This is a genomic window from Marinobacterium mangrovicola (assembly GCF_004339595.1).
GTDB lineage: Bacteria > Pseudomonadota > Gammaproteobacteria > Pseudomonadales > Balneatricaceae > Marinobacterium_D > Marinobacterium_D mangrovicola.
In genome coordinates this window covers 288,358-341,478 of sequence record NZ_SMFU01000010.1, presented here as the reverse complement: position 1 = coordinate 341,478, position 53,121 = coordinate 288,358, and the positions used below count along the sequence as shown (strand labels likewise).

The window sequence follows — 53,121 nt, the reverse complement described above, 5'->3', positions numbered from 1 at the left end:
TGGAAAACCGCCTCGCTGGTCGTCTGCAGCCCCGAAGGGTGTGTCGTCTCAAGCGAGGAGGCGCATTCTACAGACCTGCCGGAGGGAGTCAACAGGCTTTTTGCAAAAACTTTCAAAAAGCCTGAATCGCCTTTCCAAACGCTGATCAGACGAAGAAGAGATGGTGCTTCTTCTTACCCAGTTTAACCAGGAAGAAACGACCGAAACGTGCACTCTCTTTACCGAACAGCGCTTCGGCTTCCATGTTCTGATCCATGGAGCAGCTCTGATCGTTGATCATCACCGCGCTTCTCTGCAGCGCATCTTTGACCTGTTTGCCGTTAGAGGCCACACCAGCTTCCACCAGCAGAGAGGTCAACGACAGCTCAGACAAAGACTCCGGCAACTGCGAGGACGGCAGACCGTCCAGCTGCAACTGGGAGTAGTCATTTTCATCCAGCGCGGAGTGATCACCAGAGAACAGCGCTTCGGTAATACGACGAGCCGCTTCCAGCGCCTGTTCACCATGTACCAGACGAGTGGCCTCTTCTGCCAGGATACGCTGCGCTTCCGGACGACCTTCACGCGCTTTATCTTCAGCTTCAATCTCATCGATGCGTTCAACATCCAGGAAAGTGAAGAACTTAAGGAAGCGGTAAACGTCCGCATCCGGCGTCTGCAACCAGAACTGGTAGAAGGCATAAGGAGAGGTTTTCTTCGGATCCAGCCATACCGCACCACCTTCGGTCTTACCAAACTTGGTGCCATCAGACTTGGTGATCAGCGGCAGGGTCAGTGCGTGAACGGATTTGCTGTTCATCCGACGTACCAGTTCGATACCGCCGGTGATGTTACCCCACTGGTCGGAACCACCGATCTGCAGGGAGCAGCCGTACAGTTCATTCAGTTTCTGGTAGTCGTAGGACTGCAGGATCTGGTAGGTAAACTCGGTAAAAGAGATACCTTCGCCATCACGATCGATACGCTGCTTCACCGACTCCTTGGAGATCATCTTGTTCACACTGAAGTGTTTACCGATGTCACGCAGGAAACTGAGCACATCCACATTGGAGGTCCAGTCGAAGTTGTTGGCGAGGATTGCACCATCTTCACCACCAAAATCGATGAACTGACTGATCTGAGCCTTTAGTCGCTCACTCCAGTTCTGAACGACCTCCGCCGAGTTCAGCTGACGCTCCTGCGCCTTGAAGCTCGGATCACCGATCAAACCGGTTGCACCGCCGACCAGCGCGATCGGACGGTGGCCATAATCCTGAAAACGCTTGAGCATCAGCAGCGGAACCAGGTGCCCAAGGTGAAGACTGTCGGCGGTGGGATCGAAGCCACAATAAAGAGTAACCGACCCTGATTCGAGATGCTCTACCAGCTCCTCTTCGCTGGTCGTCTGCGCAATCAAATCACGCGCCTTGAGGTCTTCAATCAGATTCCGCTTACTCATAGCTGCCTTCTATTTAAATTCAGTTTCGAAAAACAAGGCGCGCATTTTAGCGCTGCCCCTTGACCCAGACAAATGAAACGCCTCGAAAAATGCTCAAGAAATCACCAGCCTGGCAGACACAATAACAGGGAACTTCTATATAATCGGCAGTCATATTGCCATTGGTTCTAATTTCAGTATCGCCAGGTGACACCGTGATCCGAAAAGCCTCAAGTTTTGTTATCAGCCTGCCTAAAGTCCACCTTGCTGCTGCTTCTATCTGTACTGCCATTCTTGGTTCCACTTTATTACTGCTTCCCTCGGAAGAGGTTGAGGCAACTCGCAGCACACTCAAGATCATTCAGCCCGGCGATCAACCCCGGTTGAACGCGCCCCTGGCGACTACTGAGTCTGCCTCTGACGACACAGCCTCCAGCGATCTCCAGAGCCCTGGCAGCGCGACTATCCAGGTTGAGCCTGAAGTTCCTCCAGCCATAGCCGAAGCGCCAGCGCCAGCGCCAGCGCCCATTATCGAGAACTGGATCGATTTCGAGGTGCGTAGCGGCGACAGCCTCAGCACCCTGTTCCAGCGAGCCGGGCTTTCCGCTCGGGATGTGTACCAGGTCAGCCAGGCGACCAAGGAATCCGGCGAGCTATCGCGCCTCTTCCCGGGACAGACCATCTCCTTCCTGATCGAAGGCGGCAAGCTGGAGAAGATGCGTTTCACCGAAGATCGTCTTAACAGCGTAGAACTGGTGCGTAACGACAGCGGGTACTCCATTGACCGGACGACACTGAAACCACGCATCGAGCAGCAAAGCGCCAGCGGAATGATCAGCAACTCACTGTTTGTCGATGCCGAGCGTGCAGGTCTCTCCAGCCGGATGATCATGCAGATGGCACAGATACTGGGTTGGGACGTGGACTTCGCGCTGGATATCCGCAAGGGGGATCACTTCCGCGTACTTTATGAAGAGAAATACCTGGATGGCGAAAAAATCGGGGAAGGCGATATTCTTGCCGTGGAATTCGTCAATGACGGACGCCTCGTCCAGGCGGTCCGCTTTACCGATAGCCATGGCGACAGCAACTACTACACCCCTGAAGGCATGAGCATGCGCAAGGCGTTCCTGCGCTCACCGGTGGACTTCCGCCGTATCAGCTCCAACTTCAACCCCGAACGCTTTCACCCGGTGCTGGGCAAAAAGCGCCCCCATCGCGGCACAGACTATGCTGCCTCAACCGGCACACCTATCAAGGCTGCTGGTGATGGCAAGATCATCTGGCGCGGCACCAAGGGAGGCTACGGGCGCACTATCATTGTTCAGCACGGCGGCAACATCACCACCCTGTACGCTCATATGAACGGATACAAATCCGGCCTTGCCAACGGTTCACGCGTCAAACAGGGCGATGTGATCGGCTACGTAGGCATGTCCGGCACCGCAACCGGGCCTCATCTGCACTACGAATTCCGTCTGAACGGCGTGCATAAGAACCCGGTTACCGTGGATCTGCCCCACGCCAACCCTGTACCGAAGACCGAGCTTGCCGCATTCAACAAGCAGTCAGCTAGACTGATGGCGATGCTTGATGCCGGCCAGCCTGCATTGGCCATGGCCGGCAACGAGCAAACCGACACCCTGAGCAACTAAGCCATGTCCCTCTACCTGGGGCTTATGTCGGGCACCAGCGTCGACGGAGTTGACGCGGTCCTGGCACGCTTTGAGCCCGAATTCGAGATTGTTGCCAGCCACAGCACACCGATCAGCGCGGAACTCAGGCGACGTATACTTGATATGGCTGGCGGCAAAGACGAATCGATCGACAAGCTGGGAATACTGGATAGAGACCTGGCGGATCTGTTCGCGGACGCCGCCAACAACCTGATCGACGCGCACCAGATTCCTCGCCACACGATTACGGCCATCGGCAGTCATGGCCAGACTCTACGTCACCGACCTTCTCTGGGTTTCACGCTGCAGTCGGGAGACCCAAGCCGCATCGCCGAGCAGACCGGGGTAACAACCATCGCCGATTTTCGCCGAAGGGACCTGGCCGCCGGCGGTCAGGGAGCACCACTGGTCCCCGCTTTTCACCGGGCGCTGTTCCAGAAGAGCGGTACGGATCGTGTCATTATCAATATCGGCGGTATGGCCAACCTGACCAGTCTTCCGGGCGATACCGAGCAACCAGTGATTGGTTTCGATACCGGCCCCGGTAATGTACTGATGGATGAGTGGATCAACCAACATCTGCACAAATCCTACGACCGCAACGGTGACTGGAGTACCAGCGGCACAGTGATCAGCGACCTGTTAACCCGGCTGCTCGCTGAGCCTTACTTCCAACTGCCACCGCCCAAAAGCACCGGACGGGAGCTATTCAGCCTGACCTGGCTGAATGACCACCTGAACAGCCTTGACGCAGCCAAGGCGCAAGACGTGCAGGCGACTTTGGCTGAATTAACCGCTGTGTCGATCTGCAAAGCGATAGGATCACTCGGCATGAGCACGCCCGAGCTTTACCTTTGCGGTGGCGGCGCACATAACCGGCATCTGATGCAACGTATTGCAGCGCATGCGCCGGGTTCCAGTGTGCACTCTACTGCGGCGCTGGGACTTGATCCTGACTGGGTTGAAGCGGCCGCTTTCGCCTGGCTGGCCTGGCGCACCGATAACGCTCTCAGCGGCAACCTGCCCGCCGTTACCGGCGCCACGGGTGAGCGTATTCTGGGGGCAATCTACCCTGCCTGACGCACAACCCGCTTAGCCCGAAAAGAATCCAATTCTGAATCGAGACTTACCGAAGCACGGAGACTGAGATCTGGAAACAAAAATGCCGGGACTGGCCCGGCACTTGGATGTTCTGACGTAATCCCTCTGAACCAGGGAATATCAGATGGAGAAGGATGATCCGCAACCGCAGGTGGTGGTCGCGTTGGGGTTGTTGACGATGAACTGAGAGCCCTGCAGCCCCTCGCGGTAATCAACCACGGAGCCAGCCAGATACTGGAAGCTCATCGGATCAACCAGCAGCGTCACGCCGCTCTTAACGATCTCGGTATCGTCATCGGCTTTGTCTTCATCGAACGTGAAGCCGTAAGAGAAGCCAGCACAACCGCCGCCGGTGATATACACACGCAGCTTCAGGTTGTCGTTTTGTTCCTCTTCAATCAGCCCCCGGACTTTAGCCGCCGCCGCTTCGGTAAACTCCAGCGACGTATCCTGTACGTTTTCGCTCATATGACTAGAAATCCTCCACTTGAGGCTGAATTCTCCCTTATACCAACCGTTTTAGTCAAGTATTAAGGCATCAACCCCACCACATTCAGGCCGGCGGTTTCCTTCAGCCCGAACATGATATTCATCACCTGCACCGCCTGGCCGGAAGCGCCTTTAACCAGGTTGTCGATCACCGACAACACCACCACAGTATCGTCATCCTGCGGCCGATGTACGCTGATACGGCAGAAGTTGGAGCCCTTCACGCTACGGGTTTCCGGATGACTGCCGGCCGGCATCACATCCACAAACGGCTCGTTGGCGAAGCGCTCTTCAAACAGCTGCTGCAGGCCCGGATCGACCGGATCCTTGAGTACGGAATAGAGCGTTGCATGAATACCGCGAATCATCGGCGTCAGATGCGGCACGAAAGTCAGACCCACTGGACGACCCGCCGCATTGCCAAGCCCCTGGCGGATTTCCGGCAGGTGACGGTGACCTGAGGCGCCGTAGGCTTTCATGCTTTCGCTGGTTTCGCACAGAAGAGTACCCACACTGGCACCGCGACCCGCGCCACTGACACCGGATTTGCAGTCTGCGATCAGGCGACGGTGATCGACCAGCCCCTGCTCAAGCAGCGGCAGATAACCCAGCTGAGCTGCAGTCGGGTAACAACCGGCACAAGCCACCAGCTGCGCGCCAGCGATCGCTTCGCGGTTTACCTCGGGAAGGCCATACACCGCCTTTTCCACCAGATCCGGGCAGGTGTGCTCCAGCTTGTACCACTTTTCCCAGAGCGGCACGTCCTTGATACGGAAGTCCGCGCCCAGGTCGATAATTCTTACGCCGCGCGCGACCAGTTCCGGCGCCATAGACATAGCAACGCCATGAGGGGTTGCAAAGAAAACCACGTCACAGGCGGCAAGGCGCTCGACGTCGGGGACGGTGAACGCCAGATCGTAGTGACCGCGCAGGTTCGGGAACATGTCGGCCACACGCACACCCTCTTCTGAGCGTGACGTAATGACTTCAACACTGACTTCCGGGTGATTCGCCAGAAGACGCAGCAGCTCGACGCCTGTATAGCCCGTACCACCAACAATACCTACCCTGACCACGGCAACCTCTCATTCATTTTTCAGAACTGTTAATCTTATCCCCCACGCCAAAAGCCGAAGGAATCGGCGGCGCAGAAGAAGTATCATAACGACACACTAGTTCATTGACTATCGAATGCGCATAGAGATCCTGCCGTATGCCCTGGCTTGAACGTTTCCGGCAACGGCTGACCCACTTCGACGCCCTGCCCCAGCTGGTAGTACTGGGCGTACTTTCAGGCCTTTCCACCGGCCTGGTGATTCTGCTGTTTCGTCTGGCCATAGAGCTGCCCCAGCAGTGGCTCCTCCCTGCCGGTATCAGCGAACATTTTGAATCCTTGCCACTCTGGCAGCGTTTCGCTTTCCCCATCATCGGCAGCCTGCTGCTGGTCGGCCTGCTTTACGCCCTGCCCGCAGCTTCTCGTTCGGTGGGTATTCCCCATCTGATCGCACGACTCAATTACCACCAGGGCAAGTTATCGCTCACTAACCTGATCACCCAGTTTATTGGCGGCGCAATAGCCCTTGGCAGCGGCCACAGCGTCGGCCGTGAAGGTCCCGCGGTTTATCTGGGCGGCAGCTGCAGCAGCCTGATCGGGCAGTGGATGAAACTGCCCAACAACACCCTGAGGATACTGATCGGCTGCGGTACCGCAGCGGCTATTTCAGCGGTCTTTAACACACCACTGGCGGGCGTCATCTTCGCCATGGAGGTGGTGCTGCTGGAGTACAGCATCCTCGGCTTTATCCCGATCATCGTCGCTGCCGTGGTCGCCGATGTATTCATGCAGATAACCCTGGGCCACGCCGAAGGCCTGAGCTTGCCGATACTGCCGCTGGATATGCTGCATGACTTGCCGCTGCTGCTGATTCTGGGACTCGGTATCGGCCTGCTCGCTGCAGCCTTTATCGGCACACTGCAGCAAACGCTGCGACTGAGGCGGGTACCTCTGGCGGTTCGGCTGCTATTCGCAGGCTTTATCGCCGGTGCTATTTCCATGGCGCTACCTGAGGTCATGGGTACCGGTTACGACAGTATCGAGGGTGTGTTCGAAAACCCGGACCATCTCGAGTTTCTGCTCCTGTTGCTGATCTGCAAGACACTGCTGACCCCTTTCGTGATCGCCATGGGTATCCCCGGCGGGCTAATCGGCCCCTCGCTGGTGATCGGTGCCGTCGGCGGTGCCCTGCTGGCCGGCACAGCCCGTCATTTGGGTCTGGATATCTCCACCGACCTGTTCGCCATTATCGGCATGGGCTCGATGATGGGCGCGGTACTCAACGCTCCGCTGGCAGCGCTGATCGCCCTGCTGGAACTCACCGATAACTCGGCGATTATCCTTCCCGGCATGCTGGCCATCGTCATCAGCAACCTGACGCTGCGCTCCCTCTTCAAACGACCTTCTGCGTTCCAGGCGATACTTCAGGCGCAGGGGCTGGATATTAACCAGGCGCCGGTGGCCCAGGCGCTTTCCCGCGCCGCAGTCGGTAGCCTGATGGACCGGGACTTTATTTCAACTCCGGGCCAGAGCACGCCGGAATTGCTGAGCCGCCTGCTGCAAAGCTCTCCGCGCTGGATTCTGGTCGAACGCCAGAATGAGAGAGCTCTAATGCCGCCCGGCGATATCCGCAGCTGGCTTGAGAACCACATTGGCGATAAAGGCGTTGGCGAGAAGGATAAACCCGCCACCGTGGACCTGATGCAAATCCCGGCTACACGCCAGGATGCGATCAACATCTACTCCCGCTCCACCCTGCACGAGGCCTGGGAGCTGATGAGCGCCAAAGGCGTCAGCGCACTGCTGGTTGTCAGCAACCAGGACAAACCTCTCGGCGTGATCAGCCACCGCCAGATCGAAGAGTTCTACCACCACAGACAGGCACTATGAACGCAGTCAAACCCGGCCTATACGGCATCACCGATTCCACCCTTATGCCCGATGACCGCACCCTGCTCGATGCGGTCGAAAAAGCCCTGCGCGGCGGCGCCAGCCTGATCCAGTATCGGGATAAATCCGATGACGATGACAAACGCCTGCGCCAGGCCCGCGCCCTGAACCAGCTTTGCCAGCAATACCAGGTACCGCTACTGATCAATGACGACGCGCAACTGGCTTTCAACTCCCGCGCCAGCGGTGTTCATCTGGGCCAGACCGATGGTTCGCTGCAGCAGGCCCGTGACCTGTTGGGGCCCGATGCCATTATCGGCATCACCTGCCACGACCAGCTCGACCTTGCCCTGCTGGCCAGGGAGGGTGGCGCAGATTACGTCGCCTTCGGCGCTTTCTTCGCCTCCAAAACCAAGCCCAACGCCCAGCCGGCGCCACTGACTCTGCTGCAGCAGGCGCGGCAGCAGCTGGACTGCCCGATAGTGGCGATTGGCGGTCTCAGTGTGGATAATGCCAGCCAGGTTATTTCCGCCGGCGCGGACCTGGTCGCCGTGGTTCATGCTCTCTTTGCAGCCGACGACATCGAGACCCGCGCCCAGGCATTCAGCCGCCTGTTTGCCCGTTGAATTCCAGTTTCATCCATTAAAGATTTAAGGAAGGCACCCATGTCAGGTTCCGAAGCTCTGTTCAAGGCCGCCCAGGCCCATATCCCCGGTGGCGTTAACTCCCCGGTCCGCGCATTCAAGGGTGTTGGCGGCACTCCGGTTTTCTTTAAAAAGGGGGAAGGCGCCTACCTGATCGACGAAGACGACAAGCAGTACATCGACTACGTCGGTTCCTGGGGCCCTATGATTCTCGGCCACAACTTCCCGCCGGTGATGGACGCGGTGCGTTCCGCGCTGGATAACGGCCTCGGCTTCGGCGCCCCTACCGCTATCGAAACCGAGATGGCTGACAAGGTCTGCGAGATCATGCCGTCCATCGAAATGGTACGCATGGTGAGCTCAGGCACCGAAGCCACCATGAGTGCCATCCGTCTGGCCCGTGGTTACACCGGCCGTGACAAGATCGTCAAATTCGAAGGCTGCTACCACGGTCACTCCGATTCCCTGCTGGTCAAGGCAGGCTCCGGCGCGCTGACCCTGGGTGAACCGAACTCCCCGGGGGTTCCCGCTTCCCTGGCCGAGCACACCCTGACCCTGGAATACAACAACCTGGATAACGTGCGCGAAGCCTTTACCCAGGTCGGCGAGCAGGTCGCCTGCATCATCGTCGAGCCGGTAGCCGGCAACATGAACTGCATCCCGCCGCAGCCGGGCTTCCTGGAAGGTCTGCGTGAAATCTGCGACCAGTACGGCACCGTGCTGATCTTTGATGAGGTGATGACCGGTTTCCGTGTCGCGCTCGGCGGCGCCCAGGCTTACTACAACGTCAAACCTGACCTGACCACCCTTGGCAAGGTGATTGGCGGCGGTCTGCCGGTAGGCGCATTCGGCGGCAAGAAAGAGATCATGTCTCATATCGCGCCGCTGGGCCCTGTGTATCAGGCGGGCACCCTGTCCGGGAACCCACTGGCCATGTCAGCAGGCCTCGCGATGCTTAACTCACTCTGCGAAGGCGATGTACATGAGTCATTGAGCGCCAAGGCCGAATACCTGACCCAAGGGCTGGAAGTGATCGCGGCCCGCCATAACGTGCCGTTCACCACCAACTGCGTTGGCGGCATGTTTGGCCTGTTCTTCACCGACAAGTCCGAAGTCACCGACTTCAAGGGCGCCACCGCCTGCGATACCGAGGCCTTCGGTCGCTTCTTCCACGCCATGCTGGATCAGGGGATCTACCTGGCACCGTCTGCCTTCGAAGCGGGCTTTATCTCCGACGCCCACACCGAAGCAGATCTGGATGCGACCCTGGCCGCAGCCGATAAGGCATTCGCGGCACTGTGACTTTCCAGGCAACGAGCCCGCTAGCATCGATCGCGGAACTGGTACTGCTGCTGGTCGTCGGCGGCAGTACCATCTGGGCCTACCGTTCCCGGCAGAACGACAAGCCTCATTCTGTGTTGCTGGGTACCTGGTCGCTGAGCTCTCTGTTTCTGGCACTGGCGGTCATTGCCGCCTGGCTGCCGGAAGGCAGCACCGACCTGGAGACGCTGAAACGTCTGGGCATCAATCTGGGTATCTACGCAGGTATGCCGATGCTGGCAGTGGCGGTCTACGCGCTGGGTAAAAGACTGTTCTGGAGTGCTGCGGGGTGGGGAAGGCTACTGCTGGGCTTTTTTGCCCTGTTCGAGCTGAACCGACAGCTAGGTTATGGCGAGGAGTATACCAATGTACTCGGCGCCGCCTCGGTGATTGGTGTATTGAGTGGTGCGCTGTTCCTGAGCGTTGCCAGGGCTCGAGTGCTTAGCGCCGCTGCAGCGGTTTCAGTCGCCGCGGCGCTGGCCTTTAGCGGCAGCGCTGCGCTGCCGGTCCCTGCCTACCCGGTCGCAGCAACACTGCTTGCCGCAATGGGAATCGCACTGCTGACCACAGCAGTGCGTCTTGAGATCAGTCTGCTGAACCAGCCGTCTCAGTAACGGCTGGCTTTCTGCTGCGCTTCACGGGCGCCGGCACTGTCGCCGGCGTCGCTTCTGATCAGCGCAATCAGGCTCCACAGGCGACGCTGCTGCTGCGCCTGACCAGACGCCACATTCACACCTTTCAGCGCGACCTGCTCCGCCTGCAGAAACTGACCCAGACGACGCTGCACATCCGCCAACTGGTAATACACCTGGGGATCACGCGGTGCGATACGCAGGGCTCGCTCCAGGCGATTCTGCGCCGCACGCAGATCACCGCCCTGGGTCTCCTGCTGCGCGGTATCCAGCAGTGCTACCACGGCGGCGTTGCGAGTCTTCTGACCGGCATCCTGGATGCTACCAACGCTGCTACTCTCCTCTGGCACTTCCTCACGCTGCTGCCGGAAAACCGGCATTTCATCGATAGGCTGAACCGTCACCCCTGGGCTTGGATCCACCGACTGCACACTGCCCGGCGGAGGTGGCGTGGTGCTGGACTGGCTTTCACTGCGATCTTCCACCGGTGCCCGGTATGGGTTTGGGCCTGCACAGCCCGCCAGCAGAAGCGCCAATCCCAGCGCAGGGACGATTTTTTTCATAATCTAGCCTTCAATTGATATCGGTGTCATTGAAACCAACCACGGAACCAGTCCAGTGGGTTATTTGACCTCGACCGTCGCTGCCCACAATCGACACTATCCTGCGGCTCCGTGCCGGCCAGGAAAGGCAACTGCTGCGAGCCTTCACAACGCTTGTCCGACTGTAGACCTGTCGCCTCGTCGATCCAGGCATACTCCACCCCCTCGGGGCGCGAAGCATAAAACGGTTCGGGGTGTTCTCGCCGCATAAAATCGGTCCAGACACGCAGGGCGCCACCGGAACCGGTAAACGGCAGAGTGGCATTATCATCGCGTCCCACCCAGACAACCGCAAGTCGATTACCGGTAAATCCGGCAAACCAGCTGTCGCGCTGACCGTTGGATGTGCCGGTCTTACCGGCGATATTCAGGTTGTTCGGCAGCACCGAGTAGGAATAGCGGGCAGTCCCCTCTCGCGCGACCTCCTGCATGGCGTACTGAATCAGGTGCACCAGTCGGGGGTCGACCTGCTGACGCAGTTTGAACGGATACCGTGATAGCTCCTCACCCTCGGCATCGGTAACCGAGCGGATCGCCCGCAAAGGCACGCGGAAACCGTTGGCTGCGATGGTCTGGTAGACACCGGCCACCTCCAGTGGCGACAGTGCCTGGGCGCCGAGCAGCAGCGACGGATAGGGTTTCAGCTCCCTATCGACACCGAGGCGTTCCAGCATATCGACCACCTTCTCCACACCGATATCCAGACCGAGTTTGGCGGTGGCCTGGTTGTAGGAGCGCGACAGCGCATAGTGCAGTGCCACATCACCGTGGCTCTTATGATCAAAGTTATCCGGCGACCAGATATCACCGTTGGGCAGTTCCAGGTCGAAGGCTTCATCCTCGATCTGCGAAGCCAAGGTATAGCCTTGCTCCAGCGCCGTCAGGTAAACCGCAGGTTTGACCAGAGAACCCACCGGACGCAGCGCATCCAGGGCGCGGTTGAAACCCTCGTAACTGCTGTTACGACCACCGATCACGGAGAGAATTTCACCGGTCTGCGGGTCGGCCACCACCATGCTGCTTTCCAGCTCATTGGCGGGCAGGTTGTAACCACTTTCCAGTTTCTTCAGCCAGTCCTGCTGAGCACGCTCGGCGCGGGACTGCACCAGCGGGTCCAGCGCAGTGAATACACGCAGCCCCTCAGAGCTCAGGTCTTCATCGCGGTACTCCTCCTGCAGCTGACGCTTCACCAGATCCAGGTAAGCGGGATAAGCGCCCTTGCGCAGACCACCTTGCGCTACCACGCCAAGCGGTTCATCAACGGCTGCCTGATATTGCTCTTCATCGATCTTCTCCTGATCTTTCATCAGGCGCAGCACCAGATTACGGCGCTCCAGCGCGCGCTCTGGATGACGGCGGGGATCAAAGTAGGACGGCCCTTTGACCAGCCCGGCCAGCAGCGCAGACTGCGCCAGTGACAGTTCGCCGACGGGGCGGCCGAAGTAGTAACGACTACCCATACCGAAGCCATGAATCGCCCGGGCACCGGATTGCCCCAGGTAAACCTCGTTCAGGTAGGCTTCAAGAATCTCTTCCTTGTCGTAATGCAGATCAAGCAGCACTGCCATCGGCATCTCAAGCAGCTTACGCGCCAGCGTACGATCCGCCGTCAGGTAAAAGTTCTTGATCAACTGCTGGGTTAGCGTACTGCCCCCCTGCACAAAGCGGCCGGCGCGCGCATTCACCCACATGGCACGGGCGATACCGCGCAGGGAGATACCAAAATGGTCGTAGTAATCCCGGTCTTCCACAGCGATCAACGCAGCGGGAAGTGACGGCGGAGCATCCTCCAGGCGGATCAGGTCACGGTCTTCGTTATCCTTGGGATAGATACCACCGATCATCATCGGCTCCATCCGCACCAGCGATAGTGAACCACCACCGCCGTCACGCAGACGTTGCAAACCGCCTGAGCCGAAATCCAGTTGCAGTGTACGGGAAGCTTCAACACCATCCGGGAAGGGGAAGCTACGGGTCACGATACGGGCGGAGTTACCGGACCAATGCACGGTACCGGGACGGCTCGCCGAGGAGACGGAGCGATAGCCCAGCGCCTGCAGCTCGATTTTGAAATCATCGGCGGTCAGCGCCTGGCCCGGGTATAGTTCCAACGGCCTGGCATAGACCTTGGCCGGCAGCGCCCAGCGCTTGCCTTCAAACTTTTCCCGCACCTGGGCATCGAGATAAACCAGCCCCGCTGCAGCAACCACCGAGAGCACCAGCGCCAGCTTGAGCAGGAGCCCAAGCAGCTTTCTGAACCAGGAGCGTGAGGCCTTTCGACCCCGTGCGGGCTTGCGGCTATTTCTCTTTTTACTCATCGTGTCAGTATAATCCGGAGCTTTATCGACTGAATGCGCGCCATGGTACCAGAACTGATCGAACGCTTGCGCCTGCCGGAGCACTACCCCCACCCCGTCTCAGAGATCGAGGTGATAGAGACTCATATCTCCTGGCTACTGCTCACCAGCGACTACGCGTACAAGATCAAGAAGCCGGTCAATTTCGGGTTTCTCGATTTCACCACACTCGAGCAGAGACGCTTCTGCTGCGAGGAAGAACTGCGCCTGAACCAGCGTCTGGCACCCGATATCTACGAGGCCGTCGTGCCGATCAGCGGCACCGAATCCGCCCCCCTGCTGGGCGACGCTTCCGCGCCGATCGAGTACGCCGTGCGCATGCGCCAGTTCGAGTCCGGCCAGCGCCTGGACCAGCTGCTGCAACGGCATCAGTTCCAGGCCGAATGGATCGATGTCCTCGCGGCCCAGATTGCCGATTTCCACCAGCGTATTCCCATCGTCGGTCAGGACAGCCCCTGGGGCGAGGCGGATGCGATCGCCGGCGCCGTCTTCGATAACTACGCGCATCTGGACCATTCCAAGCTCTCCGCGGATGACATCGCACTGCTGGAGAAACTGGAAAACTTCACCCGGCAACGCTTTGAAGCCCTCAAGGACACCCTCGCCGCTCGCAAGCGCCAGGGGCATATCCGCGAGTGCCACGGCGATCTGCACCTGGGCAATGTCACCCTGTATCAGGGCCACCTGCGCCTGTTCGACTGCATCGAGTTCAACCTGCAGTTCCGCTGGATAGACACCATCTGTGACCTGGCGTTCCTGCTCATGGACCTGGAAGCGAACGGACAGTTCCGCTGGGCTAACCGTTGTCTGAACCGCTACCTGGAATTAACCGGCGATTATGACGGCCTGGTGCTACTCGATTTTTACAAGGCCTATCGTTCCATGGTGCGTGCCAAGGTCGCCATGCTGGGCGATCACCCGGATATCGATGCCTTCCGTCATTACCTGCATCTGACCGAGCGCTACTGCACTCCCAAGCCGCCGTTCCTGCTGCTGATGCACGGCGTCAGCGGCAGCGGTAAAAGCTATCTCAGCAAGCGTCTGTTCGAGGCGATGGGCGCCATCCGCATCCGTTCCGATGTGGAGCGCAAGCGGATCTATCGCGAGGCATCGCGCAGCCAGCAGCTGGAGCTGTATGGCTCCGACATGAATCTGCGCACTTTCAACCACCTGCTGGACAGCACTCGCGCCATGCTGCGTGCAGGGATCAGCGTGGTGGTGGACGCCACCTTTATCCGTCTACGCGGCCGCAATCTGTTCCGCCAGATGGCGGCAAAAGAGCAGGTGGATGTGAGAATTATCAGCTGCCACTGTGACCAGAACCTGATCGAGGCAAGGCTGAAGCGGCGTGCTGAAGAGGGCACCGATCCCTCCGATGCCGATGTGGAGGTGATGCTGCGCCAGCAGGAGCTGCTGCACCCGATCACCGCTGAAGAGAGCCTGGTCACTCTGGATGTGGATACCCGTGATGACGAAGCGATCGAGCAGCTGCTGGCCCAGCTGCGCGGCCAGAAACTGTTGGAAGACTAACGACCGCCTGCACTGCTGAAAAGAGCCTGTCCGCCGGATGATTCGTAGCGTTCGATACGCACGTCATAGAGCGCGGACAGGGTCTCGGCGGTCATCACCTCGCCGCACTGCCCCTGCGCCACCAGGTCGCCCTCACGCATCAGCAGAACATGATCGGCATAGCAGGCTGCCAGATTAAGATCATGCAGCACGATAAAAATCGAATGCCCTTCGACGGCCAACTGCTGCAACAGCATCAGTGCCTGGTGCTGATGTTTGAGATCCAGCGCCGTCAGCGGCTCATCCAGCATAATCACCGAAGGCTCCCGCCCCCGCTGTGCCAGCACCCGTGCCAATTGAACCCGCTGCGCCTCGCCACCGGAGAGGCTCAAATAGCTGCGTTCCAACAGATGAGCGATATCCAGCCCCCTTGCCAGCTGTTCGATACGTTGATCCAGCTCCGGAAGGCTCAGATCCAGTGGATAACCGCCCATGGCGATCACCTCCCGCACCGGGAAGGCGAAATCCAACGGCTGGCTCTGCAACATCACCGCCAGATGGCGGGCACGCTCGGCAAGAGAGTATCGATGCAGGTTACGCCCCCGCAGCAGCACCTCTCCGGAGCCGGGCTCCAGCAAGCCACTGAGTAGCGCCAGCAACGTCGATTTTCCAGACCCGTTTGGCCCCAGCGCCACGTGGATCTGACCACCCGCCAGTTCCAGCTGCAGCGGCTGAATACGCCGCGAACCGCCGCCCTCAAAGGCCAGTGAGCGCGCTTCAAGCATAACCACCTCCGCGCCGCATCCGGTAGAGCAGTACAAACAGGAAGAAGGGGCCGCCTACCAGGGCAGTCAGAATACCGATTGGTAGTTCCGCAGGGCTGGCCAGCATGCGCGACAGCAGATCCGCGAGACTGAGGAAAAATGCCCCTAACAGCGCCGAGTGCGGCAGCAGGTGACGGTTATCCGGCCCACTGAGCAATCGCACCAGGTGCGGCACAATCAGGCCCACAAAGCTGATCAGACCACCGAAAGCCACCACGGAGCCAACGCCCAGCGCACAGAGCACCACCAGGCGGCGCTGCAGTTTGGCAACGTCCACACCCAACAGCTGAGCCTGGGAAACGCCGAGCAGCAACAGGTTCAGCTCGCGCCCCTCTCGTGCCAACAGCAACAACACCGGAAAAGCCACGCAGGTCAGCACGATCACCGGCATCCAGCCCTGTACGCTGAAATTACCCATCAGCCAGAAACTGGCCTGGCGCAGTGTCAGCTCATCGGAGAGATACTTGAGGGCACCGATACCCGCCATGGCGATGGCGTTGATCGCCATACCAGTGAGCAGCAGCGTAGTCACCGATACCCCCGCGAGGGATCGTGACAGCCGCATCACCAGCCAGGTAGACGCCAGCCCGCCCATAAACGCGGTCAACGGCATAGCAAACTCGGCAAAGCGATGCTGCACCAGCCAGCCGCCGGCAAATACCATCAGGGTCACTACGGCCAGTGCCGCGCCGGCGGATACGCCAATCAACGAGGGATCCGCCAGTGGATTGCGAAACAGTGACTGAGCTGCGGCGCCGGTGGCTGCCAGCAATGCGCCGGCAAACAGCGTCAGCAGCAGTCTGGGCAGGCGTAACTGATACAGCACTCGCCCCTGGTCGCTGTCCGGCGTCAGCCAGGCTGTATGATCCAGCTGCAGCGCACCGTAGTTGAGGCTGGCAGCACCGAGCACAACCAGCGCCAGCAGCAATACCAGTCTGAATAAAACCGGGGACCGGCTAATACTGGGCAAATCGATCTCTCCCGCCGTAAAATCAGTGCCCTGAATAAGAGCATCCTTAGTAACGACACTTTACCAAAACCAACGAATGGAAAACCCGATGCAGGAGATCTGCAAGCTGGACGATCTGCCGGACGGCGAGGGCCGCGGTTTCGATATCGAACTCGACGCGCTGCTGCTGATCCGCCGTGGCGAGCAGGTATTCGCCTACCGCAACAACTGCCCCCATCGCGGCATCCGCCTGGAGTGGCAGCCGGACCAGTTTCTCGACTACGAAAAACAGTACATCCAGTGTGCCACCCATGGCGCGTTGTTCACCATCGATGAGGGCGAGTGCATCGCCGGCCCCTGCCCCGGCGAGAAGCTGGATCAGCTGCGCTGCCGGGTTGAAGAGGGAAAAGTGCTCGTCGACTTTTAACGGGCGCCGCGCTTCGCCAACCTCTCCAGCGCCAGCTCGATCCGATCCAGCCCGGTGGTGTAGGAGAAGCGCACGTAACACTCCGCATCGAAACGGGAGAAATCCGCACCGGGTGTTGCCGCCACCTTATCCTCCTCCAGCAGCGACCAACACCAGTCGAAGCTGTTATCGGTAAGGTGACTGGCATCGGCGTAGACATAAAACGCCCCTTCCGGCGGTCGCGCGATACCGAAACCCAGCTCACGCAGACCGGACACGAGCAGATCCCGTCGCTTGCCAAACTCGGCGCGGCGCTGCTCGAACAGCTCAATCGACTCCGGCTCGAAACAGGCCAGGGCCGCATGCTGGGAGATGGTGGGCGGCGAGATAAACAGATTCTGCGCCACCTTCTCCATCTCCGCCACCGCATCTGCGGGCCCCACCAGCCAGCCCAGCCGCCAGCCGGTCATGCCGAAATACTTCGAGAAGCTGTTCATGACGATCACGTCGGAGTCCAGCGCCAGTGCGGTCTCGGCATCAAAACCGTAGGTGAGGCCGTGATAGAGCTCATCGACGATCAGCTCGCCACCCAGCTCACGCACCACCGCGGCGATCTTGGCCATCTCATCCGGCGGCACCACCGATCCGGTGGGGTTTGCCGGTGACGCCAGCAGGACGCCGGCCGTATCCTTTTGCCAGTGTTGGCGCACCAACTCGGCGGTGAGCTGGAAGTTGGTCGATGCATCCACCCTCACCCGCTGCGCCCGCGCTTCAACCAGGCGCAGAAACTGCGGATTACAGGGGTAACCTGGGTCAGCCATCATAAAGCTGCTGTCTTTCTCCGCCAGCAGCGTGAATGCCAGCAGCAGCCCTCCGGATGCCCCCGGTGTCACCAGCACACGCTCGGGACCGATATGTACGCCATAACGCTCGGCATAAAACTGCGCGATGCGCTGGCGTAGCGGCGCGATTCCGCCCGCGGGGGTGTACTGGATACTGCCTGCTTCAATCAGCTGATTAGCCGCTGCCTTGACCAGCGGCGCGGCACTGAAATCGGGTTCTCCGGCTTCCATGTGGACCACATCAAAGCCCTGGTCATCCAGTTCACGCGCACGCTTGAGCAGATCCATCACCTTGAATGAATCGATTGCCCTGGCCCTTGAACTCCAGTTTTTTGCACTCACCTTATATCCTCCGTTGAACTGAGCCAGAGTATAACCGCCCAACCCAATGAAGCAGAGCGACCAAGGTCGTAATTTGCCCACCCGCAGCTGGATCAAGCCAGCCACGCAAAGTGCGCAAATCCACCGATCAGGTCTAGCCTAAAGGGAAGGCTTCTGGTAATTTCACCGGCTTTTGAGATACCGCGTACTGCGGTTTCCCTAATCAGGATCAGGGCCCGGCACCCGGGAAAGCCCGTCAAACCGGCCCTAGATGTGAGGCTGCGCCAATGCCAAATACAACCGAATCACAGTTCACGCACTTCGAACCTTATCCGCTTGATACCGGTGAGGAGTACATGAACGAAGCGCAGAAAGATCACTTCCGCGCCATCCTGCAAAACTGGAAACTCCAGTTGATGGAAGAAGTGGACAGCACCATTACGCATCTCAAGGAAGAAGCATCCAACTTTGCCGACCCGAGCGACCGGGCCAGCCAGGAAGAGGAATTCAGCCTCGAGTTGAGAACGCGTGACCGTGAGCGCAAACTGATCCGCAAGATCGACGAAGCGATGGAACGGATCGACGAAGACGACTACGGCTACTGCGATGCCTGCGGCGTCGAGATTGGCATCCGCCGTCTGGAAGCTCGTCCGACCGCAACGCTTTGCATCGACTGCAAGACGTTGGCTGAAATCAAAGAGAAGCAGCTCGGCGGCTAAACCGACAGTTGCGGGACCGGAGTCCACTCCGGTCCCCATGTCGATACGGGAGGCTAAAGGAGGAACCGGCAACCTTGAGCTGCACAGGTCGTTTTGCCCCCTCGCCCACCGGCCCCCTTCATTTCGGCTCCCTGCTGGCCGCCCTGGCCAGTTATCTGGATATCCGCGCGCAAAATGGCAGGTGGCTGGTCCGTATCGAGGACCTGGATCCACCACGCGAGGTACCGGGCGCCAGCACGCTTATTCTTAACGCTCTCGAACAGTTCAAGCTGCACTGGGACGGCGAAGTCGTCTACCAGAGTCAGCGCCATCCGCTCTACCAGGCTGCCCTTGATCAACTTATCCACACCGGGCTCGCCTATCACTGCCAATGCAGCCGCAAGCAGCTGAAACTCCGAGACGCCCAGCACTCCTACGATGGCTACTGCCGGAATCACGCCCCGACGGCCGACGCGACCACCTCGGTGAGAGCGATCTACCCCGATGAAAGCCTGAGTTTTAACGACCGCATCCAGGGTGAAAGAGTCTATCCGGCCGATCCTGGCCGTGGCGATTTCGTTATTTTTCGCCGCGACGGCTTTTTTGCTTATCAACTGGCGGTGATCGTCGATGACGAGGCGCAGGGGATCGATCAGGTAGTACGCGGCGCCGATCTGATCGATGAAACGCCACGACAGATGGTGCTGCAACATCACCTGGGCTACCGCCAGCCGAGTTACGCCCATATCCCGGTACTGACCAACGCCGAGGGCCAGAAGCTGAGCAAACAGACCTTTGCTGAGCCCCTGTCACTGGAGCGGGACGAAATCCGTCAGCAACTGATAAGAGCGCTGACCCTGCTTGGCCATATCCCGCCGGCCGAGGCGCAGTACAGTTCCTGCGAAGAGATCCTTGCCTGGGCGGTAGCACACTGGTCACTGGCGCGGGTTCCCCGGGGTCTGACCCTGCCGCCGGAGAGCTGCTGAATGTATACCCACCGTCTGCTTCTGCTGCTGTCGCTGATCACGGCCCTGCTCGTGCCGGGCCTTCTCGATCTTTGGCTGTTCAGCGAGGGCCCCTGGTACCAACCCTTTCTGATCTGGGCCGGACTGTGTATTTTGACTCTTCTGATCGAACAGTGGCACCGCCATGAACTTTGAACTACCCCAACTGCTGCTGCTCTGCTTCGGCTATCTGCTCTGCCTGTTTACCGCCGCTTACCTGGCGGAGAAGGGCCGCCTGCCACGCAAGCTGATTCACCACCCGATGGTTCACGCGCTCTCGTTTGGTGTCTATGCCAGCGCCTGGACCTTCTACGGTAACTTCAGCATGGCGGCGGAGTCCGGTTACCTCTACCTGGCTCCCTATCTGGGCGCGGCAGCCACCTTTATGCTCACGCCGGTGCTGCTGATGCCGATCCTCAGGATCACCCGCACCTACCAGCTATCGTCTCTGGCGGACCTGTTTGCCTTTCGCTTTCGTAGCGGCCGCGTCGGCATCCTGACCACCCTGGCCCTGCTGTGCGCCAGCCTACCGCTGATCTCGATCCAGATTCAGGCGGTCTCGGACTCGCTCTATTACCTCAATGACAATATCAGCCGCCATCAGATCGCCGCGGTTTTCTGCGCTCTGATCGCGCTGTTTGCGATTCTTTTCGGCGCCCGGCACGCATCCCTGCGCAACAGCCATAGCGGCCTGGTAGCGGCAATCGCCATTCAGTCGCTGATCAAGGTCGCGGCGCTGCTGACGGTCGCGGCCTTCGCCTTTTTCGGTGTGTTTGATGGCCCCTGGGGGCTGGCGGCCTGGCTGCAAGCGGTGCCTTCGGTTCTGACTGAGATGCAGCACCCCGAGAGCAGAGGCAACTGGCAGGTGATGGTGCTGGCCTTTGCCGGTTCGGTGGTCGTGATGCCGCACATGTTCCATCTGGCGTTTACCGAAAATGTGTCATCGGAAAGCCTCTACAAGGCAACCTGGGTGGTACCGCTGCTACTTTTACTTCTGGCGATCTGCGTGCCGCCGATCTACTGGGCCAACTTGGCCAGCGGCGGGCTCGCCGGTGAAGCCAAATTCTCGGTGCTGATGCTCGGCAATGCCCTGAACCACCCCGGGCTTACGTTGATCGCCCTGCTGGGAGGCCTCTCCGCCGCCAGCGGGTTAATGATTGTGGCCGCCGTGGCACTGGCGTCGATGATGCAGAACCACCTGGTCCTGCCGCTGCTGAAACGCCCGGAACACACCCGCTTTTACACCTGGCTGCTGTGGCTGCGCCGTTTCCTGATCGTGTTACTGATCTTCAGCTGCTATCTGTTTTATATCTCCTTTGGCGAGCGTTTTTCCCTGCGTCAGCTCGGCTCGCTGGGTCTGATCGCCTTTGTCCAATTCCTTCCCGGTTTGCTGGCCACGCTCTACTGGCCAGGCGCCAGCCGCAACGGTTTTCTCCTCGGTCTGGCCGGCGGTCTTGGCGTCTGGCTGTTTGCGCTGACCCTGCCGCTGCACCGAGACCTGTTCCTGCTCGATATCCCCAGCGGTAACGACGAGAACTGGCACCTGGTAACACTGTTCTCTTTACTGCTGAATATGGGCCTGATGATTCTCGGCTCGATTCTCTTTCCCGGTAGCGACGCCGAACGCCAGAGCGCCAACGCCTGCGTACTCAACGGCCTGAAGAGACCGCTCGGTGCCAGTGCCGCCGCCGGACAGGCGGAAGACCTGCAGGCGCAACTTGAGCCCCGCGTAGGCAAGGAAAGCGCCCGACGCGAAATCAATCGCGCCCGGGCAGAGTTGAATCTACCGGCGGGCGAGCTGCGTCCTCTGGATATCCTGCGTCTGCGCAGTCAGCTGGAGTACAACCTTTCGGGTCTGCTCGGGCCGGTGGAGGCGACAGCGATCCTGAACCCGCAATCGCTCCAGGCCAGCAGCGGCTTCCGCGCCCGTGAGATCCACCTGCTGGAGAACCAGCTTGAACGCTATGACGCCGAACTTTCCGGCCTTGCCGCCGAACTTGATCAACTGCGTCGTTACCACCGCCTGACTCTACAGCGCCTGCCGATCGGCGCCTGTACCCTGGATAGCGAAATGCGCATCCAGTTCTGGAACAGCGAACTGACCCACTACACCGGCGTTGACGATGAAAGCTGTATCGGTGCGCCGTTATGGACACTGCCCGCCCCCTGGAGTGACCTGCTCGGTGATTTTGCCAGCGGCGACAACTACCACAAGACGGCGGTGCAACTGGAGCTGGATGGCAAGCCCCGCTGGTTCACGCTGCACAAGGCCTCACTGGACAGCGGCGCCCGCGGCGGCATGGTGCTGCTGATAGAGGATGAAACCGAGTATCAGTTGATCGCGAAAAACCTGGCGCACCAGGAACGGCTCGCCTCCATTGGCCAGTTTGCCGCTGGCGTCGCCCATGAGATCGGCAACCCGGTCACCGGCATCGCCTGCCTGGCGCAAAACCTGAAGCTGGAAACGGATAACCGGGAGATCCTCACCACCGGCGACCAGATCGTAGAACAGACAGAACGGATCAGCCGGATCGTGCGCTCACTGGTACGTTTTGCACACACCGGCCGACAGCAGAACAGCGGCGAACACCTGCCCACCTCCCTGCATGATCTGGCGGCCGACGCCATACGCCTGGTACAACTGGACAGTCGCACCCGACAACAACAGTTTGAAAACCGGGTACCGGCAATTCTTCAGATCGCTGCCGATCCACAGCAGATGCTGCAGGTGTTTATCAACCTGCTCAACAACGCCAGTGATGCGTCTCCCGATGACGGGCGGATTGTGGTCGATGCAAAAGAGGAGCAAAGCAGGATCAAGCTGACGATCACCGACAACGGTAGCGGCATCTCCGCCCAGGATATGAACCGCCTGTTCGAGCCCTTCTTTACCACCAAGGAACCGGGCAAGGGTACAGGCCTGGGGTTATCTTTGGTCTACAACATAATCACGGAACACTATGGTAGTATCGAACTTCTAAGCCCCGCCAATAAGAACCAGAAGAATGGCACTCAGGTGGTTATAACCTTACCCCGGTACAGCGGAAACCTTTCCTGACCCGTACCGCAAGAGAGAACCAAGGGTCCCAGCCATATGAGCCGAATTCTGATTGTTGAGGATGAGTCGATCATCCGCTCAGCACTCAAACGCTTACTCGAAAAAAACGACTATAACGTAAGCGATGCCGCCTCGGTTGCCGAAGCGACCGAGCAGTTTCAGCTGTCCGATTTTGATCTGATCATCAGCGATCTGCGCCTGCCCGGCGCCAGTGGAACCGATCTGATCGAGCTGTCACGACCGGTGCCGGTGCTAATCATGACCAGCTACGCCAGTCTGCGCTCCGCCGTCGATGCCATGAAACTCGGCGCCGTGGACTATATCGCCAAACCTTTCGACCACGACGAGATGCTGGCCACGGTACGCAGCGTACTGGAGCGCACCGGCAACGCCGTGGACGCAGAGCCCCCTGTCGAAAGCGCCGCCAGTAACCAGACCGAGATCATCGGCCAGTGCCAACCGATGCAAGATCTGTTCAAGCGCATCAACAAGGTGGCCCGTACCGATGCCACGGTATTGATTCTGGGTGAATCGGGTACCGGCAAGGAGCTGGCCGCCCGCGCCATCCATGAGCAGAGCGACCGCGCCGGCAAGGCGATGATCTGCGTAAACTGCGCAGCGATTCCGGACACCCTGATCGAATCCGAACTGTTCGGACATGAGAAAGGCGCCTTCACCGGTGCTAACGCGACCCGCAGCGGCCTGATCGAATCCGCCGATGGCGGTACGCTGTTCCTTGACGAGATCGGCGAGCTGCCACTGGAAGCCCAGGCGCGCCTGCTGCGTTTCCTGCAGGAGGGCGAGATCCGCCGCGTCGGCGCCGTTCAGCCCCGCAAGGTCAATGTCCGCCTGATCGCCGCCACCCACCGTGACCTGAAAAACCTGGCTAAGGTGGGCGACTTCCGCGAAGACCTCTATTACCGCCTCTATGTCATGGAACTGCGCATGCCGCCGTTGCGCGAACGCGGTGAGGATATTATCGAGCTGGCCGAACGCTTCCTGCAGAGCCAGGCCCGCAAGCTCGACGCCGGGCCGCTGTCACTGAGCCCTGCGGCCCGCGAAGTGATGCTTGGCTATAACTGGCCCGGCAATGTGCGTGAGCTTGAGAACGCCATAGAACGCGCGGTTATTCTCGCCGACAGCTCACAGATCACCCCGGAGCTGCTTGGCCTGGATACCGATCATCTGTCACTCAGTACCCTGGAAAACAGCTACGAACAAAGCAAGGTCGAACTGGCGGCCTCTTCCGGCGCCGGCAGCAATCGTCGTGCGCGTACCGACCTGTCACTGGATGACTACTTCCAGCGCTTCGTACTGGAAAACCAGGAACAGATGAGCGAGACAGAGCTGGCACGTACGCTGGGTGTCAGCCGCAAGTGCTTGTGGGAGCGCCGCCAGAAGCTGGGCATTCCACGTAAACAAAAGAAGTAACACTTAAGAACGAGGGTAACACTTTCTTAAGTGTTACCTATCTACCCATGATGCATCGCAGCAAACGTGACTGGCGGTAACACTCCCCAGGTAACACTTCTCCGCCACAGGGTTACAAAAATTATTTAACCGAATAGTTTCAATAACTTAAAAAACCTGGCACAGCATCTGCTTTATACGTATCAGAACAACAACAACGACGACCTGCGAAGGTTCGACATCAATAAAAATAAAAATAGTCGTTCCGGAAAGGTGTCCCGCCTCGAATAAAAATAAAAATGAGGCTTGGCTGATCACAGAATTGACTACCCGGCCATTAACGGTAATAAAAATAATAAACCGAAGATGCGCACCTGAGGTGGCAAGTTTGTGATCAGCACCCCCCACCTACTTCCGTTTTCCCCCTGCTCGACCACCTCACTGGCTAATTGCTCGAACTGACATCGTTTAACCAAACCTGCCCAGTACTTCTGTCACGTATCTACCTCTGCAACAACGTAAGTACCTCTGAAACCCAGCGAAACAACGCTTCGCATGGCGGACTACAGCATACTCCCCCGAAATGCTATGATGCGGCACCTTTGAATTATTGATCCTTATTCACACAGCGACCCTGCACTGATGCTCACTTCGTTATTGATCCTGTTGCTGGTAGTGGCAATCCCGCTGCTGGGTTTCATCTATGTGCGTTACACCATCGCACACACACCTGTTCCAGGCGCCTCGGCTGCGGACGCAGACATTTCTGCGCAAAGCACCGAAGAGCAGCCTCTGGGGCAGCGTCTCAGCATTCCTGAAGAGGAACATCGCATCGCCCGGCAGAAGCTCGACGATAATGCGATGAAGGTGGTTTACCGACTGCTCGATGAGGGCTACGAAGCCTATCTCGTCGGCGGCTGTATCCGCGACCTGCTGCTCAACAAGCACCCCAAAGACTTTGATGTGGCTACCTCCGCTCACCCTGAACAGGGCGAGGAGCTGTTCCGCCGCTCACGCCTGATCGGTCGACGCTTCAAGCTGCTGCATGTGCGCTTTGGTCGAGAACTGATCGAAGTCGCCACCTTCCGCGCCGGTCACGACAGCGAAGACAACAACGGCGAGCATGGTAAGCAGTCCGAGTCCGGCATGATCCTCAGGGATAACGTCTACGGCACCATCGAAGAAGACGCCCTGCGCCGCGACTTCACCATCAACGCCCTGTATTACAGCGTCGCCGACCACAGCATTCTTGACTTCGCCAACGGCTACCGTGATATCAAAAAGCGCCAGATCCGCATGATCGGCGACCCGGAAACCCGTTACCGCGAAGATCCGGTGCGCATGCTGCGTGCCGCCCGCTTCGCCGCCAAATTAGGCTTTGAAATCGAACCCGGCACCGCCGAGCCGATTCACAAGCTGGGCCCGATGCTGACCCGCATTGCGCCGGCGCGCTTGTTCGATGAAGCGCTGAAGCTGCTGCAGAGCGGTCACGGCGAAGCGTCTTTGCGCCAGCTGAAACGCTTTGACCTGTTCCGCACCCTGTTCCCACAGACCGATGCGATGCTCGACTCCGAAGAGTATCCAGTGGAAACTCTGGTCGAGAATGCGCTGAGCAACACCGACCGCCGTCTTGCCCAAGGCAAGAGCGTCACCCCGGCCTTCCTGTTTGCCGCCCTGCTCTGGTATCCGATGCAGCGCCGCTTCCAGGAGCTGCTCGACGAGCGCGACCAGCCTGCTCTGCAGTGTCTGCATCAGGCCGCCAACGAGGTACTCTCCGAACAGGTACGTTCAACCGCCATTCCACGCCGCTTCTCCGCACCGGTGCGTGAAATCTGGGAACTTCAGCAGCGTCTGCCGCGCAAGCGTCGTGCCGATCAGCTGGTTACCCATCCGCGCTTCCGCGCCGCCTACGACCTGTTGTTGCTGCGTGAAACCAGTGGCGAAGATCTGGGGGGCCTGAGCCAGTGGTGGACCGACTACCAGAACGCCGACGAGAACCAGCGCTCCGAACTGCAGAAACCGGGCGACGATGTCGAACGCGCACCGCGCAAACGCCGTCGCCGCCGTAAACCTCGCAAGCCGCAAAGCGATGACTGATTCGATCCGCTGTTACATCGGCCTGGGCAGCAACCTAGAGGACCCGCAGGCACAGGTTCGCACCGCTCTGGAGCAACTGACCAGCCTGCCGGACACCGAACTGGTTGCAGCATCATCGCTGTACCGCTCCGACCCGGTCGGTCCACAGGACCAGCCAGACTTCGTCAATGCGGTGGCCGAACTGAACACCCGGCTTGCTCCAGAGGCGCTGCTTGATGAACTACAGGCGATTGAACAAGCGCATCGACGCGTACGCGAGCGCCATTGGGGCCCGCGCACACTGGATCTGGATATCCTGCTCTACGCAGAGCAACAGATCGAAAGCGAGCGCCTGGTGGTACCCCACAGATTCATGCGGGAAAGAGGTTTTGTCCTCTGGCCGCTGGCAGAGATCGCCCCCTCTCTGATCCTGCCGGATGGAACGCCCCTGTCTAAGCTATTATCCCTTTGCCCGATGGGCACACTCGAAAAGATAGGGCTATAATCCGCCCTTTTCGCGACGCGACAGACACCAAAAGACAACATATAAGGTCGAGAGCGCTATGAGTAACATCACCCTGCATACCCTCGCCGCACGTAAAGCAGCAGGCGAAAAATTCGCCGTGCTGACTGCCTATGACGCGACGTTCGCCCACCAGGTGAGCTCCGCCGGAATCGAGATGATCCTGGTCGGCGACTCCCTCGGCATGGTGCTTCAGGGGCGGGACAGCACCTTGCCGGTATCTCTCGAAGAGATGGTCTATCACACCGAGGCGGTAGCCCGTGGTAACCAGGGCGCCATGATCATGGCCGACCTGCCGTTCATGAGTTACGCAACTCCTGAACAGGCGATGCAAAGCGGTGCCGATCTGATGCGCGCTGGCGCCCATATCCTCAAGCTTGAGGGCGGTCGCTGGCTGTGCGAAGCCACCAGCATGCTGGCTGAGCGTGGCGTTCCTGTCTGCGCGCACATGGGCCTGACCCCGCAGACGATCAACAAGCTGGGCGGCTATCGCGTTCAGGGCCGAACCCGCGAATCGGCACTGGAGATGATCGAAGATGCCCGCAGGCTGGAAGAAGCCGGCGCCAGCATGCTGCTGCTGGAGTGTGTACCCACGGTGCTGGCGCAGGAGATTACCGCCAATGCCGGTATCCCTGTGATCGGCATAGGCGCCGGCCCGCATACCGATGCGCAGGTGCTGGTGATGCACGATATCCTCGGGATCACACCGGGGCGCACACCCCGCTTTGTGAAAAACTTCCTAGCCGAAGCCGGCAGTATTCAGGGCGCTTTCGCGCTGTATGCCGAACAGGTCAAAAACGGCAGCTTCCCTGCCAGCGAACACGGATTCGAATAACAGATGCAGACAGTTAACACCATCAAGGAGCTGCGTGAACGCCTCCAGGCGGAACGCCGCGCCGGCAAACGTATCGGCCTGGTGCCCACCATGGGCAACCTGCACCAGGGGCATCTGCGCCTGGTGGAATCCGCAGTAAAGAATGCGGATTTCGTCGTCGCATCGATCTTCGTCAATCCGCTGCAGTTTGGCCCTACCGAAGACCTGGAGCGCTACCCGCGCACCCTGGAACAGGACCAGGAACAGCTGCAGGCCTTCGGATGCAACCTGCTGTTCGCACCCCAGGAGCAGGAGATCTATCCCCAGGGCCGCGATGGACAGAGCTTCGTGGAAGTACCGGGCATCTCTGACCTGTACTGCGGCGCCACCCGCCCTGGCCACTTCCGCGGCGTGACCACCATCGTGAACAAGCTGTTCAACCTGATCCAGCCCGATGTGGCCGTGTTCGGCCGCAAGGATTACCAGCAGCTGCACGTTATCAACCGCATGGTTGAAGACCTGTCGATGCCAGTCAGCCTGATCGGCGTCGGTACCGAGCGTGCCGACAACGGCCTGGCTCTGAGCTCCCGCAACGGCTATCTGACCGCCGAAGAACTGGCGGTCGCTCCCAAGCTCTACGCCACCCTGCAGGCACTGGCGAAGGCGCTTGAGGAGGGAGGCTCGAACTACGCTGCCCTGATCGAGCAGGCGCAGAGCGAGCTGGAAAAAGCCGGCTTTATGCGTGACTACATCCATATCCTGCGGCGCAGCGATATGCTTGCAGCCACTGCCGATGACCGTGAGCTGGTGATCATCGCTGCAGCTTATCTCGGTGCCGCACGCCTGATCGACAATATCGAAGTCAGCCTCTAAAGCTTCCCCCACGCAGGGCTCTGCAGACGCGCCAGAGCCCTGCGCTAGGCCATAGTCTCATCCCTCCTCGCTTGACACTCTATAAAGCCTTACCGCAGACTCGGGAATTAAGGTCTGTGAATTGAACACCTGTTTGCACAGACCGCCCATAGCTCAATTCCGCTGCTCATGCCATTAACCGGTCATCTGACCGCGCTAGCATGAATCGCAGAAGAAAGACCACAACTAGAACGAGTTAGAGAGGCACACACCTATGCGCGACGTTGTTATCGTGGCGGCCGGTCGTACGGCTGTTGGTACATTCAATGGTTCACTCGCTTCAGTTAAGGCATCCGATCTGGGTGCTACCGTTATCAAGGGACTGCTGGAAAAAACCGGTATTGCTCCCTCTGCTGTAGATGAAGTAATCCTCGGCCAGGTACTCACTGCCGGTTGCGGCCAAAACCCGGCGCGTCAGGCAAGCCTCAACGGTGGCCTCGATCAGGAAACACCGGCCATGACCATCAACAAGGTGTGCGGCTCCGGTCTCAAGGCTCTGCAGCTGGCTACCCAGGCGATCCGTTGTGGCGACGCAGACGTGATCATCGCCGGCGGCCAGGAAAACATGTCCCAGTCTCCGCACCTGCTGCCTAATTCCCGCAACGGCGCCCGCATGGGCGACTGGAAGATGATCGATTCCATGATCACCGATGGCCTCTGGGATGCCTTCAACAACTACCACATGGGTATCACCACCGAGAACATCGTCGAGAAATACGGTTTCACCCGTGAAGAGCAGGACGCCTTCGCTACCGCCTCCCAAAACAAGGCAGAAGCCGCTGTCAGCTCAGGTCGTTTTAAGGACGAGATTATCCCGGTGAGCATCCCGCAGCGTAAGGGCGATCCGGTTGTTTTCGATACCGACGAACAGCCGCGCTTCGGCTGCACCGTTGAAGCCCTGGCCAAACTGCGTCCGGCATTCAAAAAAGACGGTAGCGTCACCGCCGGTAACAGCTCCACCATCAACGACGGCGCCGCTGCCGTTATGCTCTGCTCCGCTGAAAAAGCCGCTGAGCTGGGCCTGCCGGTTCTGGCGCGCATCAAGGCATACGCTTCTGCCGGTGTGGATCCTGCAATCATGGGTACAGGTCCGATCTGCGCTACCACCAAGGCGCTGGAAAAAGCAGGTTGGGGTATCGATGATCTGGAACTGGTAGAAGCCAACGAGGCCTTTGCGGCCCAGGCGATGTCGGTGAACAAAGACCTCGGCTGGAACACCGATATGGTCAACGTTAACGGCGGCGCCATTGCACTGGGCCACCCGATCGGCGCCTCCGGCTGCCGTATCTTGGTTTCCCTGGTACACGAGATGATCAAGCGCGACGCCAAAAAAGGCCTCGCTACTCTCTGTATCGGCGGCGGCATGGGCACCGCGCTGGCGATCGAGCGCGACTGAGCCCTGGCTGAAAACTAACGTAAAACGGGCAGCCCTTGAGCTGCCCGTTTTTTTATTCTGTCCTATCCCTATCAGGCGGTGGCCACGGCGCCCTTGCCGATCCCCTCGAACGCCCGCACTTCGATACGATCCTGCGGATAGTCCACCTTGATCTGCTTGGCCAGATGATCGGCGATCAGCTCAACCGTCGACTCGGTATCAATGTCGTAACAGCAGGAAGCCGGCAGGCTGAGTTCAAAATGCCCCTGGGGCGCGTCATAGACGTAGTGATGGGTTTCACCTTCAGCCCGCAGATGCTCCCGGGTACCGATATAGATATCACGGAATTTTTCCGCCCAGTGCGCTTCCAGCGCCGCGTCACGCTGACCATTGCGCAGCAGTTGAATGCGTGAACGATGCCCGTGGGCGATACGCTGGCAGTTGCCCGCATGTTTCTGCAGACCATGGCTGTAATGATAATAGGCACCATCAATCTGCTCTGCCACGAACTCAAGCTCAACACCCTGAACCTGCTGCGGGAACAGCGCCAGAAGTTGCTGGCGGCACCAGTCAGCCAGATCTGTCGGTGTAACTGCGGAGCCAGGCACCAGCGCAATCGCCTGTTTTGGTGCACTGCAACGCAGCTGGCCGGCAGCAGGATAGTTCCAGGTCAGTTCGGTACGCTCCTCGCCCCGGAAAACTTCCAGACCCGGCATCTCCTCGGCGACCACCAGGCAGTGATCGACAAAATCATCCAGCCACTGCTTGACCCGTTTTTTAACCACGCCAAAGTCACAGATCATCCCCTGATCATCCAGCGAACCGTCAAGGATCAGGTTGACCTTCCAGGACTCACCCAGCAAACCGCGCTGTGCGTCCAGGTAAGAAAAATCAACATGGGTCAGGTTTTCAACAAACAGCTTCACAATAGGCCTCGCAGATTCAGGGGGCGCATATTTTAACCTATCGAAGCGGTCAGGATAAGGAATCAGACGCTCTCTTGTTATACTAGGCGCTTTTCAAACTGCCGGATTCTTATGCGACTCGATAAATACTTGGCCAAATCCTCCGGGTTATCCCGTAAAGAGGTGAAACGCCTGCTTCACGCCGACGAAGTCAGCGTCAACGGTGAGCTGGAGCGCAACCCCGCGCGCCATATCAAAGAGGGCGACCAGGTGAGTCTCAACGACCGGCCGATGGAACGTCCTGAGCCGCGCTACCTGATGATAAACAAGCCGGATGGTGTGGTCTGTGCCAATGACGACCCAACCCACCCGACAGTGCTGGCCCTGATCGAGCTACCCAGAGCGGAAGAGATGAATATCGCCGGCCGCCTGGATATCGATGCCACTGGCCTGGTGCTGATCACCGATGATGGCAAATGGGCTCACCGGGCAACTTCACCGCGACACAAGACCGATAAGGTTTACCTGGTGACCACCGCCGACCCCATTCCCGCCGATGCTGTGGATAAGTTCGCCAAGGGGATCAAGCTGGATAGCGAACGCTTCCCCACCAAGCCCGCGGAGTTGACCATCCTGAGCGAAAACCAGGCACGCGTGGTCATCCATGAAGGCCGTTATCACCAGGTTAAACGGATGTTTGCAGCCCTGGGTAACCGGGTAGTCGAGCTGCATCGTGAGAGCATCGGCGCCATCGAACTGGATGACGATCTGTTCCCGGGCGAATACCGCCACCTCACCGCAGACGAGATCAACAGCATCTAAGCATGACTGATACAGCGCTCAACCTGCTCGTTCAGGAGCTCCGTCAACCAGCCGAACGCCGCCTCTGGATAGTGGACGAAAATATTCCGCCGCAACTGCTCGCTCCGCAGCAAGGAACCCAGGTGGTCGGCAACCGCTTCGATCTGATACGCGCCATGCGCGAGCAGGGCTGGAGCGCTGAGCTTTCCGACTTCGACCTCAGTCAGTGGCCGGAAGCCTGCCTGGAGCAGATCATCTACCGCGTTTCCAAGGAGAAAGCGGTGGTCCATCATCTGATCAATGAAGCCGCCCGGCTACTGCGGCCCGAGGGTGAGCTGATTCTGATCGGTGACAAGGGCGAAGGGATCAAGACATACGCCCGCAAGGCACAGCAGTGTCTCGGTGGCGATAAGGCAGAACAGAAACAGGGCAGCGTCTGGCACTGCAGTCTGAGCCTTGGCAAAGCCGCCGATGAACCTCTGGATGACCAGAACTATACCCAGATGCGGGAACTCGACCTCAAAGACGCCGGTCAGTACCTCAGCAAACCCGGCCTGTTCGGCTGGAACAAGGTAGACAGAGGCAGCGCCTTCCTGATCGCCAATCTGGCCGAAATGCTGGGGCGCTCGCTGCCACTACAGGGAAGTATCCTCGATCTGGGCTGTGGCTTTGGCTATCTCTCGCTGAACGCCTGCGCAACCTCAGCGAAGCTGACCTGTACCGACAACAACGCCGCCGCACTGATCGCCTGCCGTGCGAATCTACAGGCCAGGGGCTACACCCAGGCGCAGGTGGTGGCCAGCGATGCCGGCGATACACTGACAGACCAGTTCGAGACGATACTTTGTAACCCGCCCTTTCACGCCGGCTTTGGTGTCGAGGGCGACCTGACCGACCGTTTTCTGCAGCAGACACGCAGGTTACTTGCCCCTCAGGGCACAGCCTGCTTCGTGGTGAACCAGCATATACCGCTGGAGCGCAAGGCCCGAGGTCTGTTTGCGCAGATTCACTGCCATGCCGATAATGGTCACTTCAAACTGATACAACTGAGTAAACCCAAGGGTTAACGCCTGGGTTTCTCATGACTAGTACTTCATGACCGGGAGAGTTATGGCCTTCGATTACTTGCGTCAGACGCTGTTCTTTTTTCGTCAGCACCTATTCGCGCTTGCAGCGATCCAGCTGCCCTTTCTGCTGATCATTGCGCTGGCGAATTACGCCCTGCTCGGCAACATCGGCGATGCCGCTGACCCGGAAGTGCAGATGAACGCAGCACTTGCGTCACTGACACGCATACTGTTGCTGCCACTCTATCTGGGCGGCACGATTATCTACCTGCAATCGGTTATCGATGACGCACCCGTGCATCCGATGACCGCCGTCCTCAGCGCATTGAGTAGCTGGGGTCGATTGCTGCTGACCTACATCCTTAATCTGCTGGCGATCTCTCTGGGGCTGATGCTACTGGTCGTTCCGGGCGTTTACTTCGGGGTCCGTTTCGCCGTGGCCGACTACGCCTGTGTGCTGGAACGTAAATCCCCGGTCGCTGCGATGCGTAGCAGCTGGGACAGCACCTCCGACTACTTCTGGGTTCTGCTGCAGGGCCTGGCGCTGCTGATGGGCCTGCTGTTCCTGGCCAACGTGCTGATCACCCAGGCGCTTTTCGAGCAGATGATCCTCAGCACCCTGGCCGGCGCCCTGATCGACTTCGCCGGCGTGCTGGTCACCATCTACGGCTTCCGTATCTACTGCGTGATCCGCGAAGATAAACGCGACGGAGTGATTTAACCAGCCCGCCTCCAGGCGTTTGAGCCAGACCCCGCAGAGATTCAAGACCCCGCACCAGCTGCGGGGTCGTTACTCCTGCAGCCAACCACATACGCTCGCTTTAGCGGCCTCGTGCCGCTGAAATCTCAAACCGCGGATACCCACACCCCACACAGGACACTCGCGCCGACGCTGCTCCGGCCTTCGAAAACCACGATCGGTTTTCCACCCCTCTTTCAATCAGACACAAAAAAGCCCTCACTAGGAGGGCTTTTTCTTAGCTAGAGAACTCAGTTGGAAACTGATTCGTCCTCTTCCATGTCCTTCATGGAAAGCTTGATACGGCCGCGAACGTCCACGTCCAGCACCTTCACTTTAACCACGTCGTCCATGTTCACATAGTCGGTGACCTTGTTGACGCGCTCTTTGGCGATCTGGGAGATGTGAACCAGACCATCTTTGCCCGGCAGGATGTTAACGAACGCACCGAAGTCTTCGATACGGACAACCTTGCCTTCGTAGATCTTGCCAACTTCCGCCTCAGCGGTGATCGCCATAACACGATCCAGAGCCGCCTTACCCTTGGCCTTGTCGTCAGCGTAGATGCGGACGGTGCCGTCATCTTCGATGTCGATCATGGCGCCGGTCTCTTCGGTCAGAGAACGGATAGTTGCGCCGCCTTTACCGATCAGATCACGGATCTTCTCCGGGTTGATCTTCAGCAGCTGCATCGCCGGTGCGTTATCCGGCAGTTCCGGACGCGCGTAACCGATAACCTGAGCCATCTCTTTGAGGATGTGCTTACGGGCTTCGTGAGCCTGCTCCAGGGCGATTTCCATGATCTCTTCGGTGATACCGGTGATCTTGATATCCATCTGCAGAGCAGTAACGCCCGCTTCGGTACCGGCTACCTTGAAGTCCATGTCACCGAGGTGATCTTCGTCACCCAGGATGTCGGTCAGAACCGCAAAGCGATCGTTCTCTTTCACCAGACCCATGGCAATACCGGCAACCGGCGCCTTCAGCGGCACACCCGCGTCCATCATGGACAGGGAAGCGCCACAGACGGAAGCCATGGAGCTGGAACCGTTGGATTCAGTGATCTCAGAGACGATACGGATGGTGTACGGGAACTCTTCCTGGGTCGGCAGTACCGCAGCGACACCGCGACGTGCCAGACGACCGTGACCGATCTCACGACGGCCCGCGCCACCCATACGGCCCGCTTCGCCGACGGAGTACGGAGGGAAGTTGTAGTGCAGCATGAACGGATCTTTGCGCTCACCTTCCAGGGCGTCGATGATCTGCTGATCACGGCTGGTACCCAGAGTACAGGTAGCGATCGCCTGAGTTTCACCACGGGTGAACAGGGCAGAACCGTGAACGCCTTTGAGCAGGTCGATCTCAACGCTGATCGGGCGTACGGTTTTGGTGTCACGACCGTCGATACGCGGCTGACCGTCGATGATACGGTTACGTACGATCTCTTTTTCCAGTGAGCTGAAGATACCGGCAACTTCTTTGCCGCTCGGACCTTCTTCGCCGGACAGGGCTTCAACCACCTGGCCGCGCAGATCGCTCAGTGCGTTCTGACGCTGCATCTTGTCAGCCACCTGGTAAGCCGCTTCGATACCGGCAGCAGCCTGCTCGCGAACCTGTGCGATCAGCGCTTCGTTCTTCGCAGCCGGCGCCCATTCCCACTTCGGTTTGCCAGCTTCAGCCACCAGCTCATTGATAGCGGAAACGACAACCTGCATCTCCTGGTGCGCAAACAGAACCGCGCCCAGCATTTCGTCTTCGGTCAGTTCCTGTGCTTCGGATTCAACCATCAGCACCGCATCGGAGGTACCGGCAACGACCATGTCCAGCTCAGAACCCGCCAGCTCTTCGAAGGTCGGGTTCAGGATGTAACCTTCAGCTTCGGTGAAGCCAACGCGAGCACCGCCGATGGGGCCCAGGAACGGCAGACCGGAGATAGCCAGTGCAGCAGAGGTACCGATCATCGCTGCGATATCCGGATCGTTGACCTTGTCCGCAGACATAACGGTACAAACGACCTGAACTTCGTTCATGAAGCCTTTCGGGAACAGCGGACGGATCGGGCGGTCGATCAAACGTGAGGTCAGGGTTTCCTTCTCGGAAGGACGCGCTTCACGCTTGAAGAAACCACCGGGGATACGGCCGACGGAGTAGTATTTTTCCTGGTAGTGCACGGACAGCGGGAAGAAGTCCTGGCCCTCTTTCATCTCTTTCGCACCGACAACGGTACAGAGAACCTGAACACCACCCATGGTAACCATCACGGCACCGGTCGCCTGACGGGCAACCTTGCCGGTTTCCAGGGTTACGCTGTGCTTGCCATACTGGAATGTTTTGGTAATCGCTTGCACGGTTTACTCCTAACTTATTTGAGGGGAGGGCAACCGTGGTGATCAATCATGCCATCTTTGAAGCCTGTACTCAGTTGTACACCTAGGCGTTACTGCCTTGAAATGAACAATTGAGTACGGGCTTGATGATTGAGCTCACCGCCCGGCCTGCCCTTTTTGCACTGCTGCCGACCAGATGACCAAACAGCAGATAAAACGAAGGCCATACAGATGTATGGCCTTCGAGTTTACTCTTAGCGACGCAGACCCAGACGCCCGATCAGCTCGAGGTAACGGTCAGCATCTTTCTTCTTCAGGTAGTCCAGCAGCTTACGACGCTGGTTAACCATCCGAATCAGACCACGACGAGAGTGGTGGTCCTGCTTGTGAGATTTGAAGTGATCCTGCAGACCAGTGATGTTGGCGGTCAGCAGTGCAACCTGCACTTCCGGAGAACCGGTATCGCCTTCGCCACGGCCGTAATCAGCAACGATCTGTGCTTTCTGTTCAACGCTCAGAGACATGTTCAGCTCCTTATAAATATGCACACGGCGAATGGTCCGCCGCTGGTTCAAAGACGCGCTGCACCGAGCATATTTTCAGTACAGCGTCGATAACTCCGGTAACCGGAGAAATACTTATTCGGTATCCGGTGCGGTACTCATCAAACGCTTGGGCTTGAGAATACCGTTATCCGCTACCTCACCCACACCGATAAAGCGCTCGGTGCCGGTAATAAACAGTCGAACTTCGCCACGCTGTTCGAAATAGTCAGCGCAACCCTGTCCGCATTGCAGCCTTTTCGCCTGGCTTTCGCACAGCTCAAGAGCTGGCAGTGAGGCGATGGCAGTCCAGGGCGGCAATAATAACTGATCCAGGCGCCCTTGTATGCACTCTGTATCATCACCTTCGCGCATTTCAGCCAGTGCCTGAAGCTGCTCCAGTGGCATCATCATCGGCTCCTGGTAGGGACCGGTATCCAGGCGGCGCAGCACGCTCACATGAGCGCCGCAACCGAGCATCAGCCCCAGATCTTCGACAATGCTGCGGATGTAGGTTCCCTTGGAGCAATAAACCTCCAGGTCCAGTTCGTCCTCGCGCAGATCGAGCAACTTGATCTCGTGGATCGTCACCCTGCGCGGTTTGACCTCAACCTGAATACCCTGGCGTGCCAGCTTGTAGAGCGGCTGACCATTATGCTTCAGCGCCGAATACATCGACGGCACCTGCTCGATCTCGCCACTGAAGTGCTCTACCAGCAGGGCTTCGATCTGCTCCCGCGACAGGTTGTCGGGGACAGGCTTGGTTTCGATCACAGCACCATCGGCATCACTGCTATCGGTACGCACACCGAGCTTAGCGGTAGTGCGGTATCGCTTGTCCGATTCCAGCAGATACTGAGAAAACTTGGTTGCCTCACCCAGGCAGATCGGCAGCATGCCGGTCGCCAGAGGATCCAGCGCCCCGGTATGCCCCGCCTTGGCGGCACCATAGATCCGTTTCACCCGCTGTAACACGGCGTTGGATGACAGACCACCGGGCTTATCAAGCAAAAAAACGCCGTCGATGCGGCGTCCTTTTGGTTTGCGCGCCATGCCTTACTCCTCGTTATCCGATTCAGGCTTGCGCTCGTTCTCCTTGCGATAGGCATCTTCGATCAGACTGTGCAGACGACGACCACGCTCGATACTTTCATCGAAATGAAAGCGGAGTTCGGGCATCACGCGCAGCTTGATACCACGTGCCAACTGAGCACGCAGGAATCCGGCGGCGTTACGCAGCACCTTCAAAGAGGCTGCAATCGCTTCCACCTCATCCTGATCGCCCAGCGCCAGAACGGTGATGTAAATATCGGCATAGCTCAGGTCCTTGCTGACCTTCGCATGGCTGATAGTGACCATGCCCAGACGCGGATCCTTGATCTCGCGCTGGATCAGGACGGCCAGATCACGCTGGATCTGGTCGCCCACCCGGTCGGTACGTTTGAACTCTCTTGCCATAGGGCTTTCTGTTCTACCTCAGGTAATAGAGTCTTAGAGGGTACGCTGAACTTCAACGGTGTCGTAGACTTCGATCTGGTCGCCGACTTTGACGTCATTGTAGTTCTTAACGCCGATACCGCACTCCATACCCTGACGCACTTCCTGGACAGCATCCTTGAAGCGGCGCAGAGACTCGAGCTCACCCTCGTAGATCACGACGTTTTCACGCAGTACGCGGATGCGCTTGTTACGGAATACCGTACCTTCGGTCACCATACAGCCGGCGATTGCGCCCAGCTTCGGTGAACGGAACACATCGCGCACCTCGGCGATACCTACGATCTCTTCTCGATACTCCGGCGACAGCAGACCTGTCATCGCCTGTTTCACATCATCGATGATGTCGTAGATAACACTGTAGTAACGCAGTTCCAGCTCTTCACGCTCAACGATGGCGCGCGCCTGGGCGTCTGCACGAACGTTGAAGCCGATCAGGATCGCAGAGGATGCCAGAGCCAGGTTGGCGTCGGTTTCACCGATACCACCCACACCGCTGGAAACGATGGTCACCTTCACTTCGTCGGTGGACAGTTCCTGCAGTGACTGGTTCAGCGCCTCCAGTGAACCGCGAACGTCGGCTTTGAGGACGATGTTCAGGGATTTCACTTCGCCGGCCTGCATATTGTCGAACAGGTTTTCCAGCTTGGCTTTCTGCTGACGTGCCAGCTTCACTTCGCGGAACTTGCCCTGACGGAACAGAGCCACTTCGCGGGCTTTCTTCTCGCTGGAAACAACGGTGAACTCGTCACCTGCATCCGGCGTGCCGTCCAGACCCAGAATCTCAACCGGGATAGACGGACCTGCGGTATCGGTCTGCTTGCCAGCTTCATCCAGCATGGCACGCACACGGCCATAGTGAAGACCCGCCAGGACGATATCACCCTTGTTCAGGGTACCGTTCTGTACCAGTACGGTGGAAACCGGACCACGCCCTTTGTCCAGGCGGGATTCGACTACAACGCCCTGTGCCGGAGAATCGGCCACGGCCTTGAGTTCGAGCAGTTCTGCCTGCAGCAGCACCTTATCGAGCAGGTCGTCGATACCTTCACCGCTCTTGGCTGATACATGCGCGAACTGCACATCGCCACCCCAGTCCTCGGAGATAACGTCACGCTGAGCCAGCTCACCGCGTACGCGCTCCGGATCTGCTTCCGGCTTATCGATCTTGTTGACCGCAACCACCAGAGGGACGCCTGCCGCTTTCGCATGCTGGATCGCTTCTTCGGTCTGCGGCATAACACCGTCGTCGGCAGCAACTACCAGGATTACGATATCGGTCAGCTGAGCACCACGAGCACGCATGGCAGTAAACGCCGCGTGTCCCGGGGTATCCAGGAAGGTGACCATGCCGTTGTCGGTTTCAACGTGGTAGGCACCGATATGCTGGGTAATACCACCAGACTCACCAGCCGCAACACGGGTGCGACGGATATGGTCGAGCAAAGAGGTCTTACCGTGGTCGACGTGACCCATAACGGTAACCACCGGAGCACGCGGCAGCTCGTCACCCTGAACGGATTCAAGGCTTTCGATCAGCGCGTCCTCGATAGCGTTTTCCTGCATCGGCTTGGCCACGTGACCCATCTCTTCAACGACAAGAATTGCCGTATCCTGGTCGATCACCTGGTTGATGGTCGCCATGGCGCCCATCTTGAACATCACTTTGATCACTTCCGCGGCTTTCACGGACATCTTCTTCGCCAGCTCGGCGACGGTGATGCTTTCCGGGATGCTAACTTCGTGAACTACCGGTGCAGTCGGCTTCTCAAAACCGTGCTGGTTCGGCTGGGCACGACCGCGAGCACCGCGTTTGCCACCCTTACCGCCACGACGGGAGCCGCCCCGACCTTCGTCATCAAAGCGGCCTTTACCACGGCGCGCGTTATCATCGCCACGGGCGCTCTTGCCCTTGGACTTCTCTTTGTCTTTACGACGGTGAGCATCCTGTTTCGGCGGTGCCGGCTGTTCCTGAGCAGCAGGTGCAGGCGCAGGTTCTGCGGCCTTGGGTTCTTCCACTTTCGGCTCCGGCTTGCTTTCTGCTGGTGCCTGCGGAGCTTCCTCTGAGGCAGTTTCGACAGCTGCGGGCTTCTCTTCAACCGCTTCAGGCGCGGCTTCGGCTGCAACTTCGGGTTGTGCCGGTACTTCGGCGACCGCTACGTTTTCAGCAGCAACGGTTTCTTCCACCGCCGGCGCTTCTGCAGGCACGTCTTCCGGCTTGCTCTCTTCCAAGTCGGCGCGCTTAACGTAGGTGCGCTTCTTACGAACTTCGATGTTAACAGTCTTACGCTTGCCCGATGCTCCGGCCACTTTCAACTGTGAAGTGGTCTTACGCTTGAGCGTGATCTTCTTCGGCTCGCCAGACTCGGCTTCATCGCCGTGGCTGCGCTTAAGATAGGTCAGCAAAGTCTGACGTTCGTTTTCCGATACAACCGATCCATCGTTCTTTTTATCAATGCCCGCTTCCTGCATCTGCTTCAGCAAACGCTCAACGGATACACCAACCACATCGGCAAGCTGCTTAACTGTTACTTCTGCCATAAATGGTCTCTCCTCCCCGTTGGGTTACTGTTGCTCTGCGAACCAGGGGGCGCGCGCAGTCATAATCAATTCTGCCGCTTTGGCTTCATCCAGCCCCTCGATATCGAGCAGATCCTCAACGCCCTGTTCCGCCAGGTCTTCCATCGTAATGATGCCTTTGGCCGCAAGCAGGTACGCCAGATGTTTCTCCATACCATCCATGTTCAGCAGATCTTCTGCAGGCTCCGCATCGCCGAGCTGCTCTTCGCTGGCGATCGCCAGGTTCAGCAGCGCGTCTTTAGCGCGAGTCCGCAGTGCTTCTACGATGTCCTCATCGAATCCGTCGATCTCGAGCATTTCATCGACAGGGACATAGGCCACCTCTTCCAGTGAGGTAAAGCCTTCTTCAACCAGAATCTCGGCCAGTTCTTCATCCGCATCGAGGTGCTTCATGAACAGTTCGAGAATTGAGCCGATTTCGGACTGCTGCTTCGCAGCCGCGTCCTCTTCGCTCATTACGTTCAGTTCCCAGCCGGTCAGCTCGGAAGCCAGACGAACATTCTGTCCGCTGCGGCCGATCGCCATGGCGAGCGCTTCTTCAGCAACCGCCACATCCATTGCATGGGAATCTTCATCGATGACAATCGACGCAACTTCCGCCGGTGCCATCGCGTTGATAACCAGCTGAGCGGGGTTGTCATCCCACAGCACGATATCAACACGTTCGCCGCCGAGCTCATTGGATACAGCCTGAACACGGGAACCACGCATACCAACACAGGCGCCAATCGGATCGATTCGGCCATCGTTGGTTTTCACGGCAATCTTGGCACGAGCACCCGGATCACGAGCAGCAGCACGGATCTCGATCACTTCTTCAGAGATCTCCGGTACTTCGATGCGGAATAGCTCGATCAGCATTTCCGATGAAGTACGGCTCAGGATCAGCTGAGGCCCACGACCTTCAGCACGAACTTCCTGCAGCACGGCGCGAACACGGTCACCCATACGGAAACTTTCGCGCGGGATCAGGTGTTCACGCGGCAGCAGCGCTTCGGCGTTGTTACCCAGGTCGACGATAATATTGTCGCGTGTCACCTTCTTGACAGTACCCGCGATCAGCTCGCCCTGGCGGTCACGATAGAGCTCGACAACCTTGGCGCGTTCCGCTTCGCGAACCTTCTGCACGATCACCTGCTTGGCGGTCTGTGCTGCGATGCGGCCAAACTTGACCGATTCCACTTCCTCTTCCCAGGTATCACCCGGCTTGAGGTTGGCATCGATTTCAAGTGCTTCTTCCAGAGTCAACTCGGTACCCAGTGCCGGCACTTCATCGTTGCTGACAACCAGCCAGCGACGGAAGGTTTCGTAGTCACCGCTGCTGCGGTCGATCACGACACGGATATCAGCCTCTTCGTCATAGCGTTTCTTGGTAGCCGTCGCCAGCGCCACTTCGATTGCCTCGAAAATGACTGCCTTGGAAACGTCTTTCTCATTAGAAACAGCTTCTGCAACCAGTAGAATCTCTTTATTCATACCACTGCCTCGCCCAAATACCTCAATCCGCTGTTAGACCTGGGGCACCACGTTGGCCCGGTCGATGTAGTCGATAGGCAACAGGTACTCTTCGTTATCGACGATCAACAGCACCTCGTCGCCTTCAACCCCGTTAAGTAATCCACTGAACTTGCGGCGCCCTTCGAAAGGTACGCGCAATTTGATCTGCACCTTGTGGCCGCGATAGGCCTCAAACTGCTTCAATGTATAAAGAGGACGGTCCATTCCCGGAGAAGACACCTCGAGCGTGTAGTGCTCGGTGATCGGGTCTTCCACATCAAGAATTCCGCTGACCTGATGACTCACGCGGGCGCAGTCATCAACACTGACCCCTTCGGGGCCATCGATATAGATTCGCAGCAGGCTGTTCTGGCCCGCGGAGTGGAACTCTACGCCCCACAATTCAAGATCCAGCGCGACAACCGCTGGTTCGATCAACTCTTGCAGATGTTTCAGCTTGGCTGACACAGATAACCCCACCTTGACGTACGCCCAAAACAAAAAATGGGTCACTAAAGGACCCATTTCTGACGAGGCACCAACGCCTTGAATTACCTACGAAAAAGCCCCTTAAAAGGGGCCCATCGAGACTTCCGTTGGCGGCAAAGATCTCTAATCTATGGACCTTTGCACCATGAAATCAAGAGCGAGACCAGAGGCCTAAACACTCTTAAACGTGGTAGCGGGGGCTGGATTTGAACCAACGACCTTCGGGTTATGAGCCCGACGAGCTACCAGACTGCTCCACCCCGCATCAGAAACAGGTTGCACATTATACAGGCGACCTGCCATTTTTACAACTTGGTGCCCAAGGCCGGACTCGAACCGGCACGTCCGTAGGACACTACCCCCTCAAGATAGCGTGTCTACCAATTCCACCACTTGGGCTAAACTTTGAAACCTCTTACTGCTGACCCGCTGTAGGAACATCGGATTCAGCCGGTACTGAGCTTTCTTCCAGAGCCGGAAGCTCTGGTTCGCTCGGCGTTTCGGCCGCAGATTCAATCACTTCTGCGGAAGGAATGCCAGCATCATTTACACTATTTGCTTTTTCTTTGGCAAAAACTGCCAAAGCAAAGCTGGTAACAAACAGAGCTGCAGCGAGAACCGCGGTAACGCGACCGAGGAAGCTACTTGTACCCTGGCTACCAAAGACGGTCTGAGAGGCGCCACCACCAAAGGATGCACCTGCTTCAGCGCCCTTACCCTGCTGCAACAGAACCAGCGCGATAATCGCAGCCGCCAGCAGCACATGCACTATCAGAACCAGTGATTCCATCGTCTCAACCGTCTTAGCGAGCACCTGCCGCCTGGCAGATAGCTACAAAATCGTTAGCTTTAAGTGAAGCGCCACCGATCAGACCACCATCGATATCCGCCTGCGCAAAAAGCTCTGCCGCGTTCGCTGGATTACAGCTTCCGCCGTACAGAATTCGCGCCTTGGCAGCGATATCAGAGTCGATCTGTTGCAACTGCCCTCTGAGGTGCGCATGAACTTCCTGCGCCTGCTCCGGGGTTGCGGTTCGACCGGTACCTATAGCCCAGACCGGCTCGTAGGCAAAAACCACTCGAGCAATCTGTTCCACGGTCAGATTCTCTGTCGCCAAGCGAAGCTGTTCTGCGACAACGTTGAGGGCCTCGCCACTGTCACGCTGCTCCAGTGATTCGCCAAGGCAAAGCACCGGGATCAGATCAGCCGCCAACGCAGCCTCCACTTTTGCCGCCACCCGTGTATCGGTATCACCGAACAATGAGCGACGCTCCGAATGACCAATCAACACGGCACTACAGCCTGCATCGACCAGCATTCCCGCTGAAAGCTCACCTGTAAAGGCGCCTTCAGCAAACTCGCAAAGGTTTTGAGCACCGACTCCTAACCGGCCACCCGACAGGCTTACCACCTGTGAGATGTAGATCGATGGAGGAAAAACCATCACATCGACGGAATCGGTATCTATCTGAGCATCAAGCCCTGCCAGAACTTGGGCAACCAGCTCGCCATTTGCATCGGCGCGCCCGTTCATCTTCCAGTTTCCAGCTACCAGCGCTTTGCGCATCGGGACCCCCTTACGAAAGAGGCGCAAATCTTAACTGAGGCTCTATCAACTTACAAGCGCCGACAGAATATTTTCTACCTTTTCAGCAAGTTCGCGACATATTTGATTTACGAGGGCCTCATCTTCACCCTCAACCATAACTCGCACCACAGGCTCAGTTCCCGAGGGACGCAGTAGCACCCTGCCACGATCACCCAAACACTCCTCTGCAGCCGTTACCGCCTGCTCGAGCTCAGCGTTATTCTGCAGTGAAACCCGACCCGCCAAACGCACGTTGATCATCACCTGGGGCATCTTGGTCATCCCCTGTTTGAGATCATGCAGCGAAGACCCCGTATCAGACATCGCCTTCAGCACCTGTACCGCCGAGACGATCCCGTCTCCCGTTGACGTTAGATGACGACAGACCACATGCCCTGAACTTTCACCGCCCAGCATCCAGTTGTTGCGAGCGAGCTCTTCCATCACATAACGATCCCCGACCGCCGCGCGCACGAAGGGAACACCGAGGCGTTTGAATGCCTGCTCCAAACCAAAGTTGGACATCAGCGTACCCACGACACCGCCATCCAGCAGACTCTGATCACGCAGCGCCTTGGCTATGATGAACAACACCTCATCACCATCAACCACTTCACCCTTGTGATCCACCAGGATAACGCGATCACCATCGCCATCGAGCGCTATACCAAGATCGGCCTGCTCCGCCAGCACAATTTTGCGCAATCCTGCCGGCGCCGTAGCACCACAGCCTTCATTGATATTAAGACCATCAGGTGAGGAGGCGATCGGGATCACTTCCGCGCCCAGCTCAGAAAACACATTAGGCGCTACATGATAGGTAGCGCCATTGGCACAATCGAGTACGATTTTCATGCCACGCAGGGTCAGATTACCGCCGCCGGTGGATTTGCAGAACTCTATATAACGGCCCGCCGCATCGTTGATCCGGCGCGCTTTACCGAGCTTATCCGAGGTCGCTGTGGACATCTGCAGATCCATCTGCGCCTCGATCGCCTGCTCCACCTCGTCGGGCAGCTTGGTACCCTGGGCAGAAAAGAATTTAATACCGTTATCATCAAAGGGGTTGTGGGAGGCACTGATCACTATGCCAGCACTGGCCTGGAATGCACGGGTCAGGTAAGCCACCGCAGGTGTCGGCATCGGCCCCGTCAGCAACACATCCACTCCTGCAGCCGACAGCCCAGCCTCAAGCGCAGACTCAAACATGTAGCCCGAGATACGGGTATCCTTACCGATCACTATGCTGCTGCGACCACTGCGCGCAAACACACAACCGGCAGCCCAGCCGAGCTTGATCATGAAATCCGGCGTTATCGGGAACTCGCCAACACGTCCACGAATTCCATCGGTACCGAAATAACGTCTACTCATACTCTCTCCTGCCCGGCCCCATACAGCACGGCTTCAGTCATACGTACCACATCCGCCGTAGCGGCCACATCATGGACGCGAATAATACGACCCCCACGTTCGATAGCCAAGGCCACGGTTGCCAGGCTACCGGCCAGACGATCACCAACCTCACGACCCAGTGCCTGACCTACCATGGTTTTTCGTGACGTCCCCACCAGAATCGGCATACCAAGCGCTTCAAGCTCGTCCATCCGACGTAGCAAAGTCAGGTTATGCTCCAGTGTTTTACCGAAACCAAAACCAGGGTCGACAACAATACGTTCTCGCGGTATCCCGGCTGCCACACACTGATCTGCACGCTGCGCCAGGAAGTCACAAACCTCCGCCAGGACATCTTCATAATGTGGCGCGAGCTGCATGGTCGCCGGAGTCGCACCCTGCATATGCATAATACAAACCGGAAGCCCGGTAGATGCAGCCGCCTCCATGGCCCCATCCCGGGCCAAAGACCGGACATCATTAATGAGCCCAGCGCCTGCCTTGGCCGATTCAATCATCACCTCAGGGGCACTGGTATCGACAGAGATCAGGGTATCAAGCTCGGCTTTAATCCGCTCGACCACTGGAATCACTCGATCCAACTCCTCCTGAACACCAACAGGCGACGCACCGGGACGGGTCGATTCACCACCCACATCGATCATGGATGCTCCATCTGCCACCATGTTGGCCGCATGCACCAGCGCTTTATCTACTGACAGACGCGAAGCCTGATAGAGATTACCGCCATCTGAAAAGGAATCAGGGGTCACATTCAAAATACCCATCACCTGTACCCGACTCAGATCCAGCACACGGTCGGCGCATTGCAGTTTGGTTATCACTTGCAGCTCCCAAAGGTCGATCTTTTACAAAAAAAGAAGCCAGCGTTAGCTGGCTTCCACAGTTTACCAAAATGTACTTACCGGCTAGTGCAAGCCTGATCAGTTGGACTTGGGCTCATCGCCATTGGAATCAGAGTCACCGGAACGGCGTTCGGTGCGCTCACCATCCTCATCTTCAACGTCCGGTACATCCTGATCGCGCTCGTCCTGTGCAGGCTTCACATCACGCTGAGCAGCCTTGGCTTCTTCGATATCACGCTCTGCACGATCGGCACGCTCTTGAGCTTCAACCCAACCTTCCGGCGGCGATACCGGCTTGCGAGCCATCAGCTCGTCAAGCTGCTCGGAACCGATGGTTTCGTACTTCATTAGCGACTCGGCCATGGCGTCGAGAATATCGCGATTATCTTCCAGAATCTGCTGCGCCTTCTTGTAGCAGCCATCGATGATATCGCGAACCTTGGCATCAATCGCTTTCTGGGTTTCTTCAGACATCGCCTTGGCGGCCTGACCCATGCCACGCCCAAACGGATCGTCGTCTTCGTCACCGTACAGCAGCGGCCCCAACTCATCGGTCAGACCCCACTTGGTGACCATATTGCGGGCCAACATGGTGGCTTTCTGGATATCGTTGGATGCACCGGTGGTGACACCCTCTTTACCCAGTGTCATCTCTTCCGCCAGACGGCCACCGTAGAGTGAGCAGATCTGCGAGATAATCGACTGACGACTGTGACTGTAACGATCTTCCGCCGGCAGGAACATGGTCACACCCAGAGCACGGCCACGCGGAATAATAGAGACCTTGTACACCGGATCATGCTCCGGCATGACACGACCGATAATGGCGTGACCGGCTTCATGATAGGCGGTATTCAAGCGCTCTTTGTAGGACATCACCATCGATTTGCGCTCTGCGCCCATCATGATCTTGTCCTTGGCTTTCTCGAACTGATCCATGCTGACGGTGCGACGGCTTTCTCGCGCCGCAAACAGAGCCGCCTCGTTCACCAGGTTGGACAGGTCCGCACCGGAGAAGCCTGGCGTGCCGCGCGCAATCAGTTCCGGCTTGACGTCATCACCCAGAGGCACACGGCGCATGTGCACTTTAAGAATCTGCTCACGACCGCGGATATCCGGCAGACCCACATGCACCTGACGGTCGAAACGACCCGGACGCAGCAACGCCTGGTCAAGCACGTCCGGACGGTTGGTTGCGGCGATGACGATGATACCTTCGGTACCTTCGAAGCCGTCCATCTCTACCAGCAGCTGGTTAAGGGTCTGTTCACGCTCGTCGTTACCGCCGCCCATACCTGCGCCACGGTGACGACCGACAGCGTCGATCTCATCGATAAAGATAATGCAGGGCGCATGTTTCTTCGCCTGATCGAACATGTCACGGACACGGGACGCACCCACACCGACAAACATCTCAACGAAGTCAGAACCGGAAATACTGAAGAAAGGCACCTTGGCTTCACCAGCGATCGCCTTTGCCAGCAGTGTTTTACCGGTACCCGGAGAACCTGCCATGAGTACACCGCGAGGGATGTGGCCCCCGAGGCGCTGGAATTTGCCGGGATCACGCAGGTAATCAACCAGCTCAGCCACTTCCTCTTTGGCTTCTTCGACACCAGCGACATCATCAAAGGTAGTTTTGACCTGGTCTTCACCCATCATCCGCGCCTTGGACTTGCCGAAGGACATGGGGCCACCTTTGCCGCCACCGCCGCCCTGCATCTGGCGCATGAAGAACATGAAGATCGCGATGATGATCAGAATCGGGAAGGATGCGACCAGCAGCTGGGTCCAGATACTCTGACGCTCCGGCTGTTTACCCTCGATCACCACGTTGTGTTCAAGCAGATCATCGATCAGTTTTGGATCCTGCACGGCCGGGCGCACGGTTTCAAAACGCTCACCATTACTGCGCTGACCGACAATGGTGTAGCCATCGATGGTCACTTTGCTCACGCGACCCGACTGAACCTCCTGCACGAAATCGGAGTAATTCACGCGGCCCGGATCGGTCTCGGTGCTAAAGTTGTTGAACACCGTCAACAGCACTGCGGCGATTACCAGCCAGAGCACCAGATTTTTTGCCATATCGTTCAATGAGCTACCCTCGGTTCTCTCTAAACTCGCTGTGGCTGCCACAGGGGTATCCGGGCAGCCATTTTTCGGCCCGGGTCCAGCTGACCACGCCAGCCCCCGGTCGGTCAATATTCTAATCTACGCGCAAGAAACCTTTTCCGAGCAGGTAGACCTCTCTCGATCTCGCTCTGGATGCGTCTGGCTTGCGTGTTACCACCGATCCGAAGCTGGACCGCATATCCTGCAGGTATGCATCAAAACCCTCACCCTGGAACACTTTCACCAGGAAATTGCCGCCTGGCTTCAACACCTGACGCGCCAGATCCAGCGCCAGTTCAACGAGGTACATGGCCGCCGGCTGATCGATAGACGCATTACCACTCATATTGGGGGCCATATCGGAGATTACAAGGTCGGCAAGCTCATCACCCAGCGCCTGGAGGATTTTTTCCAGCACCGCCTCTTCGGTAAAGTCACCCTGGATAAACTCGACACCGGCCAGCGGATCCATCGACAGGATATCAGAGGCGACTACTCGACCCCGCTCACCCACCAGCTCCGCCGCCACCTGGGACCAGCCACCCGGCGCTGCGCCCAGATCCACCACGGTGGAACCCGGCTTCAACAGCTTATCCTTGGCGTCTATCTCCTGCAGCTTATAACTGGCACGAGAGCGCAGACCCGCTTCCTTCGAGCGTTTGACGTACTGGTCATCGAAATGTTCCTTGAGCCAGCGCCCGCTACTTTTAGATTTTGCCACGTGAAACTCATCTCCGGCACCGCGTTGCTACTCTATTCTGAACAACTCGGTTAAAATTGCACTTCAACCCGCCTGGGAAACCCCTTTTCAACGAGGCACCATATTCTAGTATGAGCTTGACCCGCGAGCAAAAGAAGCAGTTCCGCACCCTGGGACACAAACTGAATCCGATCGTCACCGTTGCCGGCAACGGCCTGACAGAGAACATCCAGCTGGAAGTCGATCGTGCGCTTGAGGATCATGAGCTGATCAAGGTGAAGCTCGTCGTCGGCGACCGCGACGTTAAAAAAGAGATGATTCGCGAGCTCTGCGCCATTGTCGAATGCGACCTGGTACAGGAGATCGGCAATATCGCACTGATCTACCGTGCTGCCGACAAGCCCAACCCGAAGCTCTCAAACCTGCATCGCGTACTCTGATCGCGCTCTGACTTTATTAGCTTCTGCGTAAACTGGCTTCAGTACAAAAAAGCCGCTCCCGGTTACCCCGGAGCGGCTTTTTTATTTCTGCGACTGATATCAGATATGCAGCACTTCAGCGACTTCGTACTCGGTGGCACCCGCCGGCGTTTCGACACAGGCGATATCGCCCTCTTCCTTGCCGATCAGCGCACGGGCGATCGGTGAATTCACCGAGATCTTGCCCGCTTTGATATCCGCTTCGTCATCACCGACGATCTGGTAACGCACGGTCGCTTCGGTATCCAGGTTGATCAGCTCAACGGTGGTCCCGAAAATCACCTTACCAGTGTGATCGATACTGGTTACATCGATCACCTGCGCCTGGGACAGCTTATGCTCCAGATCAGCAATACGGCCTTCGATAAAACCCTGCTGTTCACGCGCGGCGTGGTACTCGGCGTTCTCCTTGAGATCACCGTGCTCGCGGGCCTCGGCGATCGCGCCGATCACCTTGGGCCGCTCCACTGACTTGAGATGTGACAACTCTTCGCGAAGACGCTTTTCGCCTTCGACCGTCATCGGTACTCGCTTCATTCTGCAACTCCTGAATGCAGATCCTGCAGACGACGCACGGTTTTCTCTTCACCGTACTTCAGTGCTTCTGTAGTCGCCGCGGCACCTGCCAGCGTGGTGGTGTAAGGCACCTTGTGCTGCAGTGCAGAGCGACGAATTTCAGCAGAATCTGCAATTGCCTTACGCCCTTCCGTCGTATTAATGACGTAGGCGATCTCTCCATTTTTCAGCATATCGACGATGTTCGGTCGACCTTCAGCCACCTTGTTGATCCGCTCAACTGCGATACCGTTCTCGCTCAACAGCGCGGCGGTACCTGCGGTTGCAACAAGTTTGTAACCCAGTTCTACCAGATCACGTGCCACAGGAACAACGCCGGCCTTATCCACATCACGGACAGAGATAAAGGCGGTACCCTTACGCGGCAGACGTTCGCCAGCACCAAGCTGCGCCTTCATGAACGCTTCGCCGAAGGTATCACCGGTACCCATAACTTCACCGGTAGACTTCATCTCGGGGCCGAGAATCGGGTCAACACCCTGGAACTTGTTGAACGGGAATACCGCTTCCTTGACGTTAAAGAACTTCGGTACGATCTCTTCGGTAAAGCCGAGTTCTTCCAGGGTCTTGCCGGTCATCACCCGTGCAGCCACAGCAGCCAGAGAAACACCGATACACTTGGAGACAAACGGCACCGTGCGGGATGCACGCGGGTTGACTTCGATCACGTAGATCTCGCCATCCTGGTAGGCCAGCTGCACGTTCATCAGACCGACGACACCCAGTTCCAGCGCCATCTTACGCACCATTTCGCGCATTTCGTCCTGAACGTCCGCCGCCAGGTTGTACGGCGGCAGTGAGCAGGCAGAGTCACCGGAGTGCACACCAGCCTGCTCGATATGCTGCATGATGGCGCCGATCACTACGGTCTTGCCATCGCTGACCGCGTCGATATCGACCTCGATCGCCGCATTCAGGAAGTGATCCAGCAGCACCGGTGCGTCGTTGGAAACCTGAACCGCGTTATTCATGTAGCGACGCAGTTCGTCTTCCTTGTAAACGATCTCCATGGCACGACCACCCAACACGTAGGACGGACGCACAACCAGCGGGTAACCGATGTTCTTGGCCTGGATGATTGCCTCTTCCAGAGAGCGAACAGTCGCATTTTCCGGCTGCTTCAGACCCAGACGCTTCAGCATCTGCAGGAACTGCTCACGGTCTTCTGCACGATCGATCGCTTCCGGGCTGGTACCGATAATCGGCACACCTGCCTGCTCCAGAGCAACCGCCAGTTTCAGCGGAGTCTGACCGCCGTACTGAACGATAACGCCCTTGGGCTTCTCGACATGGGCGATTTCGAGCACGTCTTCCAGAGTGATCGGCTCAAAGTAGAGACGGTCGGATGTGTCGTAATCGGTAGAAACCGTTTCCGGGTTACAGTTGACCATGATGGTCTCGTAACCGTCTTCACGGGCTGCCAGCGCTGCATGCACGCAGCAATAGTCAAACTCGATACCCTGACCGATACGGTTCGGTCCGCCACCAATGACCATGATCTTTTCACGATCTGTGGCGCCGGCTTCACACTCCTCTTCATAGCTGGAGTACATGTAAGCGGTATCGGTCGCAAACTCGGCAGAACAGGTGTCCACACGCTTGAATACCGGACGCACATCCAGCTTCTGACGCTGCTTGCGGAACTGCTTCTCGGACACACCCAGCAGCTGCGCCAGACGCGCATCGGAGAAACCTTTGCGCTTGAGACGGAACACCTGATCTTTATCCAGCTCGCTCAGAGCCATCTCGGAGACGCGCTGCTCTTCCTTGATCAGATCTTCGATCTGCACCAGGAACCAGGGATCGACGCCGCTCAGGTTGTAGATCTCGTCGACACTCATACCGAGGCGGAAAGCATCGCCGATGTACCAGATACGCTGAGCACCCGGCTGGGTCAGCTCAGCGATAATCTCATCGCGAGCTTCCTCTTCGTTCTCCAGGCTAACGACCGGATCGAAGCCGTTAGAGCCCACTTCCAGACCACGCAACGCTTTCTGCAGGGATTCCTGCTGGGTACGGCCGATTGCCATGACCTCACCAACGGACTTCATCTGAGTGGTCAGACGGTCATTGGCCTGCGGGAATTTTTCGAAGGTGAACCGCGGAATCTTGGTCACGACGTAGTCGATAGCCGGCTCGAACGATGCCGGAGTACGGCCGCCGGTGATATCGTTCTGCAGCTCATCCAGGGTGTAGCCCACCGCCAGCTTGGCCGCGATCTTGGCGATCGGGAAACCGGTCGCCTTGGAGGCCAGCGCAGAGGAGCGGGATACACGCGGGTTCATCTCGATGACGACAACGCGACCGGTCTTCGGATCAACACCGAACTGTACGTTGGAACCGCCAGTTTCCACACCGATCTCACGCAGTACCGCGATCGATGCGTTACGCATGATCTGGTACTCCTTGTCGGTCAGGGTCTGGGCCGGCGCCACGGTGATGGAGTCACCGGTGTGTACACCCATGGCATCGAAGTTTTCGATGGAGCAGACGATGATGCAGTTGTCGTTCTTGTCGCGAACAACTTCCATCTCGTACTCTTTCCAACCGATCAGCGATTCATCGATCAGCAGCTCGTTGGTCGGGGACAGGTCCAGACCACGTTCGCAGATCTCGATAAACTCTTCACGGTTGTAGGCGATACCGCCACCGGAGCCGCCCATGGTGAAGGAGGGACGGATGATCGCCGGGAAACCGATGGAATCAAGCACCTGCAGGGCTTCTTCCATGCTGTGGGCAATCGCCGCACGCGGGCACTCCAGACCGATGTTTTTCATCGCTTTATCGAAGCGTTCGCGGTCTTCCGCTTTATCGATGGCGTCCTGAGAAGCGCCGATCATCTCAACGCCAAACTCGGCCAGCACGCCTTCGCGATCCAGATCCAGCGCACAGTTCAGCGCGGTCTGGCCACCCATGGTCGGCAGCAGCGCATCCGGACGCTCTTTTTCAATAATTTTGGCTACGGTTTTCCAGTTGATCGGCTCGATGTAAGTGGCATCAGCCATCACCGGATCGGTCATGATGGTAGCCGGGTTGGAGTTCACCAGGATG

47 protein-coding genes and 2 tRNA genes (1 of these 49 only partly in view) are annotated in these 53,121 nt (G+C 58.1%); 23 read left to right on the top strand and 26 right to left on the bottom strand.

The window, feature by feature from the left end; all coding sequences use genetic code 11:
* Positions 1 to 186 (top strand): hypothetical protein (locus tag CLV83_RS22705; protein ID WP_207894928.1); only part of this gene is annotated, 186 nt, incomplete at its 5' end.
* Here CLV83_RS22705 and tyrS read toward each other — a convergent pair.
* Complete coding sequence (gene tyrS, locus CLV83_RS17080; RefSeq protein ID WP_132295225.1) at positions 146 to 1,438, bottom strand: tyrosine--tRNA ligase; 1,293 nt, start codon at positions 1,436 to 1,438, stop codon at positions 146 to 148. The genes CLV83_RS22705 and tyrS overlap by 41 nt on opposite strands.
* A 194-nt stretch (positions 1,439 to 1,632) precedes the next feature.
* Here tyrS and CLV83_RS17075 point away from each other — a divergent pair, with 194 nt between their 5' ends.
* Both CLV83_RS17075 and CLV83_RS17070 read left to right on the top strand, forming a co-directional pair.
* On the top strand, positions 1,633 to 3,072 hold the full coding sequence (locus CLV83_RS17075) for an OapA family protein (protein WP_132295222.1): 1,440 nt from the start codon (positions 1,633 to 1,635) through the stop codon (positions 3,070 to 3,072).
* A 3-nt stretch (positions 3,073 to 3,075) separates the two neighbouring features.
* Entirely contained in the window at positions 3,076 to 4,173 is a 1,098-nt protein-coding gene (locus tag CLV83_RS17070) for an anhydro-N-acetylmuramic acid kinase (protein WP_132295219.1), read from the top strand.
* 141 nt (positions 4,174 to 4,314) lie between these two features.
* Here CLV83_RS17070 and erpA read toward each other — a convergent pair whose 3' ends face one another.
* Both erpA and argC read right to left on the bottom strand, forming a co-directional pair.
* A complete protein-coding gene (erpA, locus tag CLV83_RS17065) occupies positions 4,315 to 4,662 on the bottom strand; it encodes an iron-sulfur cluster insertion protein ErpA (RefSeq protein ID WP_132295216.1) in 348 nt (115 codons plus the stop codon).
* A gap of 62 nt (positions 4,663 to 4,724) precedes the next feature.
* Complete coding sequence (gene argC, locus CLV83_RS17060; RefSeq protein WP_132295213.1) at positions 4,725 to 5,759, bottom strand: N-acetyl-gamma-glutamyl-phosphate reductase; 1,035 nt, start codon at positions 5,757 to 5,759, stop codon at positions 4,725 to 4,727.
* A gap of 137 nt (positions 5,760 to 5,896) precedes the next feature.
* Here argC and CLV83_RS17055 point away from each other — a divergent pair, with 137 nt between their 5' ends.
* Genes CLV83_RS17055 through CLV83_RS17040 form a run of 4 tightly spaced genes read left to right on the top strand, consistent with a single transcriptional unit; the run spans position 5,897 to position 10,205 of the window.
* Positions 5,897 to 7,627 (top strand): chloride channel protein, encoded by a 1,731-nt coding sequence (locus CLV83_RS17055; RefSeq protein WP_132295210.1) that lies wholly within the window; start codon positions 5,897 to 5,899, stop codon positions 7,625 to 7,627.
* Positions 7,624 to 8,253 carry a thiamine phosphate synthase gene (gene thiE, locus CLV83_RS17050; RefSeq protein WP_132295207.1) on the top strand — a complete coding sequence of 210 codons (630 nt, stop codon included), beginning with the start codon at positions 7,624 to 7,626 and terminating at the stop codon, positions 8,251 to 8,253. Before CLV83_RS17055 ends, thiE begins: the two co-directional genes overlap by 4 nt.
* Positions 8,254 to 8,292: 39 nt before the next feature.
* Complete coding sequence (gene hemL / locus CLV83_RS17045) at positions 8,293 to 9,573, top strand: glutamate-1-semialdehyde 2,1-aminomutase (RefSeq protein ID WP_132295204.1); 1,281 nt, start codon at positions 8,293 to 8,295, stop codon at positions 9,571 to 9,573.
* Complete coding sequence (locus CLV83_RS17040; protein WP_132295201.1) at positions 9,570 to 10,205, top strand: hypothetical protein; 636 nt, start codon at positions 9,570 to 9,572, stop codon at positions 10,203 to 10,205. Before hemL ends, CLV83_RS17040 begins: the two co-directional genes overlap by 4 nt.
* Here CLV83_RS17040 and CLV83_RS17035 read toward each other — a convergent pair.
* Together CLV83_RS17035 and mrcB are read right to left on the bottom strand one after the other, a co-directional pair.
* Positions 10,199 to 10,786, bottom strand: coding sequence for a tetratricopeptide repeat protein (locus CLV83_RS17035; RefSeq protein WP_132295198.1), 588 nt, complete (start codon positions 10,784 to 10,786; stop codon positions 10,199 to 10,201). The genes CLV83_RS17040 and CLV83_RS17035 overlap by 7 nt on opposite strands.
* A 26-nt stretch (positions 10,787 to 10,812) precedes the next feature.
* Positions 10,813 to 13,143, bottom strand: a complete 2,331-nt coding sequence (gene mrcB, locus CLV83_RS17030) for a penicillin-binding protein 1B (RefSeq protein WP_132295195.1) — start codon at positions 13,141 to 13,143, stop codon at positions 10,813 to 10,815.
* A 33-nt stretch (positions 13,144 to 13,176) separates the two neighbouring features.
* Here mrcB and CLV83_RS17025 point away from each other — a divergent pair, with 33 nt between their 5' ends.
* Positions 13,177 to 14,712, top strand: coding sequence for a bifunctional aminoglycoside phosphotransferase/ATP-binding protein (locus tag CLV83_RS17025; protein WP_243642421.1), 1,536 nt, complete (start codon positions 13,177 to 13,179; stop codon positions 14,710 to 14,712).
* Here CLV83_RS17025 and CLV83_RS17020 read toward each other — a convergent pair.
* Together CLV83_RS17020 and CLV83_RS17015 are read right to left on the bottom strand one after the other, a co-directional pair.
* Positions 14,709 to 15,476, bottom strand: coding sequence for a heme ABC transporter ATP-binding protein (locus CLV83_RS17020; RefSeq protein WP_132295192.1), 768 nt, complete (start codon positions 15,474 to 15,476; stop codon positions 14,709 to 14,711). The genes CLV83_RS17025 and CLV83_RS17020 overlap by 4 nt on opposite strands.
* Positions 15,469 to 16,485 carry a FecCD family ABC transporter permease gene (locus CLV83_RS17015; RefSeq protein ID WP_207894927.1) on the bottom strand — a complete coding sequence of 339 codons (1,017 nt, stop codon included), beginning with the start codon at positions 16,483 to 16,485 and terminating at the stop codon, positions 15,469 to 15,471. Before CLV83_RS17015 ends, CLV83_RS17020 begins: the two co-directional genes overlap by 8 nt.
* Positions 16,486 to 16,573: 88 nt before the next feature.
* Here CLV83_RS17015 and CLV83_RS17010 point away from each other — a divergent pair, with 88 nt between their 5' ends.
* Complete coding sequence (locus CLV83_RS17010; protein ID WP_132295189.1) at positions 16,574 to 16,891, top strand: Rieske (2Fe-2S) protein; 318 nt, start codon at positions 16,574 to 16,576, stop codon at positions 16,889 to 16,891.
* On the opposite strand, the gene CLV83_RS17005 is transcribed toward CLV83_RS17010, so the two are convergent.
* A complete protein-coding gene (locus CLV83_RS17005; RefSeq protein WP_243642420.1) occupies positions 16,888 to 18,054 on the bottom strand; it encodes an aminotransferase class I/II-fold pyridoxal phosphate-dependent enzyme in 1,167 nt (388 codons plus the stop codon). The two genes, CLV83_RS17010 and CLV83_RS17005, sit on opposite strands and share 4 nt — an antisense overlap.
* Before the next feature lie 266 nt (positions 18,055 to 18,320).
* On the opposite strand from CLV83_RS17005, the gene dksA reads away from it, so the two are divergent.
* The 10 genes from dksA (at position 18,321) to CLV83_RS16960 (ending at position 29,924) form a co-directional block, all read left to right on the top strand.
* A complete protein-coding gene (dksA, locus tag CLV83_RS17000) occupies positions 18,321 to 18,752 on the top strand; it encodes an RNA polymerase-binding protein DksA (RefSeq protein ID WP_132295186.1) in 432 nt (143 codons plus the stop codon).
* 74 nt (positions 18,753 to 18,826) lie between these two features.
* Positions 18,827 to 19,717 (top strand): tRNA glutamyl-Q(34) synthetase GluQRS, encoded by an 891-nt coding sequence (gene gluQRS / locus CLV83_RS16995; protein ID WP_132295183.1) that lies wholly within the window; start codon positions 18,827 to 18,829, stop codon positions 19,715 to 19,717.
* On the top strand, positions 19,718 to 19,891 hold the full coding sequence (locus tag CLV83_RS22615; protein ID WP_165900336.1) for a hypothetical protein: 174 nt from the start codon (positions 19,718 to 19,720) through the stop codon (positions 19,889 to 19,891).
* Positions 19,881 to 22,793, top strand: a complete 2,913-nt coding sequence (locus tag CLV83_RS16990; protein WP_132295180.1) for an ATP-binding protein — start codon at positions 19,881 to 19,883, stop codon at positions 22,791 to 22,793. The genes CLV83_RS22615 and CLV83_RS16990 overlap by 11 nt, the downstream gene beginning before the upstream one ends.
* A 36-nt stretch (positions 22,794 to 22,829) precedes the next feature.
* Entirely contained in the window at positions 22,830 to 24,224 is a 1,395-nt protein-coding gene (locus CLV83_RS16985; protein ID WP_132295177.1) for a sigma-54-dependent transcriptional regulator, read from the top strand.
* Positions 24,225 to 24,845: 621 nt separating this feature from the next.
* On the top strand, positions 24,846 to 26,300 hold the full coding sequence (gene pcnB / locus CLV83_RS16980; protein WP_132295174.1) for a polynucleotide adenylyltransferase PcnB: 1,455 nt from the start codon (positions 24,846 to 24,848) through the stop codon (positions 26,298 to 26,300).
* Complete coding sequence (folK, locus tag CLV83_RS16975; RefSeq protein ID WP_132295171.1) at positions 26,293 to 26,784, top strand: 2-amino-4-hydroxy-6-hydroxymethyldihydropteridine diphosphokinase; 492 nt, start codon at positions 26,293 to 26,295, stop codon at positions 26,782 to 26,784. Before pcnB ends, folK begins: the two co-directional genes overlap by 8 nt.
* Before the next feature lie 58 nt (positions 26,785 to 26,842).
* Entirely contained in the window at positions 26,843 to 27,637 is a 795-nt protein-coding gene (gene panB, locus CLV83_RS16970; RefSeq protein ID WP_132295168.1) for a 3-methyl-2-oxobutanoate hydroxymethyltransferase, read from the top strand.
* Between the two features lie 3 nt (positions 27,638 to 27,640).
* Positions 27,641 to 28,489: a pantoate--beta-alanine ligase gene (gene panC, locus CLV83_RS16965; RefSeq protein ID WP_132295165.1), complete on the top strand. Its 849-nt coding sequence runs from the start codon at positions 27,641 to 27,643 to the stop codon at positions 28,487 to 28,489.
* Between the two features lie 253 nt (positions 28,490 to 28,742).
* On the top strand, positions 28,743 to 29,924 hold the full coding sequence (locus CLV83_RS16960) for an acetyl-CoA C-acetyltransferase (protein ID WP_132295162.1): 1,182 nt from the start codon (positions 28,743 to 28,745) through the stop codon (positions 29,922 to 29,924).
* 71 nt (positions 29,925 to 29,995) lie between these two features.
* Here the strand turns inward: CLV83_RS16960 and CLV83_RS16955 are convergent, their stop codons facing one another.
* Positions 29,996 to 30,829: a 6-carboxytetrahydropterin synthase gene (locus CLV83_RS16955; protein ID WP_132295159.1), complete on the bottom strand. Its 834-nt coding sequence runs from the start codon at positions 30,827 to 30,829 to the stop codon at positions 29,996 to 29,998.
* 111 nt (positions 30,830 to 30,940) lie between these two features.
* Here CLV83_RS16955 and rsuA point away from each other — a divergent pair, with 111 nt between their 5' ends.
* Genes rsuA through CLV83_RS16940 form a run of 3 tightly spaced genes read left to right on the top strand, consistent with a single transcriptional unit; the run spans position 30,941 to position 33,397 of the window.
* Entirely contained in the window at positions 30,941 to 31,630 is a 690-nt protein-coding gene (rsuA, locus tag CLV83_RS16950; RefSeq protein ID WP_132295156.1) for a 16S rRNA pseudouridine(516) synthase RsuA, read from the top strand.
* A 2-nt stretch (positions 31,631 to 31,632) separates the two neighbouring features.
* On the top strand, positions 31,633 to 32,676 hold the full coding sequence (locus CLV83_RS16945) for a class I SAM-dependent methyltransferase (RefSeq protein WP_132295153.1): 1,044 nt from the start codon (positions 31,633 to 31,635) through the stop codon (positions 32,674 to 32,676).
* A 43-nt stretch (positions 32,677 to 32,719) separates the two neighbouring features.
* Entirely contained in the window at positions 32,720 to 33,397 is a 678-nt protein-coding gene (locus tag CLV83_RS16940) for a YciC family protein (RefSeq protein WP_165900335.1), read from the top strand.
* 269 nt (positions 33,398 to 33,666) lie between these two features.
* On the opposite strand, the gene pnp is transcribed toward CLV83_RS16940, so the two are convergent.
* From pnp to rlmE, 15 genes are all read right to left on the bottom strand, one after another.
* The gene (pnp, locus tag CLV83_RS16935) at positions 33,667 to 35,766 is read right to left on the bottom strand and encodes a polyribonucleotide nucleotidyltransferase (RefSeq protein WP_132295147.1); all 2,100 of its coding nucleotides are present in this window, start codon (positions 35,764 to 35,766) and stop codon (positions 33,667 to 33,669) included.
* A gap of 233 nt (positions 35,767 to 35,999) precedes the next feature.
* Positions 36,000 to 36,269, bottom strand: coding sequence for a 30S ribosomal protein S15 (gene rpsO / locus CLV83_RS16930; RefSeq protein WP_104004872.1), 270 nt, complete (start codon positions 36,267 to 36,269; stop codon positions 36,000 to 36,002).
* Between the two features lie 114 nt (positions 36,270 to 36,383).
* Complete coding sequence (truB, locus tag CLV83_RS16925) at positions 36,384 to 37,340, bottom strand: tRNA pseudouridine(55) synthase TruB (protein ID WP_132295144.1); 957 nt, start codon at positions 37,338 to 37,340, stop codon at positions 36,384 to 36,386.
* A 3-nt stretch (positions 37,341 to 37,343) separates the two neighbouring features.
* Positions 37,344 to 37,745 (bottom strand): 30S ribosome-binding factor RbfA, encoded by a 402-nt coding sequence (gene rbfA / locus CLV83_RS16920; protein WP_104004874.1) that lies wholly within the window; start codon positions 37,743 to 37,745, stop codon positions 37,344 to 37,346.
* A gap of 33 nt (positions 37,746 to 37,778) precedes the next feature.
* Positions 37,779 to 40,325, bottom strand: a complete 2,547-nt coding sequence (gene infB / locus CLV83_RS16915) for a translation initiation factor IF-2 (RefSeq protein WP_132295141.1) — start codon at positions 40,323 to 40,325, stop codon at positions 37,779 to 37,781.
* A gap of 24 nt (positions 40,326 to 40,349) precedes the next feature.
* The gene (gene nusA / locus CLV83_RS16910; protein WP_132295138.1) at positions 40,350 to 41,840 is read right to left on the bottom strand and encodes a transcription termination factor NusA; all 1,491 of its coding nucleotides are present in this window, start codon (positions 41,838 to 41,840) and stop codon (positions 40,350 to 40,352) included.
* Positions 41,841 to 41,873: 33 nt separating this feature from the next.
* Complete coding sequence (rimP, locus tag CLV83_RS16905; RefSeq protein ID WP_132295135.1) at positions 41,874 to 42,329, bottom strand: ribosome maturation factor RimP; 456 nt, start codon at positions 42,327 to 42,329, stop codon at positions 41,874 to 41,876.
* 209 nt (positions 42,330 to 42,538) lie between these two features.
* Positions 42,539 to 42,615: transfer RNA gene (locus CLV83_RS16900), tRNA-Met, on the bottom strand.
* 48 nt (positions 42,616 to 42,663) lie between these two features.
* Positions 42,664 to 42,749, bottom strand: a tRNA-Leu gene (locus CLV83_RS16895).
* A 16-nt stretch (positions 42,750 to 42,765) separates the two neighbouring features.
* Entirely contained in the window at positions 42,766 to 43,140 is a 375-nt protein-coding gene (gene secG, locus CLV83_RS16890) for a preprotein translocase subunit SecG (RefSeq protein WP_132295132.1), read from the bottom strand.
* 13 nt (positions 43,141 to 43,153) lie between these two features.
* Positions 43,154 to 43,918, bottom strand: a complete 765-nt coding sequence (tpiA, locus tag CLV83_RS16885; protein WP_132295129.1) for a triose-phosphate isomerase — start codon at positions 43,916 to 43,918, stop codon at positions 43,154 to 43,156.
* Between the two features lie 45 nt (positions 43,919 to 43,963).
* Positions 43,964 to 45,313, bottom strand: coding sequence for a phosphoglucosamine mutase (gene glmM, locus CLV83_RS16880; protein ID WP_132295126.1), 1,350 nt, complete (start codon positions 45,311 to 45,313; stop codon positions 43,964 to 43,966).
* The gene (gene folP, locus CLV83_RS16875) at positions 45,310 to 46,176 is read right to left on the bottom strand and encodes a dihydropteroate synthase (protein WP_243642424.1); all 867 of its coding nucleotides are present in this window, start codon (positions 46,174 to 46,176) and stop codon (positions 45,310 to 45,312) included. The genes glmM and folP overlap by 4 nt, the downstream gene beginning before the upstream one ends.
* Before the next feature lie 102 nt (positions 46,177 to 46,278).
* Positions 46,279 to 48,288: an ATP-dependent zinc metalloprotease FtsH gene (gene ftsH, locus CLV83_RS16870; protein WP_132295123.1), complete on the bottom strand. Its 2,010-nt coding sequence runs from the start codon at positions 48,286 to 48,288 to the stop codon at positions 46,279 to 46,281.
* Between the two features lie 121 nt (positions 48,289 to 48,409).
* Positions 48,410 to 49,036, bottom strand: a complete 627-nt coding sequence (gene rlmE / locus CLV83_RS16865) for a 23S rRNA (uridine(2552)-2'-O)-methyltransferase RlmE (protein ID WP_132295120.1) — start codon at positions 49,034 to 49,036, stop codon at positions 48,410 to 48,412.
* Positions 49,037 to 49,146: 110 nt separating this feature from the next.
* Here rlmE and CLV83_RS16860 point away from each other — a divergent pair, with 110 nt between their 5' ends.
* A complete protein-coding gene (locus CLV83_RS16860; protein WP_132295117.1) occupies positions 49,147 to 49,455 on the top strand; it encodes a YhbY family RNA-binding protein in 309 nt (102 codons plus the stop codon).
* Positions 49,456 to 49,554: 99 nt separating this feature from the next.
* Here CLV83_RS16860 and greA read toward each other — a convergent pair whose 3' ends face one another.
* Entirely contained in the window at positions 49,555 to 50,031 is a 477-nt protein-coding gene (greA, locus tag CLV83_RS16855; RefSeq protein ID WP_132295114.1) for a transcription elongation factor GreA, read from the bottom strand.
* Positions 50,028 to 53,121 carry the 3' portion of a carbamoyl-phosphate synthase large subunit gene (gene carB / locus CLV83_RS16850; RefSeq protein WP_132295111.1) on the bottom strand. The gene runs 131 nt beyond the window's last position, so only the last 3,094 of its 3,225 coding nucleotides appear in the window; its start codon lies beyond the right edge, outside the window; it ends in the stop codon at positions 50,028 to 50,030. Before carB ends, greA begins: the two co-directional genes overlap by 4 nt.

Bases quoted from the DNA above. Each gene is read 5' to 3' on its own strand.
- CLV83_RS16945 (WP_132295153.1), top strand. From the start codon at position 31,633: ATGACTGATACAGCGCTCAACCTGCTCGTTCAGGAGCTCCGTCAACCA.
- tpiA (WP_132295129.1), bottom strand. From the start codon at position 43,918: ATGCGCAAAGCGCTGGTAGCTGGAAACTGGAAGATGAACGGGCGCGCC.
- greA (WP_132295114.1), bottom strand. From the start codon at position 50,031: ATGAAGCGAGTACCGATGACGGTCGAAGGCGAAAAGCGTCTTCGCGAA.
- nusA (WP_132295138.1), bottom strand. From the start codon at position 41,840: ATGAATAAAGAGATTCTACTGGTTGCAGAAGCTGTTTCTAATGAGAAA.
- folK (WP_132295171.1), top strand. From the start codon at position 26,293: ATGACTGATTCGATCCGCTGTTACATCGGCCTGGGCAGCAACCTAGAG.
- CLV83_RS16960 (WP_132295162.1), top strand. From the start codon at position 28,743: ATGCGCGACGTTGTTATCGTGGCGGCCGGTCGTACGGCTGTTGGTACA.
- CLV83_RS16860 (WP_132295117.1), top strand. From the start codon at position 49,147: ATGAGCTTGACCCGCGAGCAAAAGAAGCAGTTCCGCACCCTGGGACAC.
- truB (WP_132295144.1), bottom strand. From the start codon at position 37,340: ATGGCGCGCAAACCAAAAGGACGCCGCATCGACGGCGTTTTTTTGCTT.
- ftsH (WP_132295123.1), bottom strand. From the start codon at position 48,288: ATGGCAAAAAATCTGGTGCTCTGGCTGGTAATCGCCGCAGTGCTGTTG.
- pcnB (WP_132295174.1), top strand. From the start codon at position 24,846: ATGCTCACTTCGTTATTGATCCTGTTGCTGGTAGTGGCAATCCCGCTG.
- glmM (WP_132295126.1), bottom strand. From the start codon at position 45,313: ATGAGTAGACGTTATTTCGGTACCGATGGAATTCGTGGACGTGTTGGC.
- mrcB (WP_132295195.1), bottom strand. From the start codon at position 13,143: ATGAGTAAAAAGAGAAATAGCCGCAAGCCCGCACGGGGTCGAAAGGCC.
- CLV83_RS16990 (WP_132295180.1), top strand. From the start codon at position 19,881: ATGAACTTTGAACTACCCCAACTGCTGCTGCTCTGCTTCGGCTATCTG.
- panC (WP_132295165.1), top strand. From the start codon at position 27,641: ATGCAGACAGTTAACACCATCAAGGAGCTGCGTGAACGCCTCCAGGCG.
- CLV83_RS17020 (WP_132295192.1), bottom strand. From the start codon at position 15,476: ATGCTTGAAGCGCGCTCACTGGCCTTTGAGGGCGGCGGTTCGCGGCGT.
- CLV83_RS17035 (WP_132295198.1), bottom strand. From the start codon at position 10,786: ATGAAAAAAATCGTCCCTGCGCTGGGATTGGCGCTTCTGCTGGCGGGC.
- hemL (WP_132295204.1), top strand. From the start codon at position 8,293: ATGTCAGGTTCCGAAGCTCTGTTCAAGGCCGCCCAGGCCCATATCCCC.
- secG (WP_132295132.1), bottom strand. From the start codon at position 43,140: ATGGAATCACTGGTTCTGATAGTGCATGTGCTGCTGGCGGCTGCGATT.
- CLV83_RS17025 (WP_243642421.1), top strand. From the start codon at position 13,177: ATGCGCGCCATGGTACCAGAACTGATCGAACGCTTGCGCCTGCCGGAG.
- panB (WP_132295168.1), top strand. From the start codon at position 26,843: ATGAGTAACATCACCCTGCATACCCTCGCCGCACGTAAAGCAGCAGGC.
- CLV83_RS16940 (WP_165900335.1), top strand. From the start codon at position 32,720: ATGGCCTTCGATTACTTGCGTCAGACGCTGTTCTTTTTTCGTCAGCAC.
- rsuA (WP_132295156.1), top strand. From the start codon at position 30,941: ATGCGACTCGATAAATACTTGGCCAAATCCTCCGGGTTATCCCGTAAA.
- CLV83_RS16985 (WP_132295177.1), top strand. From the start codon at position 22,830: ATGAGCCGAATTCTGATTGTTGAGGATGAGTCGATCATCCGCTCAGCA.
- rpsO (WP_104004872.1), bottom strand. From the start codon at position 36,269: ATGTCTCTGAGCGTTGAACAGAAAGCACAGATCGTTGCTGATTACGGC.
- rbfA (WP_104004874.1), bottom strand. From the start codon at position 37,745: ATGGCAAGAGAGTTCAAACGTACCGACCGGGTGGGCGACCAGATCCAG.
- erpA (WP_132295216.1), bottom strand. From the start codon at position 4,662: ATGAGCGAAAACGTACAGGATACGTCGCTGGAGTTTACCGAAGCGGCG.
- CLV83_RS17010 (WP_132295189.1), top strand. From the start codon at position 16,574: ATGCAGGAGATCTGCAAGCTGGACGATCTGCCGGACGGCGAGGGCCGC.
- thiE (WP_132295207.1), top strand. From the start codon at position 7,624: ATGAACGCAGTCAAACCCGGCCTATACGGCATCACCGATTCCACCCTT.
- tyrS (WP_132295225.1), bottom strand. From the start codon at position 1,438: ATGAGTAAGCGGAATCTGATTGAAGACCTCAAGGCGCGTGATTTGATT.
- CLV83_RS17055 (WP_132295210.1), top strand. From the start codon at position 5,897: ATGCCCTGGCTTGAACGTTTCCGGCAACGGCTGACCCACTTCGACGCC.
- dksA (WP_132295186.1), top strand. From the start codon at position 18,321: ATGCCAAATACAACCGAATCACAGTTCACGCACTTCGAACCTTATCCG.
- infB (WP_132295141.1), bottom strand. From the start codon at position 40,325: ATGGCAGAAGTAACAGTTAAGCAGCTTGCCGATGTGGTTGGTGTATCC.
- CLV83_RS17070 (WP_132295219.1), top strand. From the start codon at position 3,076: ATGTCCCTCTACCTGGGGCTTATGTCGGGCACCAGCGTCGACGGAGTT.
- CLV83_RS22615 (WP_165900336.1), top strand. From the start codon at position 19,718: ATGTATACCCACCGTCTGCTTCTGCTGCTGTCGCTGATCACGGCCCTG.